Raw genomic sequence first — 57,671 nt, forward strand, 5'->3', positions numbered from 1 at the left:
ATGGGCAACCTCGTGGCGCAGTTCGCCGGGGTGCTCGATCTGAAACTCGGCGCGCCGCTCTCGCTGCATCTGGAGCCGGCCCATCTCTACCTGTTCGACGCCGCCGGCCTGCGCATCCATGCGCCCCAGCGGCCCGGCGCGCTGGCCGATGTGGTCAGCACGCCCATCACCGAGACGGGTGGCTGAGATGGCCAGGATCGACCTCGACCTCGCCCATTCCTACGTCGCCGAACCCAAGACCGATGAGGACTACGCGCTGCTGCCGCTGCGCTTCACCTTCGAGGATGGCGGCGCCTACGCGCTGCTCGGGCCCTCCGGCTGCGGCAAGACCACGCTGCTGAATTGCGTGTCCGGCCTGCTGCGGCCCTCGCAGGGCACGATCCAGTTCGATGGCCAGGACGTGACCGCCGCCACCCCGCAGGCGCGCAACATCGCCCAGGTGTTCCAGTTTCCGGTGATCTACGACACGATGACTGTCGGCGAGAACCTGGCCTTTCCGCTGCGCAATCGCGGTGTGCCGGCGGCCCAGGTCAAGGAGCGGGTGGGCAAAGTCGCCGAAATGCTAGACMTGTCGGCTTCGCTGGACCGTCGCGCGAGCGGGCTGGCGGCGGACGCCAAGCAAAAGATCTCGCTCGGGCGCGGGCTGGTGCGGCAGGACGTCTCGGCCATCCTGTTCGACGAGCCGCTGACCGTGATCGATCCGCACCTGAAATGGCAGCTGCGGCGCAAGCTCAAGGAAATCCATCACGAATTCCGGCTGACGCTGATCTACGTGACGCACGACCAGACCGAGGCGCTGACCTTCGCCGATCAGGTGGTGGTGATGTCGCGCGGCAAGGCGGTGCAGGTGGGCGCTGCCGATGCGCTGTTCGAGCGGCCCGCGCATACCTTTGTCGGCAATTTCATCGGCTCGCCGGGCATGAACTTCCTGCCGGGGACGTGGCGCAACGGCGCCATCGAGGTGGCCGGGCGCCGCTACATGCCGGAGCTGCCGGCGGGCATCGGCGCCTCGCTGGAGGGCGCCGGCACCTTCAAGGTGGGGGTGCGGCCCGAGTACCTGCAACTGGCCGCCGCCGACGACCCCCAGGCCATGCCGATGCGCGTGACGCGCGCGCAGGACATCGGCACGTACTGGCTCGTCACCGGCACGGTGGCGGGGGAGGGCGATCAGGCCGGCGGCATCCTGCGCGCCCGGCTCGGCACCGAGGCGGCCACCCTGGCCCCCGGGGACACGGCGTGGCTCACGGTCTTCAATCGCCACACCTGCTTCTATATCAACGAGGAACTGGTCCAATGAAGCCCGTCAACCAGAAGGCCTGGCTGCTGGTGCTGCCCGTGGTGCTGTGCGTGGCGTTCTCCGCCATCCTGCCGCTGATGACCATCGTCAATTATTCGGTGCAGGACATCATCTCGCCGGAGCGCCGCGTGTTCGTCGGCACGGAATGGTTCCGCACCGTGCTGCGCGATGCCGAACTGCACGACGCCCTGGTTCGCCAGCTCGGCTTCTCGCTGGCCGTGCTGCTGGTGGAGATCCCGCTCGGCATCCTGCTGGCGCTGGCCATGCCGGCCAAGGGCTGGCGGGCGTCGGCGGTGCTGGTCATCATCGCGCTGTCGCTGCTGATTCCATGGAACGTGGTCGGCACGATCTGGCAGATCTTCGGCCGCACCGACATCGGCCTGCTCGGCGCCGCCCTGGAGGCGATGGGATTCGACTATAACTACACGGGCAGCGCGGTGGATGCCTGGGTCACGGTGCTGGTGATGGATGTCTGGCACTGGACCCCGCTGGTGGCGCTGCTCTGCTACGCCGGGCTGCGCGCGATTCCGGACGCCTACTACCAGGCGGCCCAGATCGACGGGGCGAGCCGCTTCGCCGTCTTCCGCTACATCCAGCTCCCCAAGCTGCGCGGCGTGCTGATGATTGCCGTGCTGCTGCGCTTCATGGACAGCTTCATGATCTATACCGAGCCCTTCGTGCTGACCGGCGGCGGGCCGGGCAACGCCACCACCTTCCTTTCCCAGTACCTGACCCAGAAGGCGGTGGGCCAGTTCGACCTGGGGCCGGCGGCGGCGTTCTCGATTGTCTACTTCCTGATCATCCTGCTGACCTGTTTCATCCTCTATAACTGGATGCAGCGCGCCGGCACGTCCGGCGGGGAGGAGGTGCCCCATGGCTAGTCAACACGCCAGCAACCGGGCCGGCGCATGGCGGCCGGTGTTCCTGGTGGTCTACCTGTTGTTCGCCATCGTGCCGATCTACTGGATGGTCAACATGTCGTTCAAGACCAACGAGGAGATCCTGACCACGCTGTCGCTGTGGCCGGCGTCGTTCACGCTCGAGCACTACCGGACCATCTTCACCGATGCCTCCTGGTACTCCGGCTATATCAACTCGCTGATCTACGTCGCCCTGAACACGGTGATCTCGATCAGCGTGGCGCTGCCGGCGGCCTACGCGTTCTCGCGCTACCAGTTCATCGGCGACAAGCACGTGTTCTTCTGGCTGCTGACCAACCGCATGACGCCCCCGGCGGTGTTCCTGCTGCCGTTCTTCCAGCTCTACACCACCATCGGGCTGATGGACACCCACCTCGGCGTGGCGCTGGCGCATCTGGTCTTCAACGTGCCGCTGGCGGTCTGGATCCTGGAAGGCTTCATGTCCGGCGTKCCGCGCGAGATCGACGAAACCGCCTATGTGGACGGCTACTCGTTCCCGCGCTTCTTCCTGACCATCTTCCTGCCGCTGATCAAGGCCGGGGTGGGCGTGGCGGCGTTCTTCTGCTTCATGTTCAGCTGGGTGGAACTGCTCCTGGCGCGGACCTTGACCTCGGTCAATGCCAAGCCGATCGTCGCCACCATGACCCGCACGGTGTCGGCCTCCGGCATGGACTGGGGCGTGCTGGCCGCCGCCGGCGTGCTGACCATCGTGCCGGGCGCCATCGTGATCTGGTTCGTGCGGCACTACATCGCCAAGGGCTTCGCCATGGGCCGCGTGTAGCGCGCCCCGGTCAAAGAGAGGAGTTCGTCACATGTTGAGCTGGATGGTCTGGACCACCCCGGTGGCGGTGTTCTTCGCGCTGGTGGTGGTGATGTTGATCGGCATGACGGTCTGGGAGGCGCGCTCCCCCACGGTCATGCGCAAGGGCTTCCTGCCGATTGCCACCACGCGCGGCGACCGGCTGTTCATCGGGCTGATGTTCGCCGCGTGGATCAACCTGGCCTGGGTAGGGCTGGGCGAGAAGATGCAGACCTGGTTCGGGCTGGCGGAGGAACCGTCGATCTGGATCAGCGCGGCCATCGCGGCCGTGGTGCTGCTTGTGGTCATGCGCCGTGGCTGACGCCCGCCGGCGCGCGCAGTCGTTGCCGTTCCATCATTCCATTATTCCAATAGGAGACACTGATGAAAGTGCACGTGAAGTTGGGGATGTCGGCCCTGGCCATGGCGGCCACGCTGGCATGCGGCGGGGCGCGAGCCGACGAGGCCGCCGCGAAGAAGTGGGTGGACAACGAGTTCCAGCCGTCGTCGCTGGCCAAGGACAAGCAGATGGCCGAGATGAAGTGGTTCATCGACGCCGCCGCCAAGCTCAAGGCCAAGGGTGTGACCCAGATCAATGTGGTGTCGGAGACCATCACCACGCATGAATACGAGTCCAAGACGCTGGCCAAGGCGTTCGAGGAAATCACCGGCATCAAGGTCAACCACGACCTGATCCAGGAAGGCGACGTGGTGGAGAAGCTCCAGACGTCGATGCAGTCCGGCAAGTCGATCTACGACGGCTGGATCTCCGATTCGGACCTGATCGGCACCCACTACCGTTATGGCGCGATCCTGCCGCTGACCGACTATATGAACGGCGCCGGCAAGGAATTCACCAATCCCGGCCTCGACGTGAAGGACTTCATCGGCACCAAGTTCACCACGGCGCCGGACGGCAAGCTGTACCAGCTGCCCGACCAGCAGTTCGCCAATCTGTACTGGTTCCGCGCCGACTGGTTCGCCCGCAAGGACCTGCAGGACAAGTTCAAGGCCAAGTACGGCTATGACCTCGGCGTGCCGACCAACTGGTCGGCCTACGAGGACATCGCCAACTTCTTCACCAACGATGTGAAGGAGCTGGACGGCAAGAAGGTCTACGGCCACATGGACTACGGCAAGAAGGACCCCTCGCTCGGCTGGCGCTTCACGGACGCCTGGCTGTCGATGGCCGGCACCGCCGACAAGGGCCTGCCCAACGGCATACCGGTGGACGAGTGGGGCATCCGCGTGGCGGAGGACAAGTGCACGCCGGTAGGCGCCTCGGTCTCACGCGGCGGCGCCACCAACAGCCCGGCGGCGGTCTACGCGCTGACCAAGTACATCGAATGGATGAAGAAGTTCTCCCCGCAGCAGGCCATGGGCATGACCTTCTCCGAAGCCGGCCCGGTGCCCGCGCAGGGCCAGATCGCCCAGCAGATCTTCTGGTACACGGCCTTCACGGCGGACATGACCAAGAAGGGCCTGCCGGTGGTGAATGCCGATGGCTCGCCCAAGTGGCGCATGGCGCCGTCGCCATATGGGCCGTACTGGAAGCAGGGCATGCAGAACGGCTACCAGGACGTGGGCTCCTGGACCTTCTTCAAGAACACCGACCCCAACCGCCTGGCGGGCGCGTGGCTCTACGCCCAGTTCGTGACGGCCAAGTCGGTCTCGCTGAAGAAGTCGCTGATGGGCCTGACCTTTATCCGCGAGAGCGACATCAACACCGACTACCTGACCAAGAACGCGGCCAAGTACGGCGGCCTGATCGAGTTCTATCGCAGCCCGGCCCGCGTGGCCTGGACGCCGACCGGTACCAACGTGCCCGACTACCCGAAGCTGGCCCAGCTCTGGTGGAAGAACGTGGCCACGGCGGTGACGGGCGAGAAGACCCCGCAGGCGGCCATGGACAACCTGGCCGAGGAGATGGATCAGGTAATGGCGCGGCTCCAGCGCGCCGGCATGACCAACTGTGCGCCCAAGCTGAACCCCAAGAGCGACCCGGCCAAGTGGCTGAGCACCGAGCACGCGCCTTGGAAGAAGCTGGACAACGAGAAGCCGAAGGGCGAGACCATCGCCTATGACAAGCTGCTCCAGGCGTGGARGGAAGGCCGCGTGCGGTGATGCACCGGTGAGTCGGTAGGGGGGAGKGACGGTGGCGCCAGCGGTTGGGGCGCCACCGTTCCGTTTCAGGTTCCGGACATCGCGCCGGCGGGGGCGGTTGGGGCACCAACCGGCGCGCAATTCGGCGCGGCATGGCGGGCCTTGCCGTGGCGCTTGGCCTCGTAGAGCGCCATGTCGGCCCGCATGAACAACTCGCTGACCGACGAGCCGGTATCCGGTCGATGGATGGCGCTGCCCACGCTGGCCGTGGAGACGAGCGTCAGGCCATCCACGGGGAAGGGCCGCAGCGCGGCCTGCACCACGGTCTGGGCAATCCGTTCCACGGTGGCCGGGTTCGATACGTTGTCCAGGATGATGGCGAACTCGTCGCCGCCGATGCGGGCCACCGCGTCGCCCTTGCGCACGCAGGTGGCGAGCCGTTCGGCGAAGGACACCAGCAGGCGGTCGCCCACCGGGTGGCCGTAGGTGTCGTTCACCGCCTTGAAGTCGTCCAGGTCCACCAGCAGCAGCGCCGCGCGGTGGCCGCCGGCATCGGCGCGGGCCATGGTCTCGTTGAGCCGGCGATCGAAGCCCTTGCGGTTGAGCAGGCCGGTCAGGTGGTCGGACAGGGTCTGTGCCTCCAGCGAGCGCAGCTTCTGGCGCTCCCCGGTCACGTCGCGCGCGAACATGTGCAGGCCGGACACCGTGTCCTGGGCGTCGTTCCACGCCGGCTGGTAGGTGACCTCCCACGCCAGCCCATCGGCCGACTCGCGGGTAAAGGTGGTCACGCGTCCGGCGCGGGCCTCTTCAAGATAGGGCGCATTCGCCACATATTCCGGCGTGCCCCACAGCTCACGCAGCGACAGCCCGGCCACCTGATCGGCAGGGAGGCCGAAGTGGCGCGCGTAGGCCTGGTTCACGAAGGCGAAGCGTTCGTTGACGTCGATGAAGGCGACGAAGTCCGGCACATGGTTGGCAATCGCCTCGATCCGCTTCTCGCTGGCGGCGGCACGGTCCTTGGCGGCCTTCAGCGCGGCCTCTCGCTCGGAAAGCTGGTGCAGCACCTCGGCGAATGAGCCGGCCAGTTCGCCGATCTCGTCGTCGCGCCGCACCGGCAGGTCCGAGACGGCGGCGGGCTGCATCGCCAGTTGGCGCACCGTGCGGTGCAGGTGCTCGAGCGGGGCAAGCAGGCGGCGAATCACCAGCCACATCAGCGCGGCGGTAATCAGCAGGGAAAAGAAGCCGATCACGACCGTGCGCTGGCGGACGTCGATCAGCGGGGCATAGGCTTCCTCCGCCGGAAGCACCGCTACCACCTCCCAGCCATTCGACGACAGCAGGTAGCGCGACACGATGGGCTGAGTGGGCCAGAAGACTTCCCAGTCGGACTCGGCCTGCTCGGCGCCGCACATTTCGCCGAGGGCATGGGCCGGCGCCAGCACGCGGTCCGCCTCGGGGTGCAGCGCGTAGCGCGGATTGGCGCCGGCGGAGACCAGGCAGTAGTAGCCGGTCACGCCCACGCGGCTGTGCGCCAGTTCGCGCAGGAAGTTGTTGGCCGACAGGTTCAGCACGCCGCCCACCACGGCGCGCAGCTTGCCGTCCGTATCGCGCATCGGCACGGCGAGGATGACGCCCGGCGCGGCAGAGTGCTTGCCCTGCAGCAGGTCCGACACGGCGAACGAGGCGCCACGTTCGATGGCGCGGAAATAGTCGCGCTCGCCCACGGTCATCTTTACGCCTTCCGGCACGGCGGTGCTGAACGAGAGCGTGCCGTCCGGGCGGGCCAGGAACACGGCGTTGAAGCTCTCGGGCATATCGACAGCGTCGGTAGCCAGGGCCGACTGCTGGCGCGGGGTCTCGTCCAGATGGGGCGCAAGTGTGCGCGCGAGGCGGCGCAGTACCACCTCACGGGATTCGAGTTTTTCGTCGAGTTGGCCGGCGACCAGTTTGACCAGTGTGTCCTGCTGCGCCTGAAGCAGCGTCTTCAGGCTTTCATAGGCATAGAACTGGGCGTAGCAAGCGCGCGTCACGAGAATGACCGTGACCACGCCGGCTGCGGCGATCGCCATCCGGTACTTCAAGGAGTGCCGCATGAATCTCTTCTTGGTATTTGCACTGAACCCGTTTTATCGGCTGCCGGGCTTTGATCCACAACCCCCGCCCCTTGGCTGGCAACCGATTCGTAGCGTAGCAGACCGCAGGGCCGCGCCGGACGGCCTTTTCGGCAATCTGGTGCGGCATGCCACACGAGGTGGCGCATGCGCCGCGTGGGTCGTGCCGATGCAACAGGCGATGGTGGACCGGGGTGCGCGTTGTTGCGTTAAGGGCAGTCGGCGAGGGTGTCCGCCAGCCAGTCGATCACGGGCCGGAAGCGGGAGGCGCCCCGGAATTCGGCAGGGTAGGCGAGCCAGACCTCGCGTATCACCTCGGGCACCTCGCGCACCAGTTGCAACGCCGGATCGTCGTGGGCCAGGAAGTGGGGCAGCAGGGCGATGCCGAGCCCGGCGCGCACGGCGGCGCGCACCCCAAGCAGGCTGTTGGACTGGAACGAGAACGGCCGGCCGAGGGACTGCGGCCACGCCACTTCGGGGAGCGTGAAGCCTTCGTCGAGCAGGCCGCATAGCGGCGCGTCGTCGGCCACCGGCCCGCGTGCGGAGGCATAGAGCCCGAAGCGCAGCGTGCCGGCGCGCTGGGCCACCAGTTCGCCCTCGTGCGGGCGGTTCAGCCGCACGGCGATATGGGCGCGGCGCCGGGCGAGGCTGGTGACGCGGTTGTCCACCTCGAGCCGGACTTCCATATCGGGGTTCTGCGCGTAGAGCGACGGCAGCCGGGGCGTCAGGAAGTCGCTGCCGAGCGCCGCCGTGGTCGCCACACGGACCACGCCAGACACCCCCGCGCTCGCGCCTTCCATCTCGCGCAGCAGGCGGTCGGCCGATTGCTCCATCTGCCGCGCCGCCGTCAGCGCATTGCGGCCCACGCTGGTCAGCACGAAGGTGCCGTCGGTGCGCGTGGCCACGGGTTTGCCGAGCGCCGCCTCCAACCGGCGGATGCGTCGGATCGCCGTGGCGTGGGTAATGTCCAGTTCCCGCGCGCAGGCCGAATAGCTGCCGGCCCGGATCAGCGTGGAAAGCGTGAGCAGGTCGTCCCAGGAGATTGTGCTTTTTTGCACAGTGAGTGTGAGTTCGTGGCGAATTGGCGCACAGCATAGCCTGCCCTACGCTGCGTGCATACCCAACCAGGAGAACCGCCCCATGTCCGCGCCCTTCACGCTGCTCGACGCCGCCGGTGCCAGCCGCACCCCTGCCGCCTGGGAAGCCGCCGTGCTGGTCCTGATCGACCATCAGCGCGAATACATCGATGGCAAGCTGCCGCTGACCGGCATGCCCGAGGCCGTGGCGGCCTGTGCCGACCTGCTGGCGCGCGCCCGTGCCCACGGCACGCCGGTGATCCATGTGGTGCATCACGGCAAGGCCGGCGGCGCGTTCGACCCGGCCGGCCCGTATGCCGCGATCATCGAGGGGCTCCAGCCCGCGCCTGGCGAGGAAACCGTGGTCAAGCAGCTGCCGAACAGCTTCGCCGGCACCGAGCTGGACKCCCGGCTGGCCGCGCTGGGTAAAAAGGAACTGATCGTGGCCGGCTTCCAGACCCATATGTGCGTCAGCGCCACCGTGCGGTCGGCGCTCGACCACGGCTACCGCGTCACGCTGGTGGCCAGCGCCTGCGCCACGCGGGATTTGCCCGATCCGCTCGGCGGGGAGCCGCTGGCAGCTGCCGAACTGCACCGGGTCACGCTGGCGGCGCTGAATGACCGGTTCGCCACGGTGGTGCCGGACGCCTCGGTCTGGCAATAGGGGGGAGCCGGGCTGGGCGAACTGGCCCTGTGACGCCCCGGGCGCGTAGGGGGTGTGGATGGCAGGTCCGACCGCGGCCCGCCCGGGCGGCTCAGGCATACTAGCGCCTTCGCGCCCCGGGCCCCATCGCCCGCGCGCCCATCCGCTGCCCCCGATTTCATGAAGCGAATCCTGCTGATCAAGATCACCTCGCTCGGTGACATGGTGCATACGCTGCCGCTGGTGTCCGACCTGCGCCGCGCCTATCCCGACKCCGCCATCGACTGGGTGGCCGACGCCTCGTGCGCGGACATTCCGCGCTGGGCCATCGGCGTAGACCGGGTGATTGCGCCGCCGCTGCGGCAGTTCAAGAAGAACGGCAAGAAGTGGAAGGACCTGCGCGGCATCCTGCGCGCCGTGCGTGAGTTGCGCCGCGAGAAGTACGACGTCGTGGTGGACGTGCATGGCGTCTACAAGAGCGCGATCGTCGCCCGGCTGGCCCGCTCGCCGCGCCGCTTCGGCTACGCCGCCGAATTCCTGGGGGAGGCGAAGGCCGAATTCGCCTACACCGACATTTTCGGCCCGCATGGCAACGCCACCTGCCGCGAAAAGATGCGGCTGGTGACGGCCAACGCGTTGGGCTACACCTATCCCGAAGCCGAGACCAACGCGCTGCGCATACCGGCCCCGGCCACCCCGCTGAACACGGACGGCGTGCCGCGCGCGATGCTGTTCCATGCCACCTCCGCCGAAATCAAGAAATGGCCGCAGGCCCATTGGATTGCGGTGGGCCAGTCGCTGGCGGCGCGCGGGTTCCGCGTGCAGCTGCCGTGGGGCTCGGAGAAGGAGCACGAGGAGTCCCGCGCGCTGGCCGCCGCGATTCCGGACGCCGAGGTGCTGCCGCGCATGTCGATCACCGAGGTGGCGCAGCGTCTGGACGCCGCCGCGCTGGTCGTCGGCATGGACACCGGCTTTGTCCATCTGGCCGACGCGCTCGGCAAGCCCACGGTGATGATCTTCACGGCCACTTCGTGCGAGCACTTCGGCGTGCAGAAGCCGGGCCAGTCGGTGTCGATCGGCGACCAGGGCAAGCCGCCCTCGGTGGAGGCCGTGCTGGCCGCCATCGACTCCGTGGCGCCCAAGCTGCCGGGTCAGGCGGGTCAGGCGGGTCAGTCGGGTCCGTCGCATCAGGCCGCCGGCAACGTGTCCGCGTAGGACCAGTACTCGAACTGGACGATCGTGGCGTTGCCATGGGTCGTCACCACATCCAGCATGCAGGGCCGCCGCCGGATCGCCATCCGGGCCAGGTAGCGCGCCGCGCCGGGCACACCGGGCGGCGGCTGGATGCGGTCCCCGTGGCGCATGGCCAGCCGCAGGATATGCACCGGCACGAAGCGGTGCGCATCGTTCATCGTGGTGTGCGCGGCGGCCGTGAACAGCAGCGGTGCGGCCGCCAGCCCGGAAAAGCGCTTGCGCAGCAGGGCCAGCGTGGTCGGGGCCATGGCCGAGCCGATGCCGGGCAGCGCCAGCGCGGTCAGGCCGCGCACATTGGCCGCCCACAGGCCGCCCACCACCAGCATGGGGTCGCGCTTCTCCACCGGCACCGTGTCCCGCAGCCCCTCCCAGATCGCCGTCATGTCGCCGTTCAGGTCGTACAACTGATAGCAGCCGCCAAAGCTGCGCTGGTAGCCGATGATGCAGTCAAGATCCTCGTCGAACACGGGGCGCGCGTCGCGCGGAATACGGGGCGGCCGGATCTCGAACAGGCCGGCGGACACGGCGTAGTGGCCGGTCCACGTCAGCGTCCGGCCGGAGACGGCCTGCAGGGTGATTTCATCGGGAAGGACATCGAGGGACATGCGCGGCGCTTTGTGGTGGGACGGAACCCCCACGGTAAGCACGGCGCCCGCTGCTGTCTTTGAGACGATTCTGAAAGTGCAAAAGCCCCCGGGCTAATGGACGAAGCCGCCCTTGATGAAGCGGACCGGCTCGGCGTCCATGCGCAGCAGCAGGGCGGTCAGGCCATCGACGGGGGCATCGACCGATGGATCCGGAGACTGGCGCGGTCCCCCGGACGTGCACAGCAGGTCCGATTCGCGCCACGCGGCCTGCCCCGGCGCCCCTCGGGCCCGCAGCCAGCCCTGGCGGTCGCTCAGCAGGGCGGTGCCCGGCAAGGCCGCCGGGGACACGCCGGCAATGCGCGCCATCACCGCCCACGCCTCGGACGCGGCGGCGACGCAGCCGGCCCGGAACTGCGGCACCTCGGCGGGCGCGTGGCCATCCGGCGTCACCAGCAGGGTCAGGAAGCGCGGGTCCTCCATCGGCAGCGCCGCGCGGCTATCCACGGCCACCAGCCGCACCCGCTGCGTCCCGCGCCAGTCGGCCAGCGAGCGGGGCGCCGCGCCTTCGCATTGCACGGGCATGTCCGGCAGGGCCAGCGCCGTGGGCCACGTCCCCTGCAGGCGCGCGCCGGTGCCGGCGGACAGCGCCTTCATATAGTCGATGACGGCCCAGACATCGGCGTCGCCCAGCGTGGCGCCGAACGCGGGCATGGTCGGTTGGCCATCGCGGCCCCGCATGCCGGCCACGATATGCCAGAACAGTTCGCCATCGGCGCGGCGGCCCAGCAGCGGGCCGGCGAGCGTCGGCGGCCAGCGCGACAGCGACGCCGCCAGCGGCCCCTCGCCCCGGCCATCGTCGCCATGGCAGGCCGCGCAGTGCCGGGTATAGACCCGTTCACCCCGCGCGATGGAGGCCACGGCGAAGGGGGTAGGACTGACGTGGAAGCTGGTGGGGGCGGCGGGGCCGAGGACGAGGTCGGGCGCCGGCCATGGAGCGAGGATCAGGGCGAGCGCGCCGGCGCCGAACGAGGCCAGCCGGCCCCGTCGCCATGCCAGCGCCAACATCAGCGCGAGCAGCGCGAATGCCATCGCCACGAGGCTCCACGCCAGTTGCCGGGCCAGCCCGGGATCGATCAGCAGCGTCTCGCCGGCAATGCGCCGTGCCCACGGCCACGCCGGCTGGCCGTGGCTATCGCCCGTCAGGCCCAGCGCGTGGCAGAGCCGCAGCAGCGCAAGCTGCGCCGCCTGCAGCCCCGCCAGCAGGTTGTTGAGCCAGACCGAAGCACCCATCACCAGCTGGCATCGAGCCCCAGATGGCGCAGCGCTTCATGCCGCAGCGCAGTCAGGCGCGGATCGCCGCGATGGCGCGGGTAGGGCAGGTCCACCACGATCTCCGCCGTGATGCGCGCCGGCCGCTGGCTGAAGACGATCACGCGCTGGGCCAGGAACAGCGCCTCCTCCACATCGTGCGTGACCAGCAGGGCCGAGAACCGCGCGCGCTGCCACAGTTCGACGAGATCGCTCTGCATGGTCAGGCGCGTCAGGGAGTCCAGCTTGCCGAGCGGTTCGTCGAGCACGAGCAGGCGCGGGTCGTTGACCAGCGCGCGGGCCAGCGCCACGCGCTGCGCCATGCCACCGGAGAGCTGGTGCGGAAACGCGCGGTCGAAGGCTTCCAGCCCCACGCGCCGCAGCGCCTCGTCCACGCGATGCCCCTCCTGCCGGGCGATGCCGCGTGCCTGGAGGCCGAGCGCCACGTTGGCGCGCACGCGGCGCCACGGGAAGAGCGTGGGGTCCTGGAAGACCACGATGCGCGACGGATCGGGCTCGGTGATCGGCGTGCCGTCCTGCAGGATCTGGCCGGACGTGGGCGCATCCAGCCCCGCCACCAGCCGCAGCAGCGTGGACTTGCCGCAGCCGCTCGGCCCCAGCAGCGCCACGAACTCGCCGGGCGCCACGCTCAGGTTCACGTTGTCCAATACGGGCAGGCGCTGGCCGGCATCGCCAAAGTCATGGCTGACGTTGCGGATGTCGATGCGGGCCCCGGCGCTGGCCTGGGCCGCCGGTGCTTCCGCCACGGGTTCACGTTCCAGCACGGCTACCATTTCACAGTTCCTTTCTGCCACGAGAGCGCGCGGTCGCGCACGGCGAACAACAGCGTGATGACGCTCGAGAACAGCAGCGCCATCACGATCAGCGCGGCGTACATGTTCACGTACGAAGCCCAGCCCTGCGCCCAGGTGAGGTACCAGCCCAGCCCGGACTTCACGCCCATCATCTCGGCGGTCACCAGCACAGAGAACGACGCGCCCAGCCCCATGAACAGGCCGACGAAGACCTGCGGCAGCGCGGCCGGAATCGCCACGCGCAGCACCAGGAACCAGCCGGAGGCGCCCAGCGTGCGCGCCACGTCGTAATAGCTCTTGTTGACGCTCGCCACGCCGGACCACGTGAGCACCGCCACGGGGAACGCGGTGGCCAGCGCAATCAGGAACACGGCGGCCGAGTAGCTCGACGGGAAGAAGTAGAAGGTCAGCGGCAGCAGGGCGGTGGAGGGCAGCGGACCCAGCACGCGCAGCACCGGGTGCACCCAGTAGCCGATGCGCCGCGACCAGCCAATCGACACGCCGATCAGGAAGCCCGCCACGCCGCCATAGGCCACGCCCAGCCCCAGCAGGCGGATGGTGTTGACGACACTGTCGCCCAGGCGGCGCCAGTCATCCACATAGACCTCGATCAGGGCCTGCGGCGGCGCGAAGAACGGCGTGGGCAGCAGCGCGGCCTTGGCGGTGAGAATTTCCCAGCCGAGGAAGCCGAGCGGCAACGCCACCAGCCACGGCCCGGTGGGGCGCAGGGTGGCCAGCATGCGGTGCAGCGGGGGGAGGCGCGATCCCGCCAGCGCCAGCCCGGCCAGCGCGGCAGCGACCACCAGCGCGGCGATGCCGAGTTCCTCGGTGTAGGCCCAGTCGGTGAAGCCGGCCACCTTGTTCGGCCAGCGCCAGGTGATGGCGCCGAACGCGGCCCAGGCCAGCGCGGCCAGGAGGCCGGTGGGCCAGAGGCGGCCCGGCCGGGCCACGGCGGCCTGGCGTGGCGCGTTAGCGGCGAGCGAGGCATGCCGGGTGTCGAGCGTGGAGGGACTCGTTGTGGTCATCGCATCATCCCAGTACGTTGGCGTAGACGTGCTGCGCCAGCCGCTTCGCGTCGGTGGACTTCTTCAGCACGCCGATCTTGCGGAAGTCGTCGGCATAGAAGGCGATTTCCTCCTGCAGGTCCACGCCGGTGGGGTGGTGGGTGTAGGTCAGCGTGGCGTAGAGCTTGCGCAGATCGTCCGGGCTGATCTTGGGCGAGTACTTGGCGAAGATCTTCGCGGCCTCGTTCGGGTTCTCGTTGACGAAATCCGTGGCCTGCACGATGGACCGCGCGAGTGCGGCGGCGGCCGGCTTGTCGTTGCGGACCAGATCGCCCCGGGCGCCGACCACGCAGCAGACCTTGCGCGCGTACTCGCCGGTCAGGTTGGTGGCCAGCTCCACGTAGGCGCCGTTGGTGCGTTTCTCCAGCAGGTAGAGATTGGGGTCGCCATCGGCAATCGCCTGGATCTCGCCCTTGTCGACGGCCACGCCGAGCAGGTCGGCCGGGTACTGGCGCCAGGTGATGTCGCGGTCGGGGTCGATGCCATTCTTGGCCAGCAGGATCGTGAAGAAGTGCTTGCCTGGTGCGGCCAGGTCGCTCACGCCCACGGTCTTGCCCTTGAGCGCCTGGAGGTTGGTCACCCCCGCCGCCTTGGCCCCCACCAGCCGCACGCAGCCGCCGTGGGAGCTACCGATGATCTTGACGTCGAAGCCGGCTTCCAGCGGCTTGAGCCAGCGGTGGATCATGCCCACCGCCGCATCCGCCTTGCCGGTGGCAATCGACTCCAGCAGCTGGTCCGTGGAGCCGCTGTAGTTGATCAGATCCACCTGCAGGCCGTTCTTCTCGAAGAAGCCGCGCTCCTGCGCCACCACGATGGGCGTCAGGCAGAACGAATTCTGGTTCCACGCGAAGGTGAGCTTGCGCGGCGCCGACCACGCCTGCCGGCCCAGGATCAGCGCCGGGGCGGCGAGGGCGGCACTGCCGGCCAGCCGCAGCACGCCGCGTCGGCGGGTGTTGGGCTGTGGCAGGTTGGGCGGATTCGATTCGTTGGATTGGCTCATGGTGTGGAAACTCCCCGTTTTCGTTGTTGTTGGGCGCAGGCGCAGGTGGCCTCAGGCGGCCTCAGGCGGCCTTGCGGCTGGCTTCCGCATCGCGGCGTGCCACCAGCTCCCGTACGCGTGGAATCAGCTCGCGGCCGTAGTCGATGGCGTCCTCCAGCGGGTCGAAGCCGCGGATCAGGAAGGTGGTCACGCCGACGTCGTAGTAAGCCAGCAGGGCCTCCGCCACCTGTTCGGGCGTGCCGACCAGCCCGGTGGAGTTGGAGCGGCCGCCGGTCTCGCGGGCGATGGCGGTCCAGAGGCGCTGGTCCACGCGATCGCCCTGTTCGGCGGCGGCCAGCAGGCGGCGCGCGCCTTCGCTCTGCTGCGGGCCGCCCCGGCTGTAGCCGGCCTGCACGCGCAGCGCGCGGGTCCGTTCGAGGATGCTGTCGGCACGCGCCCACGCTTTCTCTTCGGTCTCCGCCAGCACCGGGCGGAACGACACCGAGAAGCGCACCTCGCGCCCGTGCTTGGCGGCTTCCGCCCGCACGCGGGTAGTCAGTTCGCGCACCTGGTCGAGCGATTCGCCCCACAGCGCGTAGACATCGGCATGCTTGCCCGCCACGGTCAGCGCCGCCTCGGACGCGCCGCCGAAGTAGATCGGCACATGCGGTTTCTGGGCCGGCTTGACCTCCGAGAAGCCCTGCGTGAAGCGGTAGAACTCGCCGTCGTGGTCGAACGGCTTGTCCTCGGTCCAGATGCGCCGCAGGATGCCCAGGTACTCGTCCGTGCGCGCGTAGCGCTGGTCGTGATCGAGGAAATCGCCGTCGCGCGCCTGCTCGCTGTCGGAGCCGCCCGAGATGAAGTGCACCCCCAGCCGGCCGCCGCTGAACTGGTCGAGCGTGGCGATCTGGCGCGCCGCCAGCGTCGGCGCCGTGAAACCGGGGCGGTGCGCCAGCATGAAGTGGATGCGCTCGGTCACGGCCGCCGCGTAGGCAATCGTCAGCGTGGCCGACGGGCCGGTGGAGTGGTGCGGCACCAGGACGCGGTCGAACCCGGCCTGCTCATGGGCCTGGGCGAACGCGCGCACATAGTCGCGGTCGATCACGGGGCCCGAGGGCGGATGGATCTCGGACTGCTTCTGGCTCTGGATCATGCCGATGAAATCGACGCTCATGGCGCGGGCCTCCTTGCGGGCGGTGTCAGGAATGACGAGCAAAGTACGCCCGGCGGGCGGTGGCCCCAAACGAATAAAAACGCGGCTCGATATGCGGCAGAAACCGTCGCTCGATATGCGATATGCGTCGTTATCGGCGCGGCGGGCGCGCGGTACGCTATGCGGCACTCATCGCACGATGCTTTCCCGAGATCCCCCATCATGGCTTCGACTTCCCCGCGTACCACCCTGCGCCGCCTGCCTGCGAGCGAGCCCCGGCTGGCCGAGTTGCTGGCGACGCTGACCGCCCGGCTGGCTACCACCGCCGCGCGCCATGACGCAGACGGCAGCTTCCCGCACGCGAACTTCGAGCTGCTGCACGAACATGGCCTGATCGCCCAGGTGGTGCCGCGCGACTACGGCGGTGGTGGGGCGGGGTTGGCGGAGGCACGCCGGATCATCGCGGCCGTGGCGGCCGGCGACCCGGCCACGGCGCTTGTCTTGACCATGACCTATCTCCAGCATCGCGCCATCGGCCGGGCCGATTCGCGCTGGCCCGAGGTGGTGCGCCGCGAGGTCTTCGCCAGCGCGGTGGAAGAGGGCGCGCTGATCAACTCGCTGCGCGTGGAGCCGGAACTCGGCTCGCCGGCGCGCGGCGGCCTGCCGGACACCGTCGCCACGCGCGTTGGCGACCGCTGGCGCATCCGCGGTCACAAGCTCTACACCACCGGCATCCCGGCGCTGCGCTGGCTGGCCGTGTGGGGCCGCACGCACGAGCCGGAGCCGCGCGTGGGCATCTTCCTGGTGCCGAAGCCATCGGCCGACACGCCGGGCATCCGCGTGGTGGAGAGCTGGAATCACCTCGGCCTGCGCGCGTCCGGCAGCCATGAAACCGTGTTCGAGGACGTGTGGATTCCGCTCGACCATGCGGTGGACATCCGCCGGCCCGAGGCCTGGGCGCCAGCCGGGGCCAGCCAGGCCGACGTGGACGCCAATGCCGACCAGCAGGCGTGGATGGTGGGCCTGCTCGGCACGCTCTACGACGCCGTGGCGCGGGCCGGCTTCGACTGGATCTGCAGCTTCGTGCAGGACCGCGCGCCGGGCAGCCTGGGTGCGCCGCTCGCCACCCTGCCGCGCGTGCAGGAGACCATCGGCGAGATCGCCGCGCTGCTCCGTACCAACCAGGTGTTGCTCGACGATGCCGCCGCGCGGGCCGATGCCGGCACGCCGGCCTCGGCGACGGACAGCGGGCTGCTGAAGTACACCGTCACCGGCAATGCGATCCGGGCGGTGGAGCTGGCGCTGCAGCTGTCGGGCAATCACGGCCTGAGCCGCAACAATCCGCTCGAACGGCACTATCGCGATGTGCTTTGCAGCCGCATCCACACGCCGCAGAACGACGCCATCCTGAYCGCCGCCGGCCGCGCCGCGCTGGCCGGTTGACCCATATCGGAACGATGGCTTCGTGCTATGTTTAAGGCCGCTGTTCGAGACAGGGCCGCAGCGATCGTMGCCATCCACAGACGGCCCACCGAACGGGATCACCGCGCGGACCACCGAGGAGACACGGGATGCACGACGCCCTGACACACCCCACGCACCCAGCGCGTACGCTCACGCCGCTGCGCGAGTTCATCACCGGCCTCTCGGCGCTGCTCGACCAGCAGCCCGATGAGCCTCGCATCCTGGCCGAAGGCGGCGCGCTGCTCGCCACGCTGGTGGCGCGCGACGACTGGCTGCCCGACGCCTTCGCCCAGCCGCACCCTGAGTACTACCAGCAGGTCCTGCTCCATTGCGATTCCGCCGAGCGGTTCTCGATCGTCAGCTTTGTCTGGGGGCCGGGGCAGCGCACGCCCATCCACGACCACACGGTCTGGGGGCTGATCGGTATGCTGCGCGGGGCCGAGTATTCGCAGCCGTACCGGATCGATGCCGAAGGCCGCCCGCAGTTGGACGGCGCGGCCACGCGGCTGGAGCCGGGCCACGTGGAGGCGGTGTCGCCCACGGTGGGGGACATCCACCGTGTGCACAACGCCTACGAGGACCGCGTCTCCATCAGCATCCACGTGTACGGCGCCAATATCGGCGCGGTGCGGCGGCACGTCTACCCGGAGGCGGGCGAGCGCAAGCCGTTTATCTCCGGCTATTCCAATTCCACCCTGCCCAATCCCTGGGATCGATCGAAGGAACCCGTTTCGTCATGACCGCTTTGCCCTCCGTCATTCCCGCCGTGTTTCCCGCCGTCTCCAGCCTGTCCGTGCGGCAGGCGCTGCTCGGCCGCGCCGAGATCGCGCTGATCGACGTGCGCGAGGAAGACCCCTACGCCCAGGAGCATCCGCTCTGGGCGGCGAACTTCCCGCTCTCGAAGCTCGAACTGGAAGCGTGGCGACGGATTCCGCGCCGCGACACGCGGATCGTCGTCTATGGCGAGCATGCCGGTGAGGATCTGGCGCCGCGCGCGGCGGCGGTGCTGCACGGGTTGGGCTATACGGATGTGTCGCGGCTGGACGGCGGGCTGGCGGCCTGGATCGCCGCCGGCGGCGAGGTGTTCCGCGACGTGAATGTGCCGAGCAAGTCGTTCGGCGAGCTGGTGGAGGCGAAGCGCCATACGCCGTCACTGGCCGCGCAGGAAGTGCAGGCGCTCATCGACGAACGTGCCGATGTGGTCATCGTGGACGCGCGCCGCTTCGACGAATACCAGACCATGAGCATCCCCACGGCCACCAGCCTGCCCGGCGCGGAACTGGTGTTGCGCGTGCGGGAACTGGCGCCGGACCCGCAGACGCGGGTCATCGTGAACTGCGCGGGCCGGACGCGCAGCATCATCGGCACGCAATCCTTGATCAATGCCGGCCTGCCGAACCCGGTGGCGGCGCTGCGCAACGGCACCATCGGCTGGACGCTGGCGGGGCAGACCCTCGACCACGGCGCCAGCCGGCGCGCGCCGGTAGCGGTGGACGCCGCCCACCGCGAGCGGGCCCGTAGCGGCGCCCGGGCGATTGCCGACAAGGCCGGCGTGCAACGGATTGCCCACGACGCCGTGGCGACGCTGGCCCAGCCGGGGCGGACGCTGTACCGCTTCGACGTCCGCACGCCCGAGGAATACGCCGATGGCCACCTGCCGGGCTTCGCCAGCGCGCCGGGCGGCCAGCTGGTGCAGGAAACCGACCACAGCGCCCCGGTGCGCGGCGCACGGATCGTGCTGGCCGACGACGACCACGGCGTGCGCGCCGACATGACGGCTTCGTGGCTGGCGCAGATGGGCTGGGAAGTATTMGTGGTGGAGCCGGCGGGCGAACATGCTCGCAGCGAGCGCGGCACGTCGGCGGCGCCGGTGCCGGAAGCGGATGCCGTCGATTCCGTCTCGCCAGCCGAACTCGCGAAATGGCTAGAGGATGCGAGCGAGGGCGACATCGCCGTGCTCGACGTGACGGCCAGCGCCAATTACGTCAAGCGCCATATCCCAGGCGCCTGGTTTGCCATCCGCGCCCAACTGGCGCAGGCGCTGGCGACGATCCCTCCGGCAAAACGCTATGTGCTGACCTGCGGCACCAGCCAGCTCGCCCGCTTTGCGGCGGCGGACCTGAAGCGGCTCACATCGGCGCAGGTGGTGGTGCTGGAAGGTGGCACCACGGCCTGGATCGACGCTGGCCTGCCGCTGGAATCCGGCGAAACCCGCCTGGCCGTGCCGAGAACCGACCGCTACCGCCGCCCGTACGAAGGCACCGACAACGCATCGGCCGCCATGCAGGCCTACCTCGACTGGGAATTCGGCCTCATCGCCCAACTCGACCGCGACGGCACGCACTTCTTCGAGGTGGTTTGACGACGGGCTAAGCCCGCGGCTGCAACGCAATCAACGCCATGCCGGCAAGGCACGCCACCGCGCCGGCCACATCCCAACTCGTCAGCCGCACCCCATCCACCACCCGCAACCACACCAGCGCCACGACGATATACATGCCGCCATAGGCGGCATACGTCCGCCCGGCAGCGGTGGGGTGGAGGGTTAGCAGCCAGGCGAACAGGGCGAGGGAAATTGCGGCGGGGATTAGCAGCAGCGCGCTCTTCCCCTGCTTGAGCACCAGCCACGGTAGGTAGCAACCGACGATCTCGGCAACAGCGGTGATGGCGAAGAGAAGGGTGAGGCGGAGCATTTAGGGAGGGAAAGCGGACGGGATGGCGCGATTGTGCCAGAGGGCACCGTGCATCAACTTCGGCGGCGCCCCAAAGCAAAAAGGACCTGGGCTTTCGCCTCAGATCCTTTTTGGTCACCGTATTCTGGTGGGTGGTACAGGGATTGAACCTGTGACCCCTGCCGTGTGAAGGCAGTGCTCTACCGCTGAGCTAACCACCCCTTGCTGCGTCGGCGTCGTTGTTGCGTGACGTCGTGCAGTGGAGAAACGAGATTATGCAGATGCCGCAGTATCTTGTAAAGCCCTTTTTTCGGCATTCCGCGAAAAACTTCGCGGGTTACTGCAGCGTCGGCGTCGCTTCGGCGGCGTCCTGCCAGACGGTCTTGCCGCCGCTGGCCTTGTCGAGCTCCTTCAGCACGCCCATGTGGGCGGTGACTTCGTCGTCGGTGGCCAGCAGCACGGGCAGGGTCAGGGCGGAGAGGTCCGCCGCGGCCTGGGCGCCGGCGCCGTGGGGGCCGGCGTCGAGCATGTCGATGACCAGCGAGTTCTGGCCGCGCGTCATGGCCAGGTAGACCTCGGCGAGCAGTTCCGCGTCCAGCAAGGCGCCGTGCAGGGTGCGGTGGGCGTTGCTGATGCCGAGGCGGTCGCACAGGGCATCGAGCGAATTCCGCTTGCCCGGGAACATCTGGCGTGCCTCGCGCAGCGTATCGATCACGTTGGCGGCGTGCGAGCGGAAGGGCTGGTGGCCCAGCCGCTGGAATTCCATGTCGAGGAAGCCCAGGTCGAACGCCGCGTTGTGGATGATCAACTCGGCGTCCTGCACGAAATCGCGGATGTCGTGGACGACTTCGGCGAATTTCGGCTTGTCGGCCAGGAAATCGAGCGTGATGCCGTGGACGGCGATGGCGTCCTCGTGGATGTCGCGCTCGGGGTTGACGTAGTAGTGCAGGTGGCGGCCGGTCAGGCGCCGGTTCACCAGTTCCACGCAGCCAATTTCGATCAGGCGATCGCCGGTGGCGTGGTTCAGGCCGGTGGTTTCGGTGTCGAGAACGATCTGTCGCATGGCGGGCATTCTAACGGAGACGGGGTGGTTACACGGCGATGGACGCCACGCCGCGATTCGCCAGCGCGTCGGCCCGCTCGTTGCCCGGGTGGCCATTGTGGCCGCGCACCCAGTGCCAGGAGATGGTGTGCGGCTGGCGCGCTTCGTCGAGTTGCTGCCACAGGTCGGCGTTCTTCACCGGCTTCTTGTCGGCCGTCTTCCAGCCGCGCGCCTTCCAGCCGGTGATCCACTCGCTGATGCCTTTCTGGACGTATTGCGAGTCCGTATAGACCTGGACCACGCACGGACGCTTCAGGGAGCGCAGCGCCTCGATCACGGCCATCAGCTCCATGCGGTTGTTGGTGGTCGGGTTCTCGCCGCCGAACAGTTCTTTCTCATGGGTGCCCGCGATGAGCACGGCGCCCCAGCCGCCGGGGCCGGGGTTGCCCTTGCAGGCACCGTCGGAGTAAATCGTAACTTCTTGCATGGCGTGGTCGATGGGTTCAGCGATGGTCGCGCGGCGTCTTGCCGTGCGTGCCGGTGGGCGTGGCCACCGGGGCGGAGACTGGCGCCAGCGCGGATTTCGGACTTTTCCAGGCCGGGCCGACGAGTCGGATGTTCTTCACCCGCTTGACCGCCGAGATCATGTAGACGGCGCCGAAGATGGGCCACCAGCGGTCGCCGGCCTTCTCCATGAACGCGCTGCGTTGCAGCCAGCGCTCGGTGCGGTAGGGCGGGCAGTAGCAGCCAAAGCGGCCGCGAATGATATCGAACCCGAGCAGCTTGAGCCAGTCCTTGATGCGAACGAAACCCATGGTCTGGGCGTCGCTGGGCAGGAAGGGCAGGGCGCCGAGCCGGTTCAGGCCCTGGCGGGCGCCCCACAGGCTCATCGGGTTGAAGCAGGTCACCACGATGCGGCCTTCGGGCATCAGCACGCGGGAGACCTCGCGCAGCACTTCGTGCGGATCTTCCGAGAATTCCAGGATGTGGGGCAGGGTGACGAGGTCGATGCTCTGGGTGTCGAACGGCAGCTCGTCGAAGCGGCACAACAGTTGGCGGGCGTCCGGATGGGCGTCGCGCGGGCCGTGGGGGCCGGCGCGGCCGTCCAGCGCCAGTGCCGAGAACGGCATACGGTTCTCGCGCAGCGTGTCGATGGCGGGCAGGCCCATCTGCACGGCGTGATAGCCGAAGATGTCCGCCACGACCTGGTCGTACTGGCGCGACTCCCATTCCAGCACGTACTGGCCGGGCGGCGAGGCGAGCCATTCTTCCCAATCTATAATCGGTCGGTTGGACATAGGAGCACTCATGTTGAAAGTGGAGCCAATCCCCGCATTCCAGGACAACTATATCTGGGCGATCCATGACGGGCATAGCGCCGCCATCGTCGACCCCGGCGAGGCTGCGCCCGTGGCGCGATTCCTGGCCGAGCGCGGGCTGGCACTGGGCGCTATTGTAATCACCCATCACCATGGCGATCACCAGGGTGGGGTGGCGGACCTGCTGGCGGACCATCCCAAGGGGCCCGATGGCGCCCCGGTGCCGGTGGTCGGGCCGGCCAGCGAACGTATCGGCCACCGCACCCAGGCGGTGCGCGAGGGCGACACGGTGACGCTGCGCCATCCGGCTGCCACCTTCCGGGTGATCGACGTACCGGGGCACACCGCCGGCCATGTGGCCTATGCGGGCGACCTGCCCGGCGCCGGCCCGGTGGTCTTCTGCGGCGACACCCTGTTCGCCAGCGGCTGCGGGCGGCTGTTCGAGGGCACGCCGGCGCAGATGCTGGCCTCGCTGGACAAGCTCGCCGCGCTGCCGGGCGACACCCGCGTCTACTGTGCCCACGAGTACACGCGCAGCAATGTGCGCTTTGCGCAGGCGGTGGAGCCGGCCAATGCGGACCTCGCCGCCTGGGCGGCCCGCGTGGATGCGCTGCGGGAAGCTGGCACGCCCACCGTGCCGACTACCGTGGCGCACGAGCGCGCGGTCAATCCGTTCCTGCGCTCGCGCGAGCCGGCAGTGCGCCGGGCCGTCCAGGCCCAGGGCGCGGATATGAGTACCGACGCGGCGGCTTTCGGCGCGCTGCGCGGCTGGAAGGACAACTTCCGCTGAGCGGGCGCAGGGCTTCCGCTGACCCCGGGCCGGCGCGCGGGGAGGGATCGAAAAGGACATCGAATTTGTCCGAAACAGGCCGGCAGATCGGCCGATCGCGGGAAAATCTCATTGACGCCAACGGGGCTTTTCCATAGGATCGGGCCACCTTTTTTTGGCGTCACTTCAGAGAAATTCATGCAATTTGGTCGATTTCTGGCGGTAGTTGCGTGTGCGGCGCTGGTTGCAGCCTGCGCCAGCACACCCACCCCGCCCGCCGGCGAGATGGCCGGCACGACGACCGCCCTCGAATCCGGTCCGCCCAAGGACCCGCTCAATACGCTCAACAGCACCGGCAAGGCCGGCTCGCTGGCCAGCACCACCGTGGTCAACGTGGACCAGGTCAGCCTCGACTGGCTGCGCGGCCCGTCGAACGATATCTGGGACCGCATCCGCCGTGGCTTTGCCATGCAGGACCTCGAGGGCACGCTGGTCGACGACCGCACCCAGTGGTACGCGGCACGCCCTGACTATATGGAGCGGATGGTGGGGCGGTCGAGCCGCTACCTGTACCACATCGTGGAAGAGTTGGAGCGGCGCAAGATGCCCACGGAACTGGCCCTGCTGCCGTTCGTGGAGAGCGCGTTCAATCCGCAGGCGGAATCCACGGCCAAGGCGGCCGGCATGTGGCAGTTCATCCCGAGCACGGGCAAGTCCTATAACCTCAAGCAGAACATGTTCCGCGACGAGCGGCGCGATGTGCTGGCTTCCACGGATGCCGCTCTCGACTATCTCTCGCGCCTGTACGACATGTTCGGCGACTGGCACCTGGCCCTGGCCGCGTATAACTGGGGCGAGGGCGCCGTGTCGCGGGCCATCGCGCGCAACCAGGCGCGCGGGCTGCCCACGGACTACGCCAGCCTGACCATGCCGAACGAGACGCGCTACTACGTGCCCAAGCTGCAGGCGGTGAAGAACATCATCGCCAACCCGGCCGCGTACGGCGTGAAGCTGCCCGAGATCCCCGATCACCCGTATTTCGTCACGGTGACCACCTCGCGGGACATCGACGTGGCGCTGGCCGCCAAGCTCGCCAACATGCCGCTGGACGAGTTCAAGGCGCTGAACCCCTCGTTCAACCGCCCGGTGATCCTCGGCGCGGCCAATCCGCAGATCCTGCTGCCGTTCGATAACGCCGAGCGCTTCCAGTTCAACCTCAATACGTACCGGGGCGGGCTGTCGAGCTGGACGGCGGTGACCGTGGACAGCCGCGAGCGCGTGGAGTCGCTGGCCGCGCGGCTCAATGTCGATGCGGACACGCTGCGTGAGATCAACCGCATTCCCAAGGGCATGCGCCTGAAGGCTGGCTCGACGGTGATGATTCCGCGCTCGGAGCGGCATGACCAGGACATCAGCGCCTCGCTGGTGGACACGGCGATGCTGTCCGTGGAGCCGGATGTGCCCGATGCCAAGCGCATCGTCGTGCGGGCCAGCCGCCGCGACACGGTGGTGTCGGTGGMGCGCCGCTACGGTGTTTCGCCGCGCCAGGTGCAGTCGTGGAACAAGCTGTCGGGCAGCAAGCTTGTGGCGGGCCAGAGCCTCGTGCTGATGGTGCGGCCCAACTCGCCGGCCGCCGCCCGCGCCGCGCGTGACGACGATGACGACACCCCGGTGCGTGCCGCCACCCGTGGCAAGCCGGAGCCCAAGGGCCACACCGTCAACAAGTCCGCCAAGGCGGAAAAGACCGAGAAGGCCGAGCCGCGCAAGCGCGTGGTGGTGGAAGCCACCCCGCGCAAGGGCGCGGCCAAGCCCGCATCCAAGGCCGCGCCGGCCAAGGTCGTGCGCGAGGCCAAGCCGTCGCCGGCGCCCAAGGCCAGCGCCAGCAGCAAGAGCAAGGTCCACTGAGACCGGGAGACGCCGCGCCCCTTCCATGGCGGCGCGGCGTCTCTTTCCCCGCCGTCTTCGCCCCGAGTTTCACCCCCAGCTTCACCCCGAGCTTCACCCCATTTCCCCCGATAGACCGGCGCCGCACGCGCTGGCACACTGGCCGTCGACCAAAGACACGCCGGATAAGGCGGAGGAGACACACCATGACGGCAAGCCGTGCCCTGCATGCGCGATCGCTGTCCGACCCGGCGGGGTTCTGGGCGGAACAGGCGAAGCGGATCGACTGGGAAACGCCCTTCGAAACGGTACTCGACGACAGCCGGCCGCCCTTCGCCCGCTGGTTCGTCGGCGGGCGCACCAACCTCTGCCACAACGCCATCGACCGCCATCTGGCGGACCGCGCCCACCAGCGCGCGCTGATCTACGTGTCGACCGAGACGGACCAGCAGCGCGTCTACACCTACGCCCAGCTCCACGACGAAGTGCAGCGCATGGCCGCCATCCTGCAGGGGCTCGGCGTGGGCAAGGGCGACCGCGTGCTGGTGTACATGCCGATGATTCCCGAGGCGATGTTCGCGATGCTGGCCTGCGCCCGCATCGGCGCCGTGCATTCGGTGGTCTTCGGCGGGTTTGCCTCGGTGAGCCTCGCCGCACGCATCGACGATGCCAAGCCGAGCGTGATCGTCAGCGCCGACGCGGGCTCCCGCGCCGGCAAGGTGGTGCCCTACAAGCCGTTGCTGGACGAGGCGATCCGGCTGGCCGGCCATCATCCCGACAAGGTCCTGCTGGTCAATCGTGGCCTCGCGGACATGCCGGTCACCGCTGGCCGCGACGAGGACTACGCCGCCTGGCGCGAGCGCGTGGCCGGGCAGGTGGTGCCCTGCGCCTGGCTGGAGTCGAGCGAGCCTTCGTACGTGCTCTACACCTCCGGCACCACCGGCAAGCCGAAGGGCGTGCAGCGCGACACCGGCGGCTATGCGGTGGCGCTGGCCACGTCAATGGAATACATCTTCTGCGGCAAGCCCGGCGACACGATGTTCACGGCATCGGATATCGGCTGGGTGGTGGGGCACAGCTACATCGTCTACGCGCCGCTGCTGGCGGGCATGGCCACGGTCATGTACGAAGGCACGCCGATCCGGCCCGATGGCGGCATCCTCTGGCAGATCGTGGCGGAGCACGGCGTGAACATCATGTTCAGCGCGCCCACGGCGATCCGCGTGCTCAAGAAGCAGGACCCGGCGCTGCTGCGGCGCCACGACCTGTCCAGCCTGCGGCTGCTGTTCCTGGCCGGCGAGCCGCTGGACGAACCTACCGCGCGCTGGATCCAGGACGGCATCGGCAAGCCCGTGGTGGACAACTACTGGCAGACCGAGTCCGGCTGGCCGATCATCGCCATCCAGCGCGGCGTGGAGCCGCTGCCGCCCAAGCTCGGCTCCCCCGGCGTACCGGCCTATGGCTACGACCTGCGCATCGTGGATGAGGTGACCGGCGAGGAATGCGCGCCGAACCAGAAGGGCGTGGTGGCCATCGACTATCCGCTGCCGCCGGGCTGCATGAGCACGATCTGGGGCGACGACGCGCGCTTCGTGAAGACCTACTGGTCCGCCGTGCCGAATCGCCAGTGCTACTCGACCTTCGACTGGGGCGTGCGCGACGAAGACGGCTACGTCTTTATCCTGGGCCGCACCGACGATGTGATCAACGTGGCGGGGCACCGGCTGGGCACGCGCGAGATCGAGGAAAGCCTGTCCTCGCACGCCGGCGTGGCCGAGGTGGCCGTGGTGGGCGTGCAGGACGCGCTCAAGGGGCAGGTGGCGATGGCGTTCTGCATCGCCCGTGACGCGGCGCGCACCGCTACGCCGGCGGACTGCCAGGCGCTGGAGGGCGAGCTGATGAAGACGGTGGACCAGCAACTGGGCGCGGTGGCGCGGCCGGCGCGGGTCTATTTCGTCAACGCACTGCCCAAGACGCGTTCCGGCAAGTTGCTGCGCCGCGCGATCCAGGCCGTGGCCGAGGGCCGCGACCCCGGCGACCTGACCACAATTGAGGATCCCACAGCACTTGAGCAGGTCAAGACCGCCATGGCGGGCTGACTGCCTATATATATAGGGGCGAAGTCTGCACGGCTCGGGGAGGCATCCTTCGACCGCGCAGATTTCGCTTGCCACGACTTCCCATGCGGCCTAATATTTTAAGCATCAAATATTTAACCATGATGTAGTGAGGCGACCCTATGCGCGTGCTTTGCATTGGTGGTGGGCCATCGGGCCTGTATTTCGGGCTGCTGATGAAGCTGCAGGACCCCGCCAACGACGTAGTGGTGGTGGAGCGCAACCGGCCGTACGACACGTTCGGCTGGGGCGTGGTGTTCTCCGATGCCACGCTCGAGAACCTGCGCCAGGCCGACCCCGTGAGTGCGCGCGAGATCGACGCCGCGTTCAACCACTGGGACGACATCGACATCCACATCGGCGGCCGCACCATCCGCTCGGGCGGCCACGGCTTTATCGGCATCGGCCGCAAGCGGCTGCTGAACATCCTCCAGGCGCGCTGCGAGGCGCTGGGCGTGCGGCTCGTGTTCGAGACCGATGTGGCCGATGACCAGGCGCTGGCGCGCCAGTACGGCGCCGATCTGGTGATTGCCTGCGATGGGATCAACAGCCGCATCCGCACGCGTTACGCCGAGACCTTCGCACCGGACATCGACACCCGCCAGTGCCGCTTCGTCTGGCTCGGCACGCACAAGCTGTTCGACGCCTTCACGTTCGCGTTCGAGAAGACCGAGCACGGCTGGTTCCAGGCTCACGCGTACCGCTTCGACGACACCACGTCCACGTTTATCGTCGAAGCCCCGGAGCGCGTCTGGCGCGACGCTGGCATCGAGCAGATGAGCCAGGAAGAGGGCGTGGCCTTCTGCGAGCGCCTGTTCGCGCGCCATCTGGACGGCCATCCGCTCATCAGCAACGCCACCCACCTGCGCGGCTCGGCCAACTGGATTCGCTTCCCGCGTGTGATCTGCCATCGCTGGGTGCACTGGAACACGCTGGACGATGGGCGCMGGGTGCCGGTCGTGCTGATGGGCGACGCGGCGCATACGGCGCATTTCTCGATCGGCTCGGGGACCAAGCTGGCGCTGGAGGATGCAATCGACCTCGCCAACGCCATCGGACGCGCGCACGGCGGCATCGACGGCCTGCCCGAGGCGTTGACGCACTATGAGGCCACTCGCAGCGTGGAGGTGCTCAAGATCCAGAACGCCGCGCGCAACTCCACGGAATGGTTCGAGAACGTGGAGCGCTACGCGGACAGCCTCGCGCCGGAGCAGTTCGCCTATTCGCTGCTCACCCGCTCGCAGCGCATCTCCCACGAGAACCTGCGTGTACGCGATGCCGGCTACGTGGCGGACTTCGAACAATGGCTGGCCGCCCAGGCCGGCGTGCCGCMCGAGACGCTGCACCTGCGCGCCGCCGATMCCCAACACGGCCTGCCGCCGATGTTCACGCCGTACCGCGTGCGCGGCGTCACCCTCAAAAACCGCGTGGTGGTCAGCCCGATGGCGATGTATTCGTCGGTCGATGGCGTGCCGGGCGATTTCCACCTCGTGCACCTGGGCGCGCGGGCGCTGGGCGGGGCGGGCATGGTCGTGGCCGAGATGACCTGCGTGTCCCCGGACGCGCGGATCACGCCGGGCTGCCCCGGGCTGTGGAACGACACCCAGCGCGATGCGTGGCGCCGGATCGTCGATTTCGTCCACGCCAACAGCGACGCGAAGATCGCCATCCAGCTGGGCCATGCGGGCCGCAAGGGCTCGACCCAACTGGGCTGGGAGAAGATGGACTATCCGCTGGCCGAGGGCAACTGGCCGCTGATCTCCGCGTCGCCGCTGCCCTATCTGCCCGGGATCTCGCAGATGCCGCGCGAGATGACGCCCGCCGACATGGCGCAGGTGCGCGATGACTTCGTGGCCAACGCGCGCCGCGCGGCGGAGGCGGGCTTCGACTGGCTGGAGTTGCACTGCGCCCACGGCTACCTGCTCTCCAGCTTCATCTCGCCGCTGACCAACCTGCGCACCGATGCCTATGGCGGCACGCTGGCGAACCGGCTGCGCTTTCCGCTCGAAGTCTTTACCGCCGTGCGCGCGGTCTGGCCGGCGGAGCGGCCGATGTCGGTGCGGATTTCCGCGCACGACTGGGTGGAGGGCGGCATCACCGCCGACGACGCGGTGGCCATCGCGCGCGCGTTCAAGGCGGCCGGCGCGGACATGATCGACTGCTCTTCCGGGCAGGTCAGCCCCGATCAGGCGCCCGTCTATGGCCGGATGTACCAGACGCCGTTCGCGGACCGCATCCGCAACGAGGCTGGCATTGCGACGATTGCCGTCGGCGCCATCTTCGAGGCCGACCATGTGGACAGCATCGTCGCAGCGGGCCGGGCCGACCTGTGCGCGATTGCCCGCCCGCATCTGGCCGACCCGGCCTGGACGCTGCACGAGGCCGCGCGGCTCGGCTTCCGCGACGTAACCTGGCCGAAGCAGTACGTGGCCGGCAAGCGCCAGCTCGAAACCAATATGGAGCGCGCGGCGGCCACGGCCGGCGTGCCGCCGGGGAAGTGACCATGAGCCTATCCCCATCGCCATCATTGATTGGCAAGCACGCGCTCGTCACCGGCGGCGGACGCGGCATCGGGGCCGCCATCGCGCGCCAGTTACTGGGCGAAGGGGCCAGCGTGACGCTGCTGGGCCGCGACGCTGCCACGCTCGACGCCACCGTCACCGCGCTGCAGGCGCACCGGCTCGGCGACGCCTCGGTGGGCGCCGTGTGCGCCGACATCGCCGAGCCCGCCAGCGTGGAAGCCGCCTTTGCCGCCGCCACCGAGGCGCGCGGCGCCATCACCGTGCTGGTCAACAACGCCGGGCAGGCGCACAGCGCGCCGTTCGGCAAGACTGATCTCGCGCTGTGGCAGCGCATGCTCGACGTCAACCTGACCGGCACCTTCCTGTGCACGCAGGCCGCGCTGCCGGCGATGCTGGACGCGGGCTGGGGGCGCATCGTCAACGTGGCGAGCACGGCGGGGCTGATCGGCTACGGCTACGTCAGCGCCTACTGCGCGGCCAAGCACGGCGTGATCGGCCTCACGCGGGCGCTGGCGCTGGAGCTGGCCGCCAAGGGCATCACCGTCAACGCGGTCTGCCCCGGCTACACCGAAACCGACATCGTGCGCGACGCGGTGGCGAATATCGTCGGCAAGACCGGCCGCACCGAGGCCGAGGCCCGGGCCGAACTGGCCGCACGCAATCCGCAGCGCCGGCTGGTGCAGCCGGACGAGGTGGCCGATGCCGTGGCGTGGCTGTGCCGCCCCTCGGCGTCCGCCATCACCGGGCAGGCCGTGCCCGTGGCGGGCGGCGAGGTCATGGCCGGCTGACATCGAACAAATTCGAGAACAAATTCGAGAGCGAGAGAGACAACCCATGAGCGAGATCGCACTGCACATGCACCACCACAAGCGCCCGTTTGCCGACTACCAGCCCAGGCACTTCCTGTGGACGGTGTCCGGCGACGGCAAGGTGGCCACCATCACGCTGAACCGGCCAGAGCGCAAGAACCCGCTGACCTTCGATTCGTACGCGGAGCTGCGCGACCTGTTCCGCGGTCTCTGCTACGCCACCGACATCAAGGCCGTGGTGGTGACCGGCGCGGGCGGCAATTTCTGCTCGGGCGGCGATGTGCACGAGATCATCGGCCCGCTCACCAAGATGAGCATGCCCGAGCTGCTCGATTTCACCCGCATGACCGGCGACCTGGTCAAGGCGATGCGCGCCTGCCCGCAGCCGGTGATCAGCGCCATCGACGGCATCTGCGCCGGGGCCGGGGCGATGATGGCGCTGGCCTCGGATCTGCGCCTCGGCACCCCGCAGGCGAAGACGGCCTTCCTGTTCGTGCGCGTGGGGCTGGCCGGCGCGGACATGGGCGCGTGCTCGCTGCTGCCGCGCGTGATCGGACAGGGCCGGGCGAGCGAGCTGCTCTACACGGGCCGCGCGATGACCGCCGAGGAAGGCCAGCAATGGGGCTTCTTCAACGCGCTGCACGCGCCGGACGCCGTGCTGGCCGCTGCCCAGACGCTGGCCGCCCAGATCGCGGCGGGGCCGACCTTTGCCCATGGCGTGACCAAGAAGCTGCTGCATCAGGAATGGAACATGGGGCTGGACGAAGCCATCGAGGCCGAGGCCGAGGCGCAGGCCATCTGCATGCAGACGAAGGACTTCCGCCGCGCCTACGACGCCTTCGTGGCGAAGCAGAAGCCGGTGTTCGAGGGCGATTGAGGCCGGGGAGCATCCATGAGCGACAAGACCTACCTCGACCTGCCGTTTTTCGACGATGCGCACCGGGCGCTGGAGCGTGACCTCGATGCGTGGTGCCGCACCGCGCTGGCCCACGTCGATCACACCGATACGGACGCCGCCTGCCGCGCGCTGGTGCGGCAACTCGGCGACGCCGGCTGGCTGCGCTACTGCGTGCCGGCCGCCCATGGCGGCGCGCTGCCGGCGCTGGACTCGCGCGCGCTGTGCCTGCTGCGCGAAACGCTGGCCCGCCACCATGGGCTGGCCGACTTCGCCTTCGCGATGCAGGGGCTGGGCTCGGGTGCGATCACGCTGGCCGGCAGCGACGCCGTGCGCGCCCACTACCTGCCGCGCGTGGCCCGCGGCGAGGCCATCGCCGCGTTCGCGCTGTCGGAGCCCGAAGCCGGCTCCGATGTGGCGGCGATGCAATGCAGCGCGCGGTTGTCCGAGGACGGCAGCCACTACGCGCTGAACGGCAGCAAGACGTGGATTTCGAACGGCGGCATCGCCGATTTCTACTGCGTGTTCGCCCGTACCGGCGAGGCGCCGGGCGCGCGCGGCATCACCGCCTTCGTGGTGGATGCCGACACGCCGGGCCTGCGCATCGCCGAGCGGATCGACGTGATCGCCCCGCATCCGCTGGCCACGCTGCAATTCGACGATTGCCGCGTGCCCGTGGGCCAGCGGCTGGGCGAGGCGGGGCAGGGCTTCAAGGTGGCGATGATGACGCTCGACATCTTCCGCGCCTCGGTGGCGGCGGCTGCGCTGGGCTTCGGCCGCGCGGCGCTGGACGATGCGCTGGCGCGGGCCACCAGCCGCCCGATGTTCGGCGGCGTGCTGGCGGACCTGCAACTGACGCAGGCCGCCATCGGCGACATGGCCACGGCGGTGGATGCCGCCGCGCTGCTCACCTACCGTGCCGCGTGGCTGCGCGACGTGCGCGGCGTGCGCACCACCCGGGAGGCAGCCATGGCCAAGATGGTGGCCACCGAKAACGCCCAGCAGGTCATCGACCGTGCCGTGCAGATGTTCGGCGGGCTCGGGGTGAAGGTCGGCACGCGCGTGGAAAGCCTGTATCGCGAGATCCGCTCGCTGCGGATCTACGAGGGCGCCACCGAGGTGCAGAAGCTGATCATCGCGCGCGAGACGCTGGCCGCGGCCGAGCGCAGCCGGTCGTAAATCGACGAAAACAGGAGAGACAAGCATGGTCGCCCCCGCCCTTGCCACCGCCGCTTCCACTTCCACGCGCGATACCGTGGTCGACACCTTCGCTCGCGACCGCCTGCCGCCGCCCGAGCAATGGCCCGAATTCCGCTTCAACGCCGACACCACCTATCCGGCGCGGCTGAACGCCGCCGAGGCGCTGGTGGACCACCACGTGGCAGCCGGGCAGGGCGCCCGCGTGGCCATTCGGCACGAGCGCGACGGCCGCATCGAGACCGTGACCTATGCCGAACTGGCCGCGCTGGTCAGCCGCATTGCCCATGTGCTGGTGGAAGACATGGCGCTGGTGCCCGGCAACCGCGTGCTGCTGCGCGGGCCGAACAACCTGATGATGGCGGCCTGCTGGCTGGCCACGCTCAAGGCCGGGCTGATCGCCGTGCCGACCATGCCGCTGCTGCGCGCGAAGGAGCTGAAGCAGGTCATCGACAAAGCCGAGGTGGGCGCGGCGCTCTGCGATGCCCGGCTCCAGGCCGAACTCGACGCCAACCGGCTGGCCGGCGGAGAGCACTTCTGCCCCAGCCTGAAGACGGTGCGCTACTTCAACGGCACCGGCCCGGACGCGCTGGAGACGGCGCTGGCCAGCAAGCCCKACACCTTCACCGCCTGCGACACCGCTGCCGACGACACCTGCCTGATCGCCTTCACCAGCGGCACCACCGGCCAGCCCAAGGGCACGATGCACTTCCACCGCGACGTGCTGGCGATGTGCGACCTGTTCCCGCGCCACGTGCTCAAGCCCACGGCGGACGATATTTTCTGCGGCACGCCGCCGCTGGCGTTCACCTTTGGGCTGGGTGGGATGCTGTGCTTTCCGCTGCGGATCGGGGCGAGCACGGCGCTGGCCGAGAAGCTCACGCCCGAGACGCTGCTGAAGCTGATCCAGGACCATCGCGCCACCATTGTCTTCACGGCGCCGACCTTCTATCGCCAGATGGCGACGCTGGCGCCCCAGTTCGACCTGTCCAGCCTGAAGAAAAGCGTCTCCGCCGGCGAGGCACTGCCGGACGCCACGCGCCAGGCGTGGAAGGCGGCCACCGGCATCGAGATGACCGATGGGCTGGGCGGCACCGAGATGATGCACATCTTCATTTCCAGCGCCGGCGCCGACGTGCGCCCCGGCGCGGTGGGCCGCGTGGTGCCGGGCTACGAGGCCCGCATCGTCGATGAAGCCATGCAGCCGGTGCCGCCGGGCACGGTCGGCAAGCTGGCCGTGCGCGGGCCCACGGGCTGCCGCTACCTGGACGACCCGCGCCAGACCAACTACGTGCGCGATGGCTGGAACCTGCCGGGCGACACCTTCCTGGCCGACGCCGATGGCTACTACTTCTATCAGGCGCGCTCGGACGACATGATCATCTCGGCCGGCTACAACATCGCCGGACCCGAGGTGGAAGGCACGCTGATGCGCCACGAGGCCGTGGCCGAGTGCGGCGTGGTGGGCGCGCCGGACCCGGAGCGCGGGCAGGTGGTGATGGCCTACGTGGTGCTGCGCCCCGGCGTGGAGCCCGGCGACGCCATGCGCGCCGCGCTGCAGGCCTACGTGAAGCGCGAGATCGCGCCCTATAAATACCCGCGCCGGATCGAGTTCGTGGCCGCGCTGCCGCGCACCGAGACGGGCAAGCTGCAACGGTTCCGGCTGCGCCAGCTGGCGACCGAGACCGCCGAGACCGGCGCGGAAGGCACCAAGCCATGAGTGACGTGTTCCGCAACACGGTGCGGGTGCGCTTCAAGCACTGCGACACGGCCGGCATCGTGTTCTATCCGCGCTACTTCGAGATGCTCAACGACTTCATCGAAGACTGGTTCGCCGATGGGCTCGACTGGCCGTTCGACGCCATGCACCTCGCCGGCCACGCCGGCGTGCCGACCGCCGAACTGCAATGCCGCTTTACCGCGCCGAGCCGGCTGGGCGAACTGCTGACCCGCGAGTTGCGTGTGACGCACATCGGACGGACCAGCTTCGCCATCGACACCCGCTTCGCCGGGCCGGACGGCGAGACGCGCCTGACCGTGGGCCAGCGGCTCGTCTGCGTCGATACTCAAACCATGACGCCAACGCCGCTGCCCGACCGGGTACGCATCGCGATGGCGCGTTTCCTTCATCCCCACGCATAACCGGATCGTCATATGTTGAAAACGCTGCAACCGCCCGACTGGGCACCGCCCCGGGGCTACGCCAACGGCATCCTCGCCGAGATGACGGTAGGCAGCCGCCTGATCTTCGTCGGCGGCCAGATCGGCTGGAATGCCCAGTGCGAGTTCGAGACCGACGACTTCGCGCTGCAGGTCGCGCAGACCCTGCGCAATATCGTTGCGGTGCTGGCGGCGGGCGGGGCTCGCCCCRAGCACATCGCGCGCATGACCTGGTACGTGAAGGACAAGGCCGCGTACGTGGGCGCGTACAAGGACATCGGTCAGCACTATCGGGAAATCATCGGCCGGCACTTCCCGGCGATGACGGCGGTGGAGGTGGCGGACCTCGTGGAGCCGCGCGCCCAGGTGGAGATCGAGGTCACGGCGGTGGTGCCGGCAGGTTAGTGGCGGCGCTGTATATAACCGATCACGGCAGGGCTTGCCATCGCAAGTCCTTGAAAACTTGAGAAATTGGGCACGGCGGGATATAATTCGAAAGTTTCGCTTTCAGAACCCTTCACCCTAGCGCCTACCGTATTCCACCTTCCGCCGCCCCATCCGCGCGCGCCGTTCGTGCACTACAAAAAGTGACGAATGAGACGCAGCCGGCCGGTCCCTCGCCCATGCGCGCGAGGCGCCGCCCCGGGGCACGAGGCGTTGAGCAGGTCGGTCACGGGGTGAGTCCAGCAGGAGCCTACCCGTGTTACCGTCTTTTCCGTCCGCCATTCTCGCGCTTGCAGACGGCACGGTCTTTCGTGGCTATTCCATCGGCGCTTCCGGCCATACCATCGGCGAAGTGGTGTTCAACACCGCTCTCACCGGTTACCAGGAAATCCTCACCGACCCGAGCTATTCCCGGCAGATCGTCACGCTGACGTATCCGCATATCGGCAATGTCGGGGTGAATCGTGAGGACGTCGAAGCCACGAAAGTCCATGCCGCCGGCCTGATCATCAAGGATCTGCCGATTCTGGCCTCGAGCTTCCGCAAGGAACACACGCTCGCCCACTACCTCAAGCAGGAAAAGGTGGTGGCCATTGCCGGCATCGATACCCGCAAGCTGACCCGTATCCTGCGCGAGAAGGGTGCCCAGAACGGCTGCATCCTGGCTGGCGAGGACAACGTCCAGCGCGCCATCGACCTGGCCCGCTCGTTCCCCGGCCTGGCCGGCATGGACCTGGCCAAGGTGGTGTCGGTCAAGGAACCGTACGAGTGGACCCAGAACGAGTGGAAGCTCGGCGAGGGCTACGGCAAGCTGGACAAGCCGCAGTTCCACGTGGTGGCCTATGACTACGGCGTCAAGTTCAACATCCTGCGCATGCTGGCCGAGCGCGGCTGCAAGGTCACGGTGCTGCCGGCCCAGGCCAGCGCCGCCGATGCCCTGGCGCTGAATCCGGACGGCATCTTCCTGTCCAACGGCCCCGGCGACCCCGAGCCGTGTGACTACGCCGTGGCTGCCACGCGTGAGTTCATCGCCCGTGGCATTCCCACCTTCGGCATCTGCCTGGGTCACCAGATCATGGCCCTGGCCGTGGGCGCCAAGACCCTCAAGATGAAGTTCGGCCACCATGGCGCGAACCATCCGGTCAAGGACATGGACGATGGTCGTGTGGTGATTACGTCGCAGAATCACGGTTTTGCCGTGGATGCCGACACGCTGCCGGCCAACGTGCGCGTCACGCATACATCGCTGTTCGACGGCTCGCTGCAGGGCTTCGCGCTGACGGACAAGCCGGCGTTCTGCTTCCAGGGTCACCCGGAAGCATCGCCCGGCCCGCACGACGTGGCCTACCTGTTCGACCGCTTCATCAAGCTGATGAAGGACGCGAAGCAGTAAGCCGCCGCGAACGAGAACAAGGACACAGCGAGAAACCATGAACGCGTTCATGCACGCCAGCCTGGGCATTACCGATTTCTGGACCTTTGTGCTTGGCACGATCTTCATCGTGCTGCTGCCGGGGCCGAACTCGATGTACGTGCTGTCGGTGGCCGCCCAGCGCGGTGTGCGCGCCGGCTACCGGGGCGCGTGCGGCGTATTCCTGGGCGACCTGATCCTGATGGTGCTGTCGGCCGCGGGCGTGGCGTCGCTGCTCAAGGCCAGCCCGGCGCTGTTCTACGTGGTCAAGACCATCGGCGCGGCCTACCTGGCCTGGATCGGCTTCCAGATGCTGCGCGGCGCGCTGCGCAGCTGGTCCCAGCGGGGCGAGGCCGGGCAGCCGGCGGCGGTCGAAGTGCCGGTCGAGCGCACCACGGACCCGTTCCGCAAGGCGCTGGTCATCAGCCTGCTGAACCCGAAGGCCATCCTGTTCTTCATCTCGTTCTTTATCCAGTTCGTGGACCCGCAGTTCGCGCGCCCGGTGCTGTCGTTCGTGGCGCTGGGGCTGGTCTGCCAGATCTGTAGCTTCGTCTACCTGACCACCATCATCCTTGTGGGCGCGCGGCTTGCCGAAGCGTTCCGCCGGCGCCGCAGGCTGTCGGCAGGCATGGCGAGCGGTGTGGGGGCCATGTTCATCGGCTTCGGCGCGAAGCTGGCGACGGCCACGCTGAACTGATCCGGCGAGTCGAAATAACCTGAATATCCGGCGCGGCGCGCGAGACTTTCGCGCACCGGCCACCAAAGAKAGCGTGCAATGCCAAAACGCACAGACATCAAGAGCATCCTCATCATCGGCGCGGGCCCCATCATCATCGGGCAGGCGTGCGAATTCGACTACTCCGGCGCCCAGGCCTGCAAGGCCCTGCGCGAAGAGGGCTACAAGGTCATCCTGGTCAATTCGAACCCGGCGACCATCATGACGGACCCGAACACGGCCGACGTGACCTACATCGAGCCCATCACCTGGGAAGTGGTCGAGCGCATCATCGAGCGTGAGCGTCCCGATGCGATCCTGCCGACCATGGGCGGCCAGACCGCGCTGAACTGCGCGCTGGACCTGCATCGCCATGGCGTGCTGGACAAGTACAAGGTGGAGCTGATCGGCGCGTCGCCGGAAGCCATCGACAAGGCCGAGGACCGCCAGAAGTTCAAGGACGCGATGACCAAGATCGGTCTCGGTTCGGCAAAGTCTGGTATCGCGCACTCGATGGACGAGGCCGTGGCCGTGCAGTCGCGCATCGCCGCGGACACCGGCACGGCGGGCTACCCGATCGTGATCCGCCCGTCGTTCACGCTGGGCGGCTCGGGCGGCGGCATCGCCTACAACCGCGAGGAATTCGAGGAAATCTGCAAGCGCGGCCTGGACCTGTCGCCGACGCGCGAGCTGCTGATCGAGGAATCGCTGCTGGGCTGGAAGGAATACGAGATGGAAGTGGTCCGCGACAAGGCGGACAACTGCATCATCATCTGCTCGATCGAGAACCTGGACCCGATGGGCATCCACACCGGCGACTCGATCACCGTGGCCCCGGCGCAGACGCTGACCGACAAGGAATACCAGATCCTGCGTAACGCCTCGCTGGCCGTGCTGCGCGAGATCGGCGTGGATACGGGCGGCTCGAACGTGCAGTTCTCGATCAACCCGGCCGATGGCCGCATGATCGTGATCGAGATGAACCCGCGCGTGTCGCGTTCGTCGGCGCTGGCCTCGAAGGCCACCGGCTTCCCGATCGCCAAGGTGGCGGCCAAGCTGGCCGTGGGCTACACGCTGGACGAGCTGAAGAACGAGATCACCGGCGGCCAGACCCCGGCGTCGTTCGAGCCGTCGATCGACTACGTGGTCACCAAGGTGCCGCGTTTCGCCTTCGAGAAGTTCCCGCAGGCCGACAGCCACCTGACTACGCAGATGAAGTCCGTGGGCGAGGTGATGGCGATGGGCCGCACCTTCCAGGAATCGTTCCAGAAGGCACTGCGCGGCCTGGAAGTGGGCGTGGATGGCCTGGACGAGAAGTCGACCGACCGCGACGAGGTGGTGGAAGAGATCGGCGAAGCCGGCCCGGACCGTATCTGGTACGTGGGCGACGCGTTCCGCCTGGGCATGTCGCTCGAGGAAGTGCATGCCGAGACCGCCATCGACCCGTGGTTCCTGGCCCAGATCGAAGACATCGTGAAGACCGAGTCCATCGTGCGCAACCGCACGCTGGCCAGCCTCTCGACGCCCGAACTGCGCCTGCTCAAGCAGAAGGGTTTCTCGGACCGCCGCCTGGCGAAGCTGCTCAAGACCGACGCCAAGTCGGTGCGCGAGGCGCGTATCGCCCAGAACGTGCGCCCGGTCTACAAGCGCGTGGACACCTGCGCGGCCGAGTTCGCCACCAACACCGCCTACATGTACGGCACGTACGAAGCCGAACACGGCGAGTGCGAGGCCGAGCCGACCGCCAACAAGAAGATCATGGTGCTGGGCGGTGGCCCGAACCGGATCGGCCAGGGCATCGAGTTCGACTATTGCTGCGTGCACGCCGCGCTGGCGCTGCGCGAAGACGGGTACGAGACCATCATGGTCAACTGCAACCCGGAAACCGTGTCGACCGACTATGACACCTCGGACCGCCTGTACTTCGAGCCGCTGACGCTGGAAGACGTGCTGGAAATCGTCGACAAGGAAAAGCCGGTCGGCGTGATCGTCCAGTACGGCGGCCAGACCCCGCTGAAGCTGGCGCTGGACCTGGAAGCCAACGGCGTGCCCATCATCGGCACCAGCCCGGACATGATCGACGCCGCGGAAGACCGCGAGCGCTTCCAGAAGCTGCTGCAGGAACTGGGCCTGCGCCAGCCGCCGAACCGCACCGCGCGGGCCGAGGACGAGGCGCTGCGCCTGGCCGAGGAAATCGGCTACCCGCTGGTGGTGCGCCCGTCGTACGTGCTGGGTGGCCGCGCGATGGAAATCGTGCACGAGCCGCGCGACCTCGAGCGCTATATGCGCGAGGCCGTGAAGGTGTCGCACGACTCCCCGGTGCTGCTGGACCGTTTCCTGAACGACGCGATCGAATGCGACGTGGACGCCCTGAGCGACGGCCAGCGCGTGTTCATCGGCGGCGTGATGGAGCACATCGAGCAGGCTGGCGTGCACTCGGGCGACTCGGCTTGCTCGCTGCCGCCGTACTCGCTCTCGCAAGCCACCGTGGACGAGCTGAAGCGCCAGACCGCCGCCATGGCGAAGGCCCTGAACGTGATCGGCCTGATGAACGTGCAGTTCGCGATCCAGCAGCACAACGGCGAAGATACCGTGTACGTGCTGGAAGTGAACCCGCGCGCCTCGCGGACCGTGCCGTATGTGTCGAAGGCTACCGGCCTGTCGCTGGCGAAGATCGCCGCACGCTGCATGGCCGGCCAGTCGCTGGACTCGCAGGGCATCGGCGAAGAGGTGATACCGCCGTACTTCAGCGTCAAGGAAGCCGTGTTCCCGTTCAACAAGTTCCCGGGCGTGGACCCGGTGCTTGGACCTGAGATGCGCTCCACCGGTGAGGTGATGGGCGTGGGCAAGGTGTTCGGCGAGGCCCTGTTCAAGAGCCAGCTGGCCGCCGGTTCGCGCCTGCCCGAGAAGGGCACCGTGCTGATCACCGTCAAGGACAGCGACAAGCCGCGTGCCGTGGGCGTGGCCCGCATGCTGCACGACCTGGGCTACCCGATCGTCGCCACGCGCGGCACGGCGTCGGCCATCGAGGCAGCGGGGATCCCGGTGCGCGTGGTCAACAAGGTCAAGGACGGCCGTCCGCACATCGTGGACATKATCAAGAACGGCGAACTGGCGCTGGTGTTCACCACGGTGGACGAGACGCGTACGGCCATCGCCGATTCGCGTTCGATCCGTATCGCCGCGCTGGCCGGCCGGGTGCCTTACTACACCACCATTGCCGGCGCCCGCGCCGCAGTGGAGGGCCTGAAGCACATGCAAAGCCTGGAGGTCTACGACCTGCAGAGCCTGCACAAGCAGCTGGCCTGATTGCTGCACCGCCAGACCCGCCGGGTTGATACCGGCGGGCTTTCTGGCCTACACTACGTCGAATTCGTCGATTGAACGGCCTACGGGCCGTTCGGTCCTATCCGAAAGCCGCGGTCGAGCGGAAGTGCTTCCGGCAACCTTGCCGGGAGCATGGCTCCAGCTCCGCTGCGGCTCATTTTTTTGTTGAACGAGATATGAGCACCATTCCGATTACCAAGCGTGGCGCCGAACTCCTGAAGGAAGAACTGCAGCGCCTCAAGGCCGTCGAACGTCCCGCGGTGATCACTGCCATCGCCGAAGCGCGCGCGCAGGGTGACCTGTCGGAAAACGCCGAGTACGACGCCGCCAAGGAAAAGCAGGCCTTTATCGAAGGCCGCATCCTGGACGTGGAGTCGAAGCTGTCGGCTGCCCAGATCATCGATCCGACCCAGCTCGACACGGACGGCCGCATCGTCTTTGGCGCCACCGTGGACCTGGAAGACCTGCAATCGGGCAAGCCCGTGAGCTACCAGATCGTCGGCGACGACGAAGCCGACCTCGACAGCGGCAAGATTTCGGTCAGCTCGCCCATCGCCCGGGCCCTGATCGGCAAGTTCGAAGGCGACGTGGCGATCGTGCTGGCCCCGGGTGGCGAGCGCGAATACGAAGTGATCACCGTCCGCTACGTCTGACGGGCGCCCACACGTGTTCTCTTCCTCGTATTCGAACCTGCCGCCGCTGCCCCACCGGATTTTCCTGCTGCTGACCGTTGTTTGGGCCGGCAGTTTGTGGACAGTAGGTTACATGGTGGCACCGACGCTGTTTTCGGTGCTGCCGAACCGTGAGATGGCAGGCATGATCGCCGGCCACCTGTTCCGGACCGAGGCGATCCTCGGCATCACGGTGGGCGTGCTGCAGTTGGTACTGTGCAATGTGATGATCCGCCGCGGTGCCAAGCGCTATCGCACGCTGCGCTGGATCGTGCTGGCCATGCTGGTTTGCGTGCTGGCCGGCTACTTCGGCGTGCAGCCGTTCATGGAAGGCCTCAAGGTCCGTGCGCAGGCGCTGAACCTGGGTGTCTCCGAGTCGCCGTTCAAGGGCCAGTTCGGCATGCTGCACGGCGTGTCGAGCGTCATCTACCTCGTGCACAGCATACTGGCGCTAGTGCTGGTGTGGCGCGCAGCAGCGCCGCGTTCGGCCGGGGAATAAAAAACGCCCGCACAAGCGGGCGTTCTTCAGGCCAGGAAGGCAGGGCAGGGCGGATCAGCCCAGCGCCTTCTTCTTCTGGCTGCTGGGGCGGGCGCGCAGGCGCTTGACGTTGCCACCCTGGGTCACGCGCTCGTTGCCGAGCACGGTCACTTCCTTGCGGGTGGGCCGACGGTTCGGCGCGGCGCTGGGCTTGCGGACCGTCACGGTGCGCGGCGCGGTGCCAGTGGTCGGGCGGCGCGGGGCCATGCGACCCAGTTCCTCGGGCCGGTTCTCTTCCAGACGGGCCGGACCCGGACGCCAGATCACGAGCAGCTTGCCGATATGCTGGATGGGCGCGGCGTCGAGTTCGTCGCAGATGGCTTCATAAATGGCGATGCGCGTGTCGCGCTCGTCGCCGAATACACGGATCTTGATCAGATCGTGAGCCGCCAGGCTCCGGTCGATCTCGGCCAGGACCGCGCGGGTCAGGCCTTCCGCACCGACCATGACCACAGGGTTCAGACCGTGGGCGCGGGCGCGGAGGGAGGAGCGTTGGGCAGGTATCAGTTCTAGTGCGGGCATGTCAGGGCGCAAAGCGGAATGGCGCGTATTATCCGCCAAAATGACGCCGGCAGGCGGTAAAGATCAGCAAAAAATGGCAAAGAACAAGTTTAATCACGCGTGGTTGCATGACCACATCAACGATCCCTACGTGAAAATGGCGCAGCGCGAGGGCTATCGCGCCCGTGCGGCCTACAAGCTCAAGGAGATCGACGAGCAGGACAAGCTGATCCAGCCGGGCCACGTCATCGTCGACCTCGGCGCCGCCCCGGGCAGCTGGAGCCAGTACGCCCGCAACCGGCTGGCGGCCTCGCCGCGCGCCAAGGATGGCAAGATCGATGGAGCGGTGATCGCCATCGACCTGTTGCCGATGGAACCTGTCGCCGACGTCACTTTTATTCTGGGTGACTTCCGCGAGGAATCGGTATTCCGGGAATTCGAGGAGGTGGTCCTGGCCGCGTCTGGCGGCACCCGGATCGACCTTGTTATCTCGGACATGGCCCCCAATTTGTCCGGTGTGTCTTCGGCCGATTCGGCAAGGATCGAGTATTTATGCGATCTGGCGCTCGAGTTCGCCCAGGCGCACTTGAAACCCGAGGGATCGTTGCTGGTAAAGTGTTTCCACGGCAGCGGGTATAGCCAGATCGTGGAGAAATTCAAGCGCCAGTTCAAGGTAGTCGCGAAGCGCAAGCCCAAGGCGTCGCGCGACAAGTCTTCAGAAACCTTTATTCTTGGGCGTTACCTGAAGTCGGTGGACTGAAACGTGCGCCGGACACCCCGGGCGGCTTGCCGCCATGGGGCGCCTCGGGCACTATCGGGACCATAGATTCAGAGATTCCCTGCGGGGGCGGGGGCTGCATTACAATGCAATGCAGCTATCCCGTTGGCAAGGCAATTGCAAAGGAGTTCGGCCTTGAATAACAACCTGTTTCAAAAGGCGGCAATCTGGCTCGTAATCGCGCTGGTATTGTTCACCGTCTTCAAGCAGTTCGACAAACCACGTGCCCAGGACGGTGTCACCTATTCGCAGTTCATGGATGACGCCAAGAACGGCAAGGTGAGCCGCGTCGACGTGCAGGGCCGTAATCTCGTGGTTTCGCCCAAAGAGGGCGCCAAGTACACGATCATCTCGCCGGGCGACATCTGGATGGTCGGCGACCTGATGAAGTACGGCGTCCAGGTCACCGGCAAGGCCGACGACGAGCCGAACGTGCTGGTCCAGGCCCTGTACTACCTCGGGCCAACCTTGCTGATCATCGTCTTCTGGTTCTACATGATGCGGCAGATGCAGGGCGGCGGGAAAGGCGGTGCCTTCTCGTTCGGCAAGTCCCGTGCACGCCTGATCGACGAGAACCAGAACGCCGTCACGTTCTCGGACGTGGCCGGCTGCGACGAGGCCAAGGAGGAAGTGGTCGAACTGGTCGACTTCCTCAAGGATCCGCAGAAATTCCAGAAGCTGGGCGGCCGTATTCCGCGCGGCGTGCTGCTGGTTGGCCCTCCGGGTACCGGTAAGACGCTGCTGGCACGCGCCATCGCCGGCGAGGCCAAGGTGCCTTTCTTCAGCATTTCCGGTTCGGACTTCGTCGAAATGTTCGTCGGCGTGGGCGCGGCCCGTGTGCGCGACATGTTTGAGAACGCCAAGAAGCAGGCGCCTTGCATCGTGTTCATCGATGAAATCGACGCGGTCGGTCGTCATCGTGGCGCCGGCATGGGCGGCGGCAACGACGAGCGCGAGCAGACGCTGAACCAGATGCTGGTCGAGATGGACGGCTTCGAGGCCAACTCGGGCGTCATCGTGATCGCCGCGACCAACCGTGCCGACGTGCTGGACAAGGCGCTGCTGCGTCCGGGTCGTTTCGACCGCCAGGTCTACGTGGGCCTGCCGGACATCCGCGGCCGCGAGCAGATCCTGAAGGTGCATATGCGCAAGGTGCCGATCGGCAACGACGTGGACGCGTCGGTGATCGGTCGTGGTACCCCGGGCTTCTCGGGTGCCGACCTGGCCAACCTGGTCAACGAGGCCGCGCTGTTCGCCGCCCGCCGCAACAAGCGCGTGGTGGACATGCAGGACTTCGAGGACGCCAAGGACAAGATCTTCATGGGCCCGGAGCGCAAGTCGACGGTCATGCGCGAAGAAGAGCGCAAGGCMACGGCTTACCACGAGTCCGGCCATGCGGTGGTGGCCAAGCTGCTGCCGAAGGCCGATCCGGTGCACAAGGTTACGATCATGCCGCGCGGCTGGGCACTGGGCGTGACCTGGCAGCTGCCGGAGCATGACAAGTATTCGAAGTACAAGGACAACATGCTCGACGAGATCGCGATTCTCTTCGGCGGCCGTGCGGCGGAGGAGGTCTTCCTCAACGCCATGAGCACGGGGGCGTCCAACGACTTCGAGCGCGCCACCAAGATCGCCCGCGACATGGTGACCCGTTTCGGCATGAGCGATTCGCTCGGCGCCATGGTCTATGTCGATACGGAGCAGGACGGCATGTTCGGCAAGCTCTCGTCGAAGACTGTGTCCGAGGCCACCCAGCAGAAGGTTGACGGCGAGATCCGTCGCATCATCGACGAGCAATATGCGCTGGCGAAGCACCTGCTCGAAGATCACCGCGACAAGGTCGAGGCGATGACCAGCGCCCTGATGGAGTGGGAAACGATCGACGCCGATCAGGTGAACGACATCATGGCTGGCAAGCCGCCGCGTCCGCCGCGTAACGTGTCGGGCCAGAACGGTGGTGGCAACACGCCTTCGGGCGGTTCGCCGGTGGCGCCGACCAACGCGCCTGCCACGGCCTGATCGCGATTGCCCTGCCTTCGCAGGCGGGCAGTTCAGAAGCCGGTGCCCTGCGCACCGGCTTTTTCCATTCCAGGACAGCAGATCTTGTCGACCGAGTTCTTCCAGTGCGGGCGCTACCATTTCGCCCGCAACCGCCGCCCACTGGTGATGGGCATCCTCAACGTCACACCCGATTCGTTTTCCGACGGTGGCCAGCATGCGGGCCGCGATGCGGCCTTGCGCCACGCGGAGCAGATGATTGCCGAAGGCGTGGACATCATCGACATTGGCGGGGAATCGAGCCGTCCGGGCTCAGCGGCGCTGCCGCTGGATCAGGAACTGGCCCGGGTGATGCCGATCGTCGAGGCCCTGGCGCCGTGTGGCAAACCGTTGTCGATCGACACCTACAAGCCCGAAGTCATGCGTGCGGCACTGGCGGGCGGAGCGGATCTGATCAACGATATCTGGGGCTTCCGCATGCCGGGCGCGGTGGAAGCCGTGAGCGGCGCGGCGGCGGGACAGGCGGGCCTGTGCGTGATGCACATGCAGCGTGACCCGCAGACCATGCAGGAAGACCCGCAGTATGTCGACGTGGTGGCCGAGGTGGAGGGGTTTCTGCGCGAACGGGTGTCAACCCTGCGTGCGGCGGGCGTGGACGACGCACGTATTTCGCTCGATCCGGGGTTTGGATTTGGCAAGACGCCGGATCATAATCTCCGTCTGCTCGGCCAAATGCCGCGACTGGCCGTGGACGGCCTGCCGATCCTGGCCGGGCTCTCGCGCAAGTCGACGCTTGGCGCCATTCTCGGCGGCAGACCGCCGCAGCAGCGCGTGGCGGCCAGCCTGGCCGCGGCCGTGTGCGCGGCGGAGCGGGGCGCATTTATCGTGCGGGTGCACGACGTGGAACAGACGGTGGACGCCATCAAGACCTGGTGGGCGATTCGCCATGAATCAGTTGCCGGTACAGGGCAATCGGGAGAATGAAACAGATGACGCGCAAGTATTTCGGGACAGATGGCGTGCGGGGTCGGGTTGGTGAAGCACCGATCACGCCGGATTTTGTGATGCGGCTCGGCTACGCCGCCGGCAAGGTGCTGGCGCTGGGCCAGAAAACCAGCCAGGGCCGGCCGACCGTGCTGATCGGCAAGGACACGCGGATCTCGGGTTATATGCTCGAAGCCGCGCTGGAAGCCGGTTTCACGGCTGCCGGCGTGCACGTGCTGCTGACCGGTCCGCTGCCGACGCCGGGCGTGGCCTACCTGACCCGCGCGCTGCGGCTGGCGGCGGGCGTGGTCATTTCCGCGAGCCACAATCCGTACTACGACAACGGCATCAAGTTCTTCTCGTCGACGGGCGACAAGCTGCCGGACGAGACGGAGCTGAAGATCGAGGCCCAGCTCGAAGAGCCGATGGCCTGCGTGCGTTCGGACGACCTCGGCCGCGCGCGCCGCATCGACGATGCGGCTGGCCGCTACATCGAGTTCTGCAAGAGCACATTCCCGTATGAGCAGGACCTGCACGGGCTCAAGCTCGTGGTGGACTGCGCCCACGGGGCGGCGTACCACATCGCCCCGCACGTGTTCCACGAACTCGGTGCCGAGGTGATCTCCATCGGCAACCAGCCGGACGGCCGCAACATCAACGCCGGCTACGGCGCCACGGCGCCTGAGCGGTTGATCGAATCCGTCAAGGCGCACGGCGCGCACCTGGGCCTGGCCTTCGACGGCGATGCCGACCGCCTGCAGGTGGTGGACGCCGATGGCCGGCTCTACAACGGCGACGAACTGCTGTACCTGATCGTGCGGGACCGGCAGGCTGCTGGCCACCGCGTCGATGGCGCGGTGGGCACGCTGATGACGAACATGGCCGTCGAGCTGGCGCTGAAGCGCCTTGGCGTCGAATTCGTTCGCGCCAAGGTGGGCGACCGCTACGTGCTGGAAGAACTCAACAAGCGCAAGTGGACGCTCGGCGGCGAAGGCTCCGGCCATCTTTTGTGCCTGGATCGGCACACGACGGGCGACGGCATCGTGTCGGCACTCCAAGTGCTGGCTGCACTGCGCCGGAGCGGCAAGACGCTGGCGCAGTTGCTGGAAGGCGTGAAGTTGTTCCCGCAGACCCTGATCAACGTGCGCGTGGAGAAGGGTTTCGACTGGCAGACCCATGCCGGGTTGCAGGTGGCGCGCGCCAAGATCGAGCCGGAACTCGAAGGCCGTGGGCGGGTGCTGATCCGCGCCTCGGGCACCGAGCCGGTGGTCCGTGTGATGGTGGAGGCCGAACAGGTCGAGACTGCCGAACGCGCGGCCCAGGCCTTGGCTGACTCGCTGCGCGCCTGACCGTTCCTGTAGTGACCGAAAATGACGCCAGCGTGATGCTGGCGTCATTTTTTATGCCTTTTTCTCCACATATACGAGTTAACTAGCCATCACAAAAGGCCGCTTTAAGAACATCTCGTGTTGTCACGGATCTGTCATATAGAAAGCATAAAGTTCGGATGTCAAAAATTTGTCATTCCCAACCATGTTCTCTGGAGGACATATGAAGCTGGTCAAGACTGCCGTGGCAGGCATCGTTTCGATGGTAGTGATGGGTACTGCGTTCGCGGCGGAAATTACCGGTGCAGGCGCCTCGTTCCCGGCGCCCGTGTATTCCAAATGGGCAGACGCCTACCAAAAAGCTACGGGTAACAAGGTCAACTATCAATCCATCGGTTCGTCGGGCGGCATCAAGCAGATTGGCGCCAAGACGGTCGATTTCGGCGCATCGGACGCCCCGCTAAAGGACGAGGAACTGGCCAAGCAAGGCCTGGTGCAGTTCCCGACGGTGATCGGCGGCGTGGTGCCGGTGATCAACCTGCAAGGCGTGAAGCCGGGCGACCTCACCATCACCGGTGAACTGCTCGCCAACATCTACCTGGGCAAGATCAAGAAGTGGGACGATCCCGCCATCAAGGCCCTGAACCCGAAGGTCCAGCTGCCGAACCAGGACATCCTGCCGGTCCGTCGCGCCGATGGCTCGGGCACCACGTTCATCTTCACGAACTACCTGTCGAAGGTCAGCGCTGACTGGAAGAGCACGGTGGGCGAAGGCACCACGGTCAACTGGCCGGGCGGTGGCACGGGCGGCAAGGGTAACGAAGGCGTGGCCGCTTTCGTGCAGCGCCTGAACGGTGCCATTGGCTACGTGGAGTACGCGTACGCCAAGCAAAACAAGATGACCCACCTGAACATGAAGAACGCCTCGGGTGAAGTGGTGCAGCCGGGCGACGACGCCTTCAAGGCCGCCGCCGCCGGTGCGGACTGGAGCAAGACGTACTACCAGATCCTGACCAACCAGCAAGGCAAGACCGCATGGCCGATCGCTGGCGCCACGTTCATCCTGGTGCACAAGAGCCAGGAAAAGGCAGCGCAAGGCGCGGAAGTGCTGAAGTTCTTCGACTGGGCCTACAAGAGCGGCGCCAACATGGCCGCTGACCTGGACTACGTGCCGCTGCCGGAATCGGTCGTGAACCAGATCCGCACGACGTGGAAGACCAGCGTCAAGGACGCGTCGGGCAAGTCGCTGTACTAAGCTGCTGTACTGACGGCACGGGCAGGGCGCGAGGATCTACCGGATCACGTGCCTTGTCATCCGCAGGGCTGGCCGGCCCGCCCAGGTAAGTCACCGAGGCGGGCCGTGCCGCTTGCATCCACGCACTCCATATCCCACCATGGCCACTACGCCCGATCTCCCCGCCGTCCGGCCCCCCAGCCGCATGGGCGACATCCTGTTCGGCGGCCTGACGCGCGGCGCCGCCATCGTGACGCTGCTGCTGCTGGGCGGMATCATCGTTTCCCTGGCATTCAGCGCCTGGCCCTCGATCCAGAAATTCGGCATCTCGTTCCTGTGGAACGCCGAATGGGATCCGCCTGCCGACGTCTACGGCGCCCTGGTCCCCATCTACKGCACGCTGATCACCTCGATCATCGCGCTTATCATCGCCGTGCCGGTCAGTTTCGGCATCGCCCTGTTCCTGACCGAGCTGTCGCCCGCCTGGCTGCGCCGGCCGCTCGGCACTGCCATCGAGCTGCTTGCTGCCGTGCCGTCCATCGTCTACGGCATGTGGGGCCTGCTCGTGTTCTCGCCGATCTTCGGCGAGTACTTCCAGAGGCCGCTGGCCAACACGATTGGCCAGGTGCCCGTGATCGGCAAGCTGTTCCAGGGCGCGCCGCTGGGCATCGGCCTGCTGTGCGCCGGCGTGATCCTGGCGATCATGATCATCCCGTACATCGCTTCGGTGATGCGCGACGTGTTCGAAGTKACTCCGGTGCTGCTGAAGGAATCGGCGTACGGCGTGGGCTGCACCACCTGGGAGGTGATGTGGCGCGTGGTGCTGCCGTACACCCGGGCCGGTGTGATCGGCGGCGTGATGCTTGGCCTGGGCCGCGCGCTCGGCGAGACCATGGCCGTGACGTTCGTGATCGGCAACACYAACCTGCTGGACAACGTCTCGTTGTTTTCGCCCGGCAACTCCATCACCTCGGCGCTGGCGAACGAATTCGCCGAAGCCGGTGCCGGCCTGCACACCGCCGCGCTGATGGAACTGGGCCTGATCCTGTTCTTCATTACCTTCGTGGTGCTGGCGCTGTCCAAAGTGCTGCTGCTGCGCCTTGCCAAGAATGAGGGGGGCAAATGAACCAAGCCAGCCAAACCGTATCTGCCACGCAGATCCCGGCCGTTCGCCCCGATGCGGACGCCGTGCGCACCCGGCTGCAGGCGTCCCGCCGGCGCATGAACGTCTACGCGCTGACCGCCTCGCTCGCGGCCATGGTCTTCGGCCTGTTCTGGCTCGCGTGGATCCTCTGGACTACCATTTCGCTGGGCGTGGGCGGCCTGTCGCTCGACCTGTTCACGCAGATGACCCCGGCGCCCAACACCGCCGGCGGCKGTCTGGCCAATGCCATCTTCGGCAGCTTCGTGATGGTGGGCGTGGCCACGCTGATTGGCACGCCGCTGGGCATCCTGGCCGGCATCTACCTGGCCGAGTATGGTCAGAAGTCGCCGCTGGCCAGCCTGATCCGCTTTATCAACGACATCTTGCTGTCGGCGCCGTCCATCGTGATCGGCCTGTTCGTCTATGCGCTGGTGGTCACGCGGATGGGGCACTTCTCGGGCTGGGCCGGCATCTGCGCGCTGGCACTGCTGCAGGTTCCCATCGTGGTGCGTACCACCGAGAACATGCTGAACCTGGTGCCGAACGCGCTGCGCGAGGCCGCCGTGGCCCTGGGCACGCCGAAGTGGAAGATGGTGATGTCGATCACGGTCAAGTCGTCGTATGCGGGCATCGTTACCGGCGTGCTGCTGGCCGTGGCCCGTATCGCCGGCGAGACCGCGCCGCTGCTGTTCACGGCGCTATCCAACCAGTTCTGGACCAGCGACCTGAACAAGCCGATGGCCAACCTGCCGGTGACGATCTTCCGCTTCGCGATGAGCCCGTTCACCGAATGGCAGCAACTGGCCTGGGCCGGTGTGTTCCTGATTACCGTCGGTGTGCTCGCGCTGAATATCGTCGCGCGCATGCTGTTCAAGAAATAAGCCGGCGCCACGTGCCCCGATCATCGAATTCCAGCGAGACACGAGCATGACCTCTACCGTCATCGACATTCCCGACACCGTGCGCGCCAAGATCGACGTGCGGAACCTGAACTTCTATTACGGTCAGTTCCACGCGCTGAAGCACATCAACATGTCCATCCCGGACCGCAAGGTGACTGCGTTCATCGGCCCGTCCGGTTGCGGCAAGTCCACGCTGCTGCGCACCTTCAACAAGATGTTCGCGCTGTACCCGGAGCAACGGGCCGAGGGCGAGATCAACATGGACGGCGAGAACCTGCTGGCCAGCAAGCAGGACATCGCGCTGCTGCGCGCCAAGGTGGGCATGGTGTTCCAGAAGCCCACGCCGTTCCCGATGTCGATCTATGACAACATCGCCTTTGGCGTGCGTCTGTTCGAAAAGCTCTCGCGCTCCGAAATGGACGACCGCGTGGAGTGGGCGCTCTCGAAGGCCGCCCTGTGGAACGAGGCCAAGGACAAGCTGCACCAGTCGGGCTACGGCCTGTCGGGCGGCCAGCAGCAGCGTCTGTGCATCGCGCGCGGCATCGCCATCCGTCCGGAAGTGCTGCTGCTCGACGAACCGTGCTCGGCGCTGGACCCGATCTCCACCGGTCGCATCGAGGAACTGATTGCCGAACTCAAGGACGAGTACACGGTGGTCATCGTCACCCACAACATGCAGCAGGCCGCGCGCTGCTCGGACTACACCGCCTACATGTACCTGGGCGAGCTGATCGAATTCGGCGAGACCGAGAAGATCTTCATCAAGCCGCACCGCAAGGAAACCGAGGATTACATCACCGGCCGCTTCGGCTGATCGCAGACCTTCCACGCCCCGGCCAGGAGAACATCATGACTGACAAGCACCTGTCGACCCAGTTCGACGCCGACCTCAACGCGATCAACACCAAGCTGCTGCAGATGGGCGGGCTTGTCGAGTCGCAGATCGAGCTCGCCATGCGCGCGCTGGCCGACTTCGACGCCGACCTGGCGGACCAGGTCATCACCCGCGAACAGCAACTCAATGCGCTGGAAGTGGAAATCGACGCGGACTGCAACAACATCATCGCGCGCCGCCAACCCACCGCGCGTGACCTGCGCCTGGTGATGGCGATCTCGAAGACCATCACCAACCTCGAGCGCGCCGGCGACGAGGCCGAGAAAGTGGCCAAGCGCACCAAGCACATCATGGAAGACGCGGCGGCGCACAACATCAACTACTCCGAGGTGAAGCTGTCGGGGGAGATGGCCATCACGCTGCTGCGCCAGGCGCTGGACGCCTTCGCCCGGCTCGACACCGTGGCGGCTGCGCGCATCGTCAAAGATGACAAGGCCATCGACGATGAATTCCGCGCCTTCGTGCGCAAGTTGATCACCTACATGATGGAAGACCCGCGCTCGATTTCGGTAGCGCTGGACTTCCTGTTCATCGCCAAGGCGATCGAACGAATCGGCGATCATGCCAAGAATATTGCAGAATTCATCATCTACATCGTCAAGGGCACGGACGTGCGCCATACCTCGCGCGAAGATATGGAGCGCGAAGCGCTGAGCTGACCCTGGCGGCAAGACTGAGAAGCGGAGAAAACATACATGCCAAGCAGTATTCTCGTTGTCGAAGACGAACCGGCGATTGCAGAACTGATCGCCGTCAACCTGCAGCACGCGGGGCACTATCCAATCCGAGCGTATAACGCCGAACAGGCGCTGTCCCTCATGAGCGATGTCCTGCCAGACCTCGTGTTGCTGGACTGGATGCTTCCGGGCAAGTCGGGCGCGACCTTCGCCAAGGAACTGCGTACCAACGACCGCACCAAGCAGATTCCCATCATCATGCTCACCGCCCGCAGCGAGGAGCAGGACAAGGTGATGGGGCTCGAGGCTGGCGCGGATGATTACGTCACCAAGCCGTTCTCGCCCAAGGAACTGCTGGCCCGCATCAAGGCCGTGCTGCGCCGTCGTGCGCCGCAGCTGACCGACGACTTGGTGGCCATCAACGGCCTGCGGCTGGACCCGGCCACGCACCGCGTGACCGGCCAGGATGACTCCGGCCCGATCAAGCTGGACCTTGGTCCTACCGAATTCCGTTTGCTGCACTTCCTGATGACTCATCCGGAACGTGTGCATAGTCGATCACAATTGCTCGATCAGGTCTGGGGTGATCACGTGTTCGTGGAAGAGCGGACAGTGGACGTGCACATCAAGCGCCTGCGCGCCGCGCTGACGCCCGGGGGCTACAGCAATATGATCGAAACGGTACGTGGCAGCGGGTATCGGTTGGCGCGCTCGCCGAGCCACTGATCCGCCGATCGCCAGATCCTGGCAAGTCCGGCGCGGAGCAGCAGTAAGAGGGGCCGCGCCGGCACCATCGCCACGGCGGATTCGTGGCACACTCCGTCGCAACGACTGCGGTCGACCCGGCCTCCGGCCGGCCGCCTGACTCCACATCCCTCTCATGAATGTCATTTGGGCCCGATCCGCGGCCATCCTCGTCAGCCTGGCAGTTATCGCCGCCGGTCTGTACGTCTTTGTGGGGCCGGTTGCCGGCCTGACCTTCCTTTGCATCGCGCTGTTCCTGCAGCTTTGCTACTATCTGTTCCAGATCAACCGGCTGTGGAAGGTGCTCGACGCGCCCGCCTATGGCGAAATCCCGAGCGCGCTCGGGCTGTGGGGCGAGGTCTATTACCGCCTGCACCGGCTGGTCAAGCGCTGGCGCACGCAGGTGCTCCAGGTGGAGCAGCAGCACACGCGCTTTATCCAGGCCATCCAGGCGTCGCCTTACGGCGTGCTGATGCTTGACGATGCTGACCAGATCGAATGGTGCAACGGCGTGGCCGAGCAGCATTTCGGCTTGAACGCGCGGCGCGATGTGCGCCAGCGCATTACGCACCTGATCCGCCGCCCCGAGTTCATTCAGTACCTGACCCGCGAGCGCTACGACGAACCGCTGGTCATGCGCGACATGGGCGAGCACAAGCGCAACATCACCTCTGTCCAGATCCTTCCTTACGGCGAAAACCGCAAGCTCGTGCTGACGCAGGACATCACCAAGGTGGAAAACACCGAAGCCATGCGCCGCGATTTCGTGGCCAATGTGTCGCATGAACTGAAGACGCCACTGACCGTGCTCACCGGCTTCCTGGAAACCGTGCGCGACTTGCCGGTGTCCGAAGAGGACCGCAGGCGCTACGTGGACCTGATGCTGGTGCAGTCGATGCGCATGCAGCGGATCGTCGAAGACMTGCTGGCGCTGGCCAAGCTCGAGAGCGATGTGCAGCCGCCGACGCAGGATCGCGTGAATGTGGGCGCCCTGGCGGCCCACCTTGTGCACGATGCGGAGGCGCTCTCGCAGGACCGCCACCAGATCGCCGCCGAGATCGACACAGGCGTGGTACTGCGCGGGGCGGAGAGCGAGTTGCTGTCGGCGCTGGGTAACCTGGTGTCGAACGCAGTGCGCTACACGCCGGACGGCGGGCGGATTGCGATCCGGCTGAGTTTTACCGATGGACACTCGGTGTTTTCGGTCAGCGATACGGGGCTGGGCATTGCACCCGAGCACATCCCGCGCCTGACCGAGCGGTTCTACCGCGTGGACCGCAGCCGCTCGCGCGACACCGGCGGCACCGGCCTGGGGCTGGCCATCGTCAAGCATGTCCTGTCGCGCCACCATGCCGACCTGCGCGTGACCAGCGAGGTCGGGCGCGGCAGCACCTTCCGGATCGTCTTCCCGACGGACCGCAGTGGCTATGAGCCGGCGGCCGTTGCATCGCACCTGCCGGACCCGCGCCGCCACGCGGCGTAACACCGGGTCGCGGCAAATCGCCCCCTCCCGCACGCGGGAAGGGGCGAATCGGCGAATCCATCAGTTCCCGAATATCCTCAGCAGTTCCGCCTGACTCACCAGCTGCCGCTTGGCCGCCGAGCGCTTGCGCACGTACTGGCCATCCGGCTGCATCAGCCATGCGGACGCGTTGTCGCGCAGGTGCACCTGCAGGCTTTCCTTGATCACACGCGCCTTGAGCTTGCGATCCAGCACCGGGAAGGCCACCTCCACGCGGCGGAACAGGTTGCGATCCATCCAGTCGGCGCTCGACAGGTAGAGCACATCCTCGCCATCGGCACGGAAGTAGTAGACCCGATGGTGCTCCAGGAAGCGGCCCACCACCGAGCGCACGGTGATGTTGTCCGACATCCCCGGCACGCCCGGGCGCAGCGCGCACACGCCACGCACGATCAGGTCGATCTTCACCCCCGCGCGCGACGCCTTGTAGAGTTCGTCGATGATCGACGGCTCCAGCAGCGCGTTCATCTTGGCGATGATGCGCGCCCGCTTGCCCGCCCGCGCATTGCGCGCCTCGGCGCGGATATGCTCGACGAGGTTGCTGTGCATGGTGAACGGCGACTGCCACAGGTGGTTCAGCCGGATCGTCCCGGCCGTGCCGGTCAGCAGCTGGAACACGTGGTGCACGTCCTCGCAGACTTTCTCGTCGGCCGTCAACAGGCCGAAGTCGGTGTACAGCCGAGCCGTGCGCGGGTGGTAGTTGCCGGTGCCCAGGTGCGCATAGCGGCGCAGGGTGACCTGCTTCACCTTCGGGCCGGCTGCCTCGCGCCGCACGATCAGCAGCATCTTGGCGTGGCACTTGTGGCCCACCACGCCGTAGACCACGTGGGCGCCGGCGGACTCGAGCCGCTCGGCCCAGTTGATATTGGTTTCCTCGTCGAAGCGCGCCAGCAACTCCACCACCACCGTGACTTCCTTGCCGTTGCGCGCCGCAGTCATCAGCGCCTCCATGACCGCCGACTCATTGCCGGTGCGGTACACGGTCTGCTTGATGGCCACCACGTTCGGGTCGGCCGCGGCGAGTTGCAGCAGGTCGAGCACGGAGGTGAAGCTCTCGTACGGATGGTGCAGCAGCACGTCCTGCTGGCGGATCACGTCGAACATGCCAAGCCCGGTCAGGAGCGGCTTGACCGGTGCCGGCACGTGCGGCGGGTACTTGAGGGCAGGGCGGTCGACCAGATCGGGAATCTGCATCAACCGCACCAGGTTCACCGGGCCGCTCACGCGGTACAGGTCCTGCTCGGTCAGGCCCGATTCCAGCAGCAGCCGGCGCGAGAGCGCGGGCGGGGTATCGGACGAGACCTCGAGCCGCACCGTATCGCCGAAATGCCGGGCCGGCAGTTCGCCCTGGAGCGCCTCGCGCAGGTCGGTGATGTCGTCTTCGGAGACGAACAGGTCGGAATTGCGGGTGACGCGGAACTGGTAGCAGCCCTCCACGTCGATGGCGGGGAACAGTTCATGCACGAACGCCTGCATGAACGAGGACAGCATCACGAAGCCATACGGATAGCCGGACAGCTTCTCCGGCATGCGCACCACGCGCGGCAATGCGCGCGGGGCCTGCACGATGGCKAGGTCGGCGTCGCGGCCGAAGGCGTCCTTGCCGGACAGTTCGACGACGAAGTTCAGGCTCTTGTTGAGCACGCGCGGGAACGGGTGCGCCGGATCGAGCGCGATCGGCGTCAGCACCGGACCCAGCTCGCGCGTGAAGAAATCGCGCGCCCATCGGCGCTGATCGTCGGTCCAGGTGTTCGTCAGGTGAAAAAACACGCCTTCCTGTTCGAGGGCGGGGAAGATCACGTTCTGCAGCATGTCATACTGCGAGGCCACGAGCCGCTGTGTGCGCTCCGTGACGAGCTGATAGGTCTGGAGGACGGAGAGACCATCGGGCGTCAGGCCCGATGCGTTATCACGCATCTGCTCCTTCAGCCCCGCCATGCGGATTTCAAAAAACTCGTCCAGATTGCTGGAGACGATGCAGATGAACTTCAGCCTTTCCAGCAGCGGTACGTTCGGGTCGGCAGCCTGCGCCAGCACGCGCGCATTGAATTCCAGAATGCCAAGCTCGCGGTTCAGCAGCGTGCCGGGCGGCGTCGTCATCATGTGTAGAACCTTATTTTGGCGATGTGGCGACTTTTTCATAGAATCGTGTCAATTTGATGACACTTTGATTTTGTCATGATACAGACATGACAAGGACATAATCTTACGCGTTTGGCGGGGTTGTACGTATCTTGCCAAACTTGCACCGATCCTGCGCTACTTACGCACGCAATGACACAGAATCCCCGCCTGCTGGCCGCCGTCGACATKGGTTCCAATAGCTTCCGCCTGATGATCGGGCGGGTGGACGAGACGCCCACGGCCTCCGGCCCTGCCAGCCAGATCTTCCAGGTGGATGCCCTGCGCGAGCCGGTACGACTTGCCGCCGGTCTGACGCCTGACAAATACCTGGACCAACCCGCGCGACGACGCGGCATCGACGCGCTGCGCCGCTTTGGCGACCGCCTGCGCGATTTCTCGCCAGAACACGTGCGTGCGGTGGCCACCAACACGCTGCGCGTGGCCAAGAATGCTTCCGAATTCCTGATCGAGGCAGAAAGTGCGCTCGGCTTCCCGATCGAAGTGATCGCCGGGCGCGAAGAGGCGCGGCTGATCTATCTCGGCGCCTCGCACGATGCGCCAGCCTGCCAGGGCAACCGGCTCGTGGTCGACATCGGCGGCGGTTCCACCGAGTTCATCATTGGCAGCGGCTATCAGTMGAAGCTGATGGAAAGCTTGTATATCGGATGCGTGTCGCACAGCCGTCATTTCTTTCCGAGCGGCAACGTGGATGAATACGCGTTCAAGCAGGCCGAACTGGCCGCGCGGCGCGAGATCCAGGTGCTGGTGCGTCAGT

Annotated in this window: 52 protein-coding genes and 1 tRNA gene (2 of these 53 only partly in view); 38 read left to right on the top strand and 15 right to left on the bottom strand. The window is 67.0% G+C overall.

The genetic code is table 11. From position 1 onward, the window contains the following. The 6 genes from AC1EJR_RS10195 to AC1EJR_RS10220 all read left to right on the top strand — a co-directional run. Positions 1 to 186: the end of an ABC transporter ATP-binding protein gene (locus AC1EJR_RS10195; RefSeq protein ID WP_477147011.1), read on the top strand. Its footprint begins 933 nt before the window's first position; 186 of the gene's 1,119 nt are visible here — the last part of the coding sequence; its start codon lies beyond the left edge, outside the window; it ends in the stop codon at positions 184 to 186. A 1-nt stretch (position 187) separates the two neighbouring features. Then, on the top strand, positions 188 to 1,297 hold the full coding sequence (locus AC1EJR_RS10200; RefSeq protein WP_477147012.1) for an ABC transporter ATP-binding protein: 1,110 nt from the start codon (positions 188 to 190) through the stop codon (positions 1,295 to 1,297). Continuing rightward, complete coding sequence (locus AC1EJR_RS10205) at positions 1,294 to 2,178, top strand: carbohydrate ABC transporter permease (RefSeq protein WP_477113302.1); 885 nt, start codon at positions 1,294 to 1,296, stop codon at positions 2,176 to 2,178. The genes AC1EJR_RS10200 and AC1EJR_RS10205 overlap by 4 nt, the downstream gene beginning before the upstream one ends. Continuing rightward, positions 2,171 to 2,998: a carbohydrate ABC transporter permease gene (locus AC1EJR_RS10210; protein WP_092289866.1), complete on the top strand. Its 828-nt coding sequence runs from the start codon at positions 2,171 to 2,173 to the stop codon at positions 2,996 to 2,998. Before AC1EJR_RS10205 ends, AC1EJR_RS10210 begins: the two co-directional genes overlap by 8 nt. Before the next feature lie 31 nt (positions 2,999 to 3,029). Then, on the top strand, positions 3,030 to 3,338 hold the full coding sequence (locus AC1EJR_RS10215) for a DUF2160 domain-containing protein (RefSeq protein WP_149135621.1): 309 nt from the start codon (positions 3,030 to 3,032) through the stop codon (positions 3,336 to 3,338). A 74-nt stretch (positions 3,339 to 3,412) separates the two neighbouring features. After that, positions 3,413 to 5,140 carry an ABC transporter substrate-binding protein gene (locus tag AC1EJR_RS10220; protein WP_477147066.1) on the top strand — a complete coding sequence of 576 codons (1,728 nt, stop codon included), beginning with the start codon at positions 3,413 to 3,415 and terminating at the stop codon, positions 5,138 to 5,140. Between the two features lie 65 nt (positions 5,141 to 5,205). Here AC1EJR_RS10220 and AC1EJR_RS10225 read toward each other — a convergent pair whose 3' ends face one another. Both AC1EJR_RS10225 and AC1EJR_RS10230 read right to left on the bottom strand, forming a co-directional pair. Beyond that, positions 5,206 to 7,212 (bottom strand): diguanylate cyclase domain-containing protein, encoded by a 2,007-nt coding sequence (locus AC1EJR_RS10225; protein WP_255370658.1) that lies wholly within the window; start codon positions 7,210 to 7,212, stop codon positions 5,206 to 5,208. A 227-nt stretch (positions 7,213 to 7,439) separates the two neighbouring features. Then, a complete protein-coding gene (locus AC1EJR_RS10230) occupies positions 7,440 to 8,288 on the bottom strand; it encodes a LysR family transcriptional regulator (protein ID WP_092289860.1) in 849 nt (282 codons plus the stop codon). A gap of 82 nt (positions 8,289 to 8,370) precedes the next feature. Between AC1EJR_RS10230 and AC1EJR_RS10235 the strand changes: the two genes are divergently transcribed. Continuing rightward, the gene (locus AC1EJR_RS10235; RefSeq protein WP_477147013.1) at positions 8,371 to 8,970 is read left to right on the top strand and encodes a cysteine hydrolase family protein; all 600 of its coding nucleotides are present in this window, start codon (positions 8,371 to 8,373) and stop codon (positions 8,968 to 8,970) included. Between the two features lie 159 nt (positions 8,971 to 9,129). Next, a complete protein-coding gene (gene waaC / locus AC1EJR_RS10240) occupies positions 9,130 to 10,164 on the top strand; it encodes a lipopolysaccharide heptosyltransferase I (protein ID WP_477147014.1) in 1,035 nt (344 codons plus the stop codon). Here waaC and AC1EJR_RS10245 read toward each other — a convergent pair. From AC1EJR_RS10245 to AC1EJR_RS10270, 6 genes are all read right to left on the bottom strand, one after another. Beyond that, positions 10,137 to 10,808: a hypothetical protein gene (locus AC1EJR_RS10245; protein WP_255370657.1), complete on the bottom strand. Its 672-nt coding sequence runs from the start codon at positions 10,806 to 10,808 to the stop codon at positions 10,137 to 10,139. The two genes, waaC and AC1EJR_RS10245, sit on opposite strands and share 28 nt — an antisense overlap. A gap of 93 nt (positions 10,809 to 10,901) precedes the next feature. Beyond that, entirely contained in the window at positions 10,902 to 12,080 is a 1,179-nt protein-coding gene (locus AC1EJR_RS10250) for a c-type cytochrome (protein WP_477113304.1), read from the bottom strand. Then, a complete protein-coding gene (locus AC1EJR_RS10255) occupies positions 12,080 to 12,892 on the bottom strand; it encodes an ABC transporter ATP-binding protein (RefSeq protein WP_092289852.1) in 813 nt (270 codons plus the stop codon). The genes AC1EJR_RS10250 and AC1EJR_RS10255 overlap by 1 nt, the downstream gene beginning before the upstream one ends. After that, positions 12,886 to 13,938, bottom strand: coding sequence for an ABC transporter permease (locus AC1EJR_RS10260; RefSeq protein WP_441590514.1), 1,053 nt, complete (start codon positions 13,936 to 13,938; stop codon positions 12,886 to 12,888). The genes AC1EJR_RS10255 and AC1EJR_RS10260 overlap by 7 nt, the downstream gene beginning before the upstream one ends. Before the next feature lie 4 nt (positions 13,939 to 13,942). Next, on the bottom strand, positions 13,943 to 14,977 hold the full coding sequence (locus AC1EJR_RS10265; protein ID WP_092289849.1) for an ABC transporter substrate-binding protein: 1,035 nt from the start codon (positions 14,975 to 14,977) through the stop codon (positions 13,943 to 13,945). Between the two features lie 61 nt (positions 14,978 to 15,038). Next, complete coding sequence (locus AC1EJR_RS10270; RefSeq protein ID WP_092289847.1) at positions 15,039 to 16,130, bottom strand: LLM class flavin-dependent oxidoreductase; 1,092 nt, start codon at positions 16,128 to 16,130, stop codon at positions 15,039 to 15,041. Positions 16,131 to 16,331: 201 nt separating this feature from the next. On the opposite strand from AC1EJR_RS10270, the gene AC1EJR_RS10275 reads away from it, so the two are divergent. The 3 genes from AC1EJR_RS10275 to AC1EJR_RS10285 all read left to right on the top strand — a co-directional run bounded on the left by AC1EJR_RS10275 (position 16,332) and on the right by AC1EJR_RS10285 (position 19,935). Further along, positions 16,332 to 17,552, top strand: a complete 1,221-nt coding sequence (locus AC1EJR_RS10275; protein ID WP_477147015.1) for an acyl-CoA dehydrogenase family protein — start codon at positions 16,332 to 16,334, stop codon at positions 17,550 to 17,552. Positions 17,553 to 17,680: 128 nt separating this feature from the next. Continuing rightward, the gene (locus tag AC1EJR_RS10280) at positions 17,681 to 18,313 is read left to right on the top strand and encodes a cysteine dioxygenase family protein (RefSeq protein WP_092289844.1); all 633 of its coding nucleotides are present in this window, start codon (positions 17,681 to 17,683) and stop codon (positions 18,311 to 18,313) included. After that, complete coding sequence (locus AC1EJR_RS10285; protein ID WP_477147016.1) at positions 18,310 to 19,935, top strand: rhodanese-related sulfurtransferase; 1,626 nt, start codon at positions 18,310 to 18,312, stop codon at positions 19,933 to 19,935. The genes AC1EJR_RS10280 and AC1EJR_RS10285 overlap by 4 nt, the downstream gene beginning before the upstream one ends. A 7-nt stretch (positions 19,936 to 19,942) precedes the next feature. On the opposite strand, the gene AC1EJR_RS10290 is transcribed toward AC1EJR_RS10285, so the two are convergent. The 5 genes from AC1EJR_RS10290 to AC1EJR_RS10310 form a co-directional block, all read right to left on the bottom strand. Next, complete coding sequence (locus AC1EJR_RS10290; RefSeq protein WP_477113306.1) at positions 19,943 to 20,266, bottom strand: YnfA family protein; 324 nt, start codon at positions 20,264 to 20,266, stop codon at positions 19,943 to 19,945. A gap of 125 nt (positions 20,267 to 20,391) precedes the next feature. Beyond that, positions 20,392 to 20,466 (bottom strand) — tRNA-Val (locus AC1EJR_RS10295). Positions 20,467 to 20,582: 116 nt separating this feature from the next. Next, entirely contained in the window at positions 20,583 to 21,308 is a 726-nt protein-coding gene (gene dnaQ, locus AC1EJR_RS10300) for a DNA polymerase III subunit epsilon (protein ID WP_454757179.1), read from the bottom strand. A 28-nt stretch (positions 21,309 to 21,336) separates the two neighbouring features. After that, the gene (gene rnhA / locus AC1EJR_RS10305; protein ID WP_092289838.1) at positions 21,337 to 21,774 is read right to left on the bottom strand and encodes a ribonuclease HI; all 438 of its coding nucleotides are present in this window, start codon (positions 21,772 to 21,774) and stop codon (positions 21,337 to 21,339) included. 16 nt (positions 21,775 to 21,790) lie between these two features. After that, entirely contained in the window at positions 21,791 to 22,585 is a 795-nt protein-coding gene (locus AC1EJR_RS10310) for a class I SAM-dependent methyltransferase (RefSeq protein ID WP_092289837.1), read from the bottom strand. A 10-nt stretch (positions 22,586 to 22,595) separates the two neighbouring features. On the opposite strand from AC1EJR_RS10310, the gene gloB reads away from it, so the two are divergent. The 15 genes from gloB to AC1EJR_RS10385 all read left to right on the top strand — a co-directional run bounded on the left by gloB (position 22,596) and on the right by AC1EJR_RS10385 (position 42,026). Then, positions 22,596 to 23,396, top strand: coding sequence for a hydroxyacylglutathione hydrolase (gene gloB, locus AC1EJR_RS10315; RefSeq protein ID WP_477113307.1), 801 nt, complete (start codon positions 22,596 to 22,598; stop codon positions 23,394 to 23,396). 177 nt (positions 23,397 to 23,573) lie between these two features. Further along, entirely contained in the window at positions 23,574 to 25,280 is a 1,707-nt protein-coding gene (locus tag AC1EJR_RS10320) for a transglycosylase SLT domain-containing protein (protein WP_477147017.1), read from the top strand. 185 nt (positions 25,281 to 25,465) lie between these two features. Then, entirely contained in the window at positions 25,466 to 27,358 is a 1,893-nt protein-coding gene (locus AC1EJR_RS10325) for a propionate--CoA ligase (RefSeq protein WP_477147018.1), read from the top strand. A 140-nt stretch (positions 27,359 to 27,498) separates the two neighbouring features. Next, positions 27,499 to 29,877: a bifunctional salicylyl-CoA 5-hydroxylase/oxidoreductase gene (locus AC1EJR_RS10330; RefSeq protein WP_477147019.1), complete on the top strand. Its 2,379-nt coding sequence runs from the start codon at positions 27,499 to 27,501 to the stop codon at positions 29,875 to 29,877. 2 nt (positions 29,878 to 29,879) lie between these two features. After that, entirely contained in the window at positions 29,880 to 30,686 is an 807-nt protein-coding gene (locus AC1EJR_RS10335) for an SDR family NAD(P)-dependent oxidoreductase (protein WP_441590507.1), read from the top strand. Between the two features lie 46 nt (positions 30,687 to 30,732). After that, the gene (locus AC1EJR_RS10340) at positions 30,733 to 31,584 is read left to right on the top strand and encodes an enoyl-CoA hydratase family protein (protein ID WP_092289825.1); all 852 of its coding nucleotides are present in this window, start codon (positions 30,733 to 30,735) and stop codon (positions 31,582 to 31,584) included. 15 nt (positions 31,585 to 31,599) lie between these two features. Beyond that, entirely contained in the window at positions 31,600 to 32,781 is a 1,182-nt protein-coding gene (locus tag AC1EJR_RS10345) for an acyl-CoA dehydrogenase family protein (protein ID WP_477147020.1), read from the top strand. Positions 32,782 to 32,806: 25 nt separating this feature from the next. Then, positions 32,807 to 34,519, top strand: a complete 1,713-nt coding sequence (locus tag AC1EJR_RS10350) for an AMP-binding protein (protein ID WP_477147021.1) — start codon at positions 32,807 to 32,809, stop codon at positions 34,517 to 34,519. Continuing rightward, complete coding sequence (locus AC1EJR_RS10355; RefSeq protein WP_441590504.1) at positions 34,516 to 34,941, top strand: acyl-CoA thioesterase; 426 nt, start codon at positions 34,516 to 34,518, stop codon at positions 34,939 to 34,941. The genes AC1EJR_RS10350 and AC1EJR_RS10355 overlap by 4 nt, the downstream gene beginning before the upstream one ends. Before the next feature lie 12 nt (positions 34,942 to 34,953). Further along, positions 34,954 to 35,364: a RidA family protein gene (locus AC1EJR_RS10360; RefSeq protein ID WP_477147022.1), complete on the top strand. Its 411-nt coding sequence runs from the start codon at positions 34,954 to 34,956 to the stop codon at positions 35,362 to 35,364. 295 nt (positions 35,365 to 35,659) lie between these two features. After that, on the top strand, positions 35,660 to 36,796 hold the full coding sequence (gene carA / locus AC1EJR_RS10365; RefSeq protein ID WP_092289815.1) for a glutamine-hydrolyzing carbamoyl-phosphate synthase small subunit: 1,137 nt from the start codon (positions 35,660 to 35,662) through the stop codon (positions 36,794 to 36,796). Positions 36,797 to 36,833: 37 nt separating this feature from the next. After that, positions 36,834 to 37,511 (top strand): leucine efflux protein LeuE, encoded by a 678-nt coding sequence (gene leuE, locus AC1EJR_RS10370; RefSeq protein WP_092289813.1) that lies wholly within the window; start codon positions 36,834 to 36,836, stop codon positions 37,509 to 37,511. Positions 37,512 to 37,589: 78 nt separating this feature from the next. Further along, positions 37,590 to 40,838: a carbamoyl-phosphate synthase large subunit gene (gene carB / locus AC1EJR_RS10375; RefSeq protein ID WP_477147023.1), complete on the top strand. Its 3,249-nt coding sequence runs from the start codon at positions 37,590 to 37,592 to the stop codon at positions 40,836 to 40,838. Between the two features lie 194 nt (positions 40,839 to 41,032). After that, positions 41,033 to 41,509: a transcription elongation factor GreA gene (gene greA / locus AC1EJR_RS10380; protein WP_092289809.1), complete on the top strand. Its 477-nt coding sequence runs from the start codon at positions 41,033 to 41,035 to the stop codon at positions 41,507 to 41,509. A 13-nt stretch (positions 41,510 to 41,522) separates the two neighbouring features. Next, complete coding sequence (locus AC1EJR_RS10385; protein WP_092289807.1) at positions 41,523 to 42,026, top strand: DUF4149 domain-containing protein; 504 nt, start codon at positions 41,523 to 41,525, stop codon at positions 42,024 to 42,026. A 54-nt stretch (positions 42,027 to 42,080) separates the two neighbouring features. Here AC1EJR_RS10385 and AC1EJR_RS10390 read toward each other — a convergent pair whose 3' ends face one another. After that, a complete protein-coding gene (locus AC1EJR_RS10390) occupies positions 42,081 to 42,587 on the bottom strand; it encodes a YhbY family RNA-binding protein (RefSeq protein ID WP_092289805.1) in 507 nt (168 codons plus the stop codon). 73 nt (positions 42,588 to 42,660) lie between these two features. On the opposite strand from AC1EJR_RS10390, the gene AC1EJR_RS10395 reads away from it, so the two are divergent. The 11 genes from AC1EJR_RS10395 to phoR all read left to right on the top strand — a co-directional run bounded on the left by AC1EJR_RS10395 (position 42,661) and on the right by phoR (position 54,733). Then, entirely contained in the window at positions 42,661 to 43,326 is a 666-nt protein-coding gene (locus AC1EJR_RS10395; protein ID WP_092289803.1) for an RlmE family RNA methyltransferase, read from the top strand. Between the two features lie 153 nt (positions 43,327 to 43,479). Next, on the top strand, positions 43,480 to 45,363 hold the full coding sequence (gene ftsH, locus AC1EJR_RS10400) for an ATP-dependent zinc metalloprotease FtsH (protein ID WP_092289801.1): 1,884 nt from the start codon (positions 43,480 to 43,482) through the stop codon (positions 45,361 to 45,363). An 84-nt stretch (positions 45,364 to 45,447) separates the two neighbouring features. Beyond that, the gene (gene folP / locus AC1EJR_RS10405; protein ID WP_454757170.1) at positions 45,448 to 46,326 is read left to right on the top strand and encodes a dihydropteroate synthase; all 879 of its coding nucleotides are present in this window, start codon (positions 45,448 to 45,450) and stop codon (positions 46,324 to 46,326) included. Positions 46,327 to 46,331: 5 nt separating this feature from the next. Further along, positions 46,332 to 47,675 carry a phosphoglucosamine mutase gene (gene glmM / locus AC1EJR_RS10410; RefSeq protein WP_477113313.1) on the top strand — a complete coding sequence of 448 codons (1,344 nt, stop codon included), beginning with the start codon at positions 46,332 to 46,334 and terminating at the stop codon, positions 47,673 to 47,675. 202 nt (positions 47,676 to 47,877) lie between these two features. Then, a complete protein-coding gene (pstS, locus tag AC1EJR_RS10415) occupies positions 47,878 to 48,909 on the top strand; it encodes a phosphate ABC transporter substrate-binding protein PstS (protein WP_441590502.1) in 1,032 nt (343 codons plus the stop codon). 139 nt (positions 48,910 to 49,048) lie between these two features. Next, entirely contained in the window at positions 49,049 to 50,014 is a 966-nt protein-coding gene (pstC, locus tag AC1EJR_RS10420) for a phosphate ABC transporter permease PstC (RefSeq protein WP_477147024.1), read from the top strand. Then, positions 50,011 to 50,913 carry a phosphate ABC transporter permease PstA gene (gene pstA / locus AC1EJR_RS10425; protein WP_477147025.1) on the top strand — a complete coding sequence of 301 codons (903 nt, stop codon included), beginning with the start codon at positions 50,011 to 50,013 and terminating at the stop codon, positions 50,911 to 50,913. Before pstC ends, pstA begins: the two co-directional genes overlap by 4 nt. 46 nt (positions 50,914 to 50,959) lie before the next feature. After that, positions 50,960 to 51,748, top strand: a complete 789-nt coding sequence (pstB, locus tag AC1EJR_RS10430; RefSeq protein ID WP_092289789.1) for a phosphate ABC transporter ATP-binding protein PstB — start codon at positions 50,960 to 50,962, stop codon at positions 51,746 to 51,748. A gap of 35 nt (positions 51,749 to 51,783) precedes the next feature. After that, positions 51,784 to 52,488 carry a phosphate signaling complex protein PhoU gene (gene phoU / locus AC1EJR_RS10435; protein WP_092289787.1) on the top strand — a complete coding sequence of 235 codons (705 nt, stop codon included), beginning with the start codon at positions 51,784 to 51,786 and terminating at the stop codon, positions 52,486 to 52,488. A 36-nt stretch (positions 52,489 to 52,524) separates the two neighbouring features. After that, positions 52,525 to 53,232, top strand: coding sequence for a phosphate regulon transcriptional regulator PhoB (gene phoB / locus AC1EJR_RS10440; RefSeq protein WP_477113315.1), 708 nt, complete (start codon positions 52,525 to 52,527; stop codon positions 53,230 to 53,232). A gap of 154 nt (positions 53,233 to 53,386) precedes the next feature. Then, positions 53,387 to 54,733: a phosphate regulon sensor histidine kinase PhoR gene (gene phoR, locus AC1EJR_RS10445; RefSeq protein ID WP_477147026.1), complete on the top strand. Its 1,347-nt coding sequence runs from the start codon at positions 53,387 to 53,389 to the stop codon at positions 54,731 to 54,733. Between the two features lie 60 nt (positions 54,734 to 54,793). On the opposite strand, the gene ppk1 is transcribed toward phoR, so the two are convergent. After that, complete coding sequence (gene ppk1, locus AC1EJR_RS10450; protein ID WP_092289783.1) at positions 54,794 to 56,914, bottom strand: polyphosphate kinase 1; 2,121 nt, start codon at positions 56,912 to 56,914, stop codon at positions 54,794 to 54,796. Positions 56,915 to 57,046: 132 nt separating this feature from the next. On the opposite strand from ppk1, the gene ppx reads away from it, so the two are divergent. After that, positions 57,047 to 57,671 carry the 5' end (the start) of an exopolyphosphatase gene (gene ppx, locus AC1EJR_RS10455; protein ID WP_477147027.1) on the top strand. 908 nt of this gene lie beyond the right edge of the window, so 625 of the gene's 1,533 nt are visible here — the first part of the coding sequence; it begins with the start codon at positions 57,047 to 57,049; its stop codon lies off the right edge, out of view.

The sequence above is a fragment of the Cupriavidus sp. 05T42 genome, from assembly GCF_056396345.1.

What these genes read in the sequence shown, in the direction of transcription:
- AC1EJR_RS10340 (WP_092289825.1), top strand. Translation starts at nt 30,733, where the DNA reads ATGAGCGAGATCGCACTGCACATGCACCACCACAAGCGCCCGTTTGCC.
- AC1EJR_RS10250 (WP_477113304.1), bottom strand. Translation starts at nt 12,080, where the DNA reads ATGGGTGCTTCGGTCTGGCTCAACAACCTGCTGGCGGGGCTGCAGGCG.
- phoU (WP_092289787.1), top strand. Translation starts at nt 51,784, where the DNA reads ATGACTGACAAGCACCTGTCGACCCAGTTCGACGCCGACCTCAACGCG.
- AC1EJR_RS10205 (WP_477113302.1), top strand. Translation starts at nt 1,294, where the DNA reads ATGAAGCCCGTCAACCAGAAGGCCTGGCTGCTGGTGCTGCCCGTGGTG.
- AC1EJR_RS10335 (WP_441590507.1), top strand. Translation starts at nt 29,880, where the DNA reads ATGAGCCTATCCCCATCGCCATCATTGATTGGCAAGCACGCGCTCGTC.
- AC1EJR_RS10255 (WP_092289852.1), bottom strand. Translation starts at nt 12,892, where the DNA reads ATGGTAGCCGTGCTGGAACGTGAACCCGTGGCGGAAGCACCGGCGGCC.
- glmM (WP_477113313.1), top strand. Translation starts at nt 46,332, where the DNA reads ATGACGCGCAAGTATTTCGGGACAGATGGCGTGCGGGGTCGGGTTGGT.
- AC1EJR_RS10280 (WP_092289844.1), top strand. Translation starts at nt 17,681, where the DNA reads ATGCACGACGCCCTGACACACCCCACGCACCCAGCGCGTACGCTCACG.
- phoB (WP_477113315.1), top strand. Translation starts at nt 52,525, where the DNA reads ATGCCAAGCAGTATTCTCGTTGTCGAAGACGAACCGGCGATTGCAGAA.
- leuE (WP_092289813.1), top strand. Translation starts at nt 36,834, where the DNA reads ATGAACGCGTTCATGCACGCCAGCCTGGGCATTACCGATTTCTGGACC.
- rnhA (WP_092289838.1), bottom strand. Translation starts at nt 21,774, where the DNA reads ATGCAAGAAGTTACGATTTACTCCGACGGTGCCTGCAAGGGCAACCCC.
- dnaQ (WP_454757179.1), bottom strand. Translation starts at nt 21,308, where the DNA reads ATGCGACAGATCGTTCTCGACACCGAAACCACCGGCCTGAACCACGCC.
- AC1EJR_RS10265 (WP_092289849.1), bottom strand. Translation starts at nt 14,977, where the DNA reads ATGAGCCAATCCAACGAATCGAATCCGCCCAACCTGCCACAGCCCAAC.
- AC1EJR_RS10260 (WP_441590514.1), bottom strand. Translation starts at nt 13,938, where the DNA reads ATGACCACAACGAGTCCCTCCACGCTCGACACCCGGCATGCCTCGCTC.
- AC1EJR_RS10325 (WP_477147018.1), top strand. Translation starts at nt 25,466, where the DNA reads ATGACGGCAAGCCGTGCCCTGCATGCGCGATCGCTGTCCGACCCGGCG.
- pstS (WP_441590502.1), top strand. Translation starts at nt 47,878, where the DNA reads ATGAAGCTGGTCAAGACTGCCGTGGCAGGCATCGTTTCGATGGTAGTG.
- AC1EJR_RS10225 (WP_255370658.1), bottom strand. Translation starts at nt 7,212, where the DNA reads ATGCGGCACTCCTTGAAGTACCGGATGGCGATCGCCGCAGCCGGCGTG.
- AC1EJR_RS10390 (WP_092289805.1), bottom strand. Translation starts at nt 42,587, where the DNA reads ATGCCCGCACTAGAACTGATACCTGCCCAACGCTCCTCCCTCCGCGCC.
- gloB (WP_477113307.1), top strand. Translation starts at nt 22,596, where the DNA reads ATGTTGAAAGTGGAGCCAATCCCCGCATTCCAGGACAACTATATCTGG.
- AC1EJR_RS10310 (WP_092289837.1), bottom strand. Translation starts at nt 22,585, where the DNA reads ATGTCCAACCGACCGATTATAGATTGGGAAGAATGGCTCGCCTCGCCG.
- greA (WP_092289809.1), top strand. Translation starts at nt 41,033, where the DNA reads ATGAGCACCATTCCGATTACCAAGCGTGGCGCCGAACTCCTGAAGGAA.
- pstB (WP_092289789.1), top strand. Translation starts at nt 50,960, where the DNA reads ATGACCTCTACCGTCATCGACATTCCCGACACCGTGCGCGCCAAGATC.
- AC1EJR_RS10355 (WP_441590504.1), top strand. Translation starts at nt 34,516, where the DNA reads ATGAGTGACGTGTTCCGCAACACGGTGCGGGTGCGCTTCAAGCACTGC.
- AC1EJR_RS10215 (WP_149135621.1), top strand. Translation starts at nt 3,030, where the DNA reads ATGTTGAGCTGGATGGTCTGGACCACCCCGGTGGCGGTGTTCTTCGCG.
- AC1EJR_RS10290 (WP_477113306.1), bottom strand. Translation starts at nt 20,266, where the DNA reads ATGCTCCGCCTCACCCTTCTCTTCGCCATCACCGCTGTTGCCGAGATC.
- AC1EJR_RS10270 (WP_092289847.1), bottom strand. Translation starts at nt 16,130, where the DNA reads ATGAGCGTCGATTTCATCGGCATGATCCAGAGCCAGAAGCAGTCCGAG.
- AC1EJR_RS10395 (WP_092289803.1), top strand. Translation starts at nt 42,661, where the DNA reads ATGGCAAAGAACAAGTTTAATCACGCGTGGTTGCATGACCACATCAAC.
- AC1EJR_RS10245 (WP_255370657.1), bottom strand. Translation starts at nt 10,808, where the DNA reads ATGTCCCTCGATGTCCTTCCCGATGAAATCACCCTGCAGGCCGTCTCC.